Below are 57,671 nucleotides of genomic sequence, written 5' to 3' on the forward strand. Positions count from 1 at the left end.
GGTTTGCGTCCCACGCCCGACCGGGTGCGCGAAACGCTGTTCAACTGGCTGGCGCGCGATCTGCGTGGCACGCGCTGCCTGGATCTGTTCGCCGGCAGCGGCGCGCTTGGGCTGGAGGCGCGCTCGCGCGGTGCGGCGGAGGTGGTGCTGCTGGATCGCCATCGGCTGGTGACTCAGCAGCTGCGCGAACAGATCACCCGAATCGGCATGGACAGCGTCTCCTGTCATCAGGCCGACGCACTGGATTGGCTTGCGCACAACGACCGCCCGTTCGACGTTGCCTTCGTGGATCCGCCGTTCGCCGACGCCCTTTGGGATTCGGTTCTCGCGGGTCTGGCACGGGCCGGCACGATGCGCCCCGAAGGCAAGGTTTATGTAGAAGCGCCACGCAATCGCGAGCTGACCCTGCCGCCGGGCTGGACGATCGGGCGCGAAGGGCGTGCGGGGGATGTCCGCTTTTTTTTGCTGGTGACCCCACCTGCCGAACGCACCGGAACCGTTCCCGGGGAGATTTCCGCGCAAACCATGGGTTAGCATGGTGCTGCCCATATCCGACGGCACGGCCCAATGAAGGACAGAGTATGGCGCTCGCCCTGTATCCCGGCACCTTCGACCCCATCACCCGCGGCCACGTGGATCTAGCCGAGCGGGCGGCACGCCTGTTCGAGCGACTGATCCTGGCGGTGGCCGACAACCCCGGCAAGAAGCCCCTCTTCAGCAAGGAGGAGCGCGTCGCCATGTCCTGCGGCGCACTCGCCCATTTGCGCAATGTCGAGGTGGTGTCGTTTTCGGGGCTGACCGTCGATTACGCGCGCGAGCACGGCGTGGACGTGATCCTGCGCGGTCTGCGCGCTGTCTCGGACTTCGAGCATGAGTTCCAGCTCGCCGGCATGAACCGGCATCTAGCGCCCATGGTCGAGACCATGTTTCTGGCGCCATCGGAACACTACACCTACCTGTCTTCCACGCTGGTCCGCGAAATTGCCGCATTCCACGGCGATGTCAGCAGCTTCGTGACCCCCAACGTCGCCGATCAGCTGCGCCGGCGATTCGGCCCGGCCCGCCACCATGATTGAGTCGCCGCGCCCCAGATTTCCCCGGACGATCGTAGCCGGTTTGCTGCTGATTCTGGCCGTCTGGTCGCTCGCCTGCGCCGCGGCGGGGCCGGGACGCACCGCCGTCGCCACTGCCCATCCCGCCGCCACCGCAGCCGGTTTGGAAATTCTGGAACACGGCGGCAACGCCTTCGATGCCGCGGTAGCCATCAGCGCCGCCCTGGCGGTGGTCGAGCCGGCCGGATCGGGTCTGGGCGGCGGTGGATTCTGGTTGTTGCACCGGGCGCGCGACAACCACACCATCATGGTCGACGGCCGGGAGCGAGCACCCTTGGCCGCCAGCGCCGACATGTACCTCGATCCGGACGGCGCGTTTCAGCCCAAATGGTCTCAGAACGGTCCCCTGGCGGCAGCCATCCCGGGCGAGCCCGCTGCACTGGTTCATCTGGCCAAACACTACGGCCGGTTACCGCTCGCGACCTCACTGGACCCGGCGATCCGTCTGGCCCGAGACGGCTTCCCGGTCGGCCGCGACTATGCACTGCTGGCCGGTTACCGGCTCCCCGCACTGCTGGCATCACCCGCGGCGCGCAGGACCTTTCTGGCCGCAGGCATCGCGCCGGTCCCCGGCTGGACCCTGCGCCAACCGGATCTAGCCGATACTCTGCGAGCGCTGGCCCGAAACGGCCACGATGGCTTTTACCGCGGTGCGGTCGCAGAGCGCCTGGTCGAGGGCGTCCGGGCAGCCGGTGGCCTCTGGACGCTGGATGATCTGGCAAGCTATCGCGTTACGGAACGCGCGCCCATCATCTTCACCTATCGCGACATGCGCGTCGTCTCCGCCGCCCCGCCGTCCTCCGGCGGCGTCGTCCTGGCGGAAGCCATGTCCATCCTGGACGGGGTATCGCTGCCTTCGGTGCCGGCCGTTGATCGCATTCACTGGATCACCGAAGCGATGCGCCGCGCCTATCGCGACCGCGCGCAATATCTGGGGGATCCGGATTTCGTCGTGATGCCGCTGGACCGACTGCTGTCGCCCGCCTATGCAATCACCCAGCGGCAATCCATTGATCCGCACCGCGCCACGCCGAGTGTCCCACTGGAATCCGGCTCCGCCGCAGGTCCCGATCGGCACACCACGCATTTTTCTGTCATCGATGCCGATGGCAACCGGGTTGCCGCCACCCTGTCCATCAACACCCCGTTCGGCTCGGCCTTTATGCCCCCGGGAACGGGTGTGGTTCTCAACAACGAAATGGACGACTTTGCCGCCGCCCCGGGCGAACCCAACGCCTACGGCCTGGTGGGCAGTCAGGCCAACGCCATCGCTCCGGGGAAACGTCCGCTTTCCAGCATGTCACCCACCTTTCTGGAACAAGGCGATCGCATCGGCATCGTCGGCACGCCGGGCGGCAGCCGCATCATCAGCATGGTGTTGTTGGCCAGCCTGGCCTTTGCCGAAGGCGCGGATGCGGCCGCCATGGTCGCACTGCCACGTTATCACCACCAATATCTCCCGGACCGGCTGTTCTTCGAACCCGAAGCCTTTGACGAAGCGACCATTCAGCGCCTCGAAGACATGGGACATCGACTCGAAACCGTGTCGCGGCGCTATGGCGACATGCAGGCCATCACCTGGGATCGTCGCAGCGGGGCGCTGATCGCCGCATCTGACCCCCGCGGCGAGGGTGAGGCCACCGTACAAGCGGCTGAAGAAGCGATTGCAGTGCCTTAGGGAACGCCGTTCACGCCAAAGCCAACCGCCAGCCCCAGCAGTAATCCGGCACCCAGCACACCGGCGACACGCCGCCCGATCGCTCGACCGCCGACCCCCAATGCAAGGCCGGTCTTGACCAGATTGTTGGCACTGGCCGCGAGCAGAATTCCCCACACCACCTGCCCGACGGGCAAGCCGCCCTGGCCCATCCGGGCCAATGACAGGGTAATGGCATCCACATCCGACAACCCGGACACAATCGCCAGCACGTACAACCCCCGCGCGCCCCACTGCGCACCGATCCATTCAGCCGCCAGAAGGATCAACAACAGCACTGCCCCGAAACGCAGCGCCATGCCCAATTGAAACGGATTGCTGAGAACCAGTGCGGGGTTGTCGATGGCTTGCCGCTGGCCCCACCAGAACAGCGCGGCGCCCCCGTAGGTGACGCCGGCCATAACCGCCAGCGGCATCCACAATGCCTCCAGGAGCGGAGGATGAAGCACACTGGCCACCAGCAGGATCCGGGGGAACATCGTCCCGCAAGCGACCAGAATGCCACTCGCCAGCGTTGGACTCCAGGCCGGTTCGCTGCGCGCCACCCGTGCCAGGCTCAACGTGACGGCGGTCGAGGAACTCAGTCCGCCGAACAGCCCGGTGAACAGGATGCCCCGATCCGGTCCCAGCAGCTTGATCGCGAAATAACCGCCAAAGGAAATACTGGCGATCAGCACCACCATCATCCAGAGTCGATAAGGATTCAGGACTGCCCAGGGGCCATAACCGTGGTCTGGCAGCACCGGCAACAGGACCACCGAAATCAGGAGCAGGTTCAGGGTCGCACGCAGCTCACTGGCCTGCAGTTTCTCGACGCCAGCGTGCAGAATCGGCTTGAGATTGAGCAGCAGCGTCGTGATGACCGCACCGGCCGCCGCCAGCGCAAGCTCCCCAAGCCCCGCCAGCCCGCCCAGGCCAAGCGTGACCAAGGCTGCGATGGTGGTGGTCGCGCTGGCTGCATGATCCTGCCGAAAACGCAGCAGATAGGCGCCGCCCATCACCAGCGTCACCGCCAGAATCACCGCTGCGGGGATGACGCTGCCGAGTTCTCGCCCCAGAAGACTCGCCACACCTCCCAGCAGCCCCAGCAAGCCGAAAGTGCGCAGGCCGGCGATTCGCTCCCCTTCGGGTAGGGTGCGGCTTTGCCACCCGCGCTCCAGGCCGATCAGCAAGCCCACGGCGAGCGCAAGCGCCAAGTGTCCGAATGTCTGTCCCTGCAAGGCCGATCCTCGTGCCGATCATCATGGAAACGAATACGCCCTGTTATAAGGGCATGCCCGCTCGTGAGCAATCAGCTGGCTCAACCCCAAACGATACGGGGACCTGCTGGCCCCCGTCTGCAAACCGTTCCGGATCGCGATCGATGATCACGGCATGGAGACGGCGCCGTCCCGGTGAAACTGAATCTCCGCGACTTATCCCGGCCGCCTACGAAATCGAATCCGGCGCCGGACAATTCATTTTCGTCGCTCAGCAAGCGATAGCGGGCCGTGGCAGGACCGACCGAAAAGGCCTCTCCGGTTGAATCCATCGAAAAATGGAGCCCCTTGCTCTTGTCCTTGCCGATATCCAGGGTCAGCGCCTGGCCGCTGATTTGCGTCAGGTCCGGATCAGCGATGGGATGCATCTCCGCCTAAGCAAGCAGCGGGAAACAGCCGGCGAACACGAAGAAGCAGCTCACTTGAATTAGGTCGGAGATAGACCGCCCCCGATTCTCGTTCTTGGCGTGGCGACGCAAGGCGCACAGGCATGCCTTATCGGACAGCTATCGGCGTCGCCCATGCGGCCTTCACACAAAAAAGCGCCGGATGAACCAGCGCTTGGGCCGAACGGCAAGGTGGGTGATGGAATGATCAGGTTGTGGCGCTTTTCGCCTCGATCGTGGTCAGCTCGCGGATACGCTGTAGGATCTGGACCATGAAACCGCCGATCCCGAACAGCCCCCAGCCCAGCACCACGAAGCCCCAGTGAATCGGTGCCGCGAACAGTTCTTCTGCGTAGAAGAAGGTGTGACCCCACTCATTCAACCCGAGGTTGGGCATGATCATGACGGGCGCAGCGACCACCAAGGCGAGGGGAATCGATACCCGGTTGCGGAAATACGGCATACGGGTATGGAGCAGGATAAAACCCAGAATCGCACCGACCGCACCCAGAGGAATCGCGAAATAGAACAGTCCGATATGGGTGGGAGTGAAATCCGTATCGCGGACCGTCACCTGATGCCAGGCAGCATCGGCTTCCACGTAAACGCCCAAGATCGCGACCAGAATCACGCTGCCAACGGCCATGAACGCGAGAATGGCATAGTAGATCGACAGTTCACGCTGGGGCGACATCACCGGATTGGCGGGCCGGGTGAACCACAGCAAAGGCACGCCCACCAGACCGATCAGGGTAATGATGATGCCTTGGGCATAGAGCAGAGTCATCCAGTAAGTCTGGAAATCCTGTTCGAAGTAATCCAGGCCGACCGAGAATGAAAACGCTTGCTGATACCAGCGATAGACACCAAACAGCAACGCGGCCAGGCCAACGCCGATCACCGCAGCCATCCACGGCATATGCGGCGGTTGGGATTCGTCCTGAAGCAGCCCCACCGCGCTGAGCAAGCGCTGCATGAGCGTCTGCGGCGCAGCCGGCAGTGTTTGGGGTTTGGTCACGGCATTCATGGCAGGCTCCTGTCGATCCGGAGAAATCACGGTATACAGGCCCAATCATCTGCATTGGTGGATCGCCACGCCATGATCTGGGTCAACCAACCCGACACACCCATCCGGTCAACGACCGAGACCTATCCCTCCGACAGTCGCCACACTCTGACCGACGTACCCGGTTCGAAGACGGCCTGATCAGCGGCCAACTCGATCAGGCAGTCGGCCTCGGCGAGCCCCGCCAACATCGCCGAACCCTGGGCAGCCAGCGGCGCCACACCCCAGCCTTGTGGGCCGTAGCGTTCCCAGCGGCCGCGCAGGAAACTGGTTCGCCCGGGTCGGTGACGCGCCTGCGCGCACAGCGGTGCAGACAGCACAACGGGCTCGCGCACCGACAGGCCCGACAGTCGCTGCAGGACGGGCTCCACGAAAAGCCGATAAGTCACATAGGCCGATACCGGATTGCCGGGCAGCCCCATGAACCAGCAGCCCCCGACCCGACCGAAGGCCAGCGGCCGACCCGGCTTGATGGCCACACGCCAGAAATCGAGCTGTCCGTGTTCGGCCAGCACGGGACGCACCCAATCGGCCTCCCCAACCGATACCCCACCGCTGACCACCAGCAGATCCAGCGCCGCGGCATCCGCCAGCCGCTCACTGAGCTGCGCGGGATCATCCGGCACCGCGCCCAGATCCTGCAGCGAGACACTGGCTTGCCGCAAGAGTGCTGCGAGCATGGGCCGGTTGCTGTCGTACAGGTCGCCGGGCGCAAGGGCTGCGCCCGGCGGGCGCAACTCCGACCCCGTGGAGAGGAGGCCCACCCGCACCGGACGAACCACCGACACCTCGGTCTGGCCCAGCGCCACCAGCAGTGCAATATGCCGCGCGTCGATCCGGCAGCCAGCGGCCAGAGCCTCGGCACCTGCGGGCAGGTCCTCGCCCGCAAGACGCACATTGGCACCGGCGGCGAGCGACGAGCCCAGCGTGATCCAGTCCGGCTCGGCCTGTACGCTTTCCTGCGCAATGACGGTATCCGCACCGGCCGGGAGCACGGCCCCGGTCATGATGCGCGCGCAGCAACCCGGTGATACGGTTCCGGACCACGGTGCCCCGGCCAGGGCCCGGCCGGCAATACGCAGCCGTCGGCCAGCCTCAGCGTCGACACCGCACAAGGCATAACCATCCAGCGCCGAATGATTTTCGCGCGGCAGGGCAAACGGCGCCATCACCGGTACGGCCAGTACCCGTCCCAGCCCTTGCGCCAGCGGCTGCCGTTCAACGCCGGAAACCGGTGACACTGAACTCAGCAGCCGTGCACGAGCGGCCACGACGGTCAGATCCTGCGCGCTATCTCCCGCCATCGAAATCATCTCCCAGCTCACCAATCAGGGCTCGTAGTGCATCCAGTTCTGCCCCGTTGTTAGCGCCGCGCAATTGATCACCCCATGCGGCAGCGCGCGCATCTACCCGCGCCGGATGCTGGGCCTGCACCCACGCGCCGAGCCGGCGAACACCCTGGTCGACAGCGTGCACCAACGCGCCGGCCAGGTCACGATGGATCAGCAGGAAGGCCGGCTGCAGATACTCGCCATCGTCCACGGTGGCCAGCAACCGGCCTTCCCGCAGCGCGGCGATGCCGAGCTGCGAACCCAGATTCAGCGGCAGAAGCGGGCTATCGACGGGTGCGACCAGCAGCCATGGCGTCGGGATGCGGCGCAGCGCGGTAGCAATCCCGGCCAAGGGACCACGCCCATCGAGCCAGTCATCGGCGAGCACCGCATCGGCCAGCGCCAAGAACGGCGCTGGGTCCCGATTGGTGCTGATCCACACCGCCGCACTTTGGGCAGCCAAACGTTCGCTGACGTGCTGGACCAGTGGCCGACCTGTCAGCCGGACCCAGGACTTGTCGATGCCGCCCCACCGACGGCTCTGGCCGCCGGCCAGGACCAGTCCGGTCATATCAGTCGCCGCAACACACGACCCCGCTCCGCTGCCGCACATGCTCAACCGCCGGTATGGCTCATGAATCGCAGGATCTGGGGTCGCCGGGCCAGGTCAAAGTCATGACCACGGGGCTTGCGCGCCATGGCGGCCACGATGGCGGCGCGAAGCGCTTCCCCGTCGCCGGGACGCTCGCGCAGCACCGCGCGCAGGTCGACGGAGTGCTCCTGACCCAGGCACAGCAGCAGTCGCCCCTGCGCCGTGACCCGCACCCGGTTGCACTGTTCGCAGAAGTTATGGCTGTGCGGCGAGATGAATCCGATCCGGATAGCACTGTCGGGCATCCGGAAATAGCGCGCGGGCCCGCCTGTCTGGTCGATCACCGGCGTCAGCGCATGGTGCCGGCTGATGTCGTCGCGAATCTGTGCGCTGGAATAGAAGCTCGCCGCCCGGTCGTGGGTGTGGACCTGACCCAGCGGCATCTCTTCGATGAAGGCGAGATCGAACCCTTCGTGGCGTGCGAAGTTCACCAGATCGATGACCTCATCCTCGTTGCGCCCCTTGAGGATGACGGCATTGAGGCGGATGCGGGCGAAGCCGGCAGCCTGCGCTGCACGCAGCCCTGCCATGACGCGGCCGAGGTCGCCCACCCGGGTGATGTCCCGGAACCGCGCCGCCTGCAGGCTATCCAGACTGACGTTGAGTCGGCGCACCCCGGCGTCGGCCAAGCCACCGGCCATCGATGCAAGCTGGGAACCGTTGGTGGTCAGCGTGAGTTCATCGAGCCCCGGCAGGGCGGACAACCGCTCCAGCAGCCACAGCAGGTCGCGCCGCACCAGAGGTTCCCCACCGGTGATTCGGATCCGCCGGACGCCCAGGGCGACGAATGCCCGGCCCAGGGTCAACAGCTCCTCCAGCGTTAGGATCTCGGCGCGTGGCAAGAACTGCACATCCTCGCCCATGCAGTACAGGCATCGGAAGTCGCACCGATCCGTCACCGACAGTCGCACGTAATCGACGTGCCGGTTGAAGCGATCGGTCAGGATGGGTAAAGGCAAGGACTGTTCAGGGGGCATGCCGGTCTCCGCCGGGCTCGCAACGGCGCACCCGGAGTGCCAAGCATAGCGCCTGGACGCCTTGGGCGGCCAGCGCACCCGCCGATCGGCTCAGCCGTGCTGATCGGCTTCAGGCCATTGCCACCCACCACCGAGTGCCTTGTACAGGTTGACCAGAGCGCGCAGCCGCTGCTGCTGGGTATTAACCTGGGCCAGTTCGACGGTGAACAGCGTCCGCTGGGCATCGAGCACTTCAAGATAGTCCGAGTAGCCCTCGTCGAAGCGGCGCTGGGCGAGCCGGGTGGTTTCCCGCAACGCCTTGATCTGCCGGTCTTGGGCGGCCAGCCGTTCGCTGGCGGCGCGACGGCTCTCCAGCGCATCGAGAACCTCACGGAATGCGGTTCGCACGGTTTGTTGATAGTTCACCAGCGCTTGCTCGCGGCGGGCTTCGGCCGCCCGCACGTTGGCCCGAGTGCGCCCGAAATCCAGGATCGGTGCGGCCAGATCACCGCCGAACTGCCAGGTCTTGGCCGGAGCGCTGAACAAGTCGCTCAATGCATCACTCTGGACCCCGAACAGCCCGGTCAGCGACAGCGAAGGGAAATATGCCGCGCGAGCAACGCCGATCTGGGCATTGGCGGCACGCAGTTGTTCCTCTGCGGCGCGGATATCCGGCCGGCGCATCAGCAGACTCGACGGCAAGCCCATTGGCACTTCGGGAAGTACCGCGAACGCCTCGATGGCACGTCCGCCCGAAATTGAGGTCTCCACGATCTCCCGCGGGGTCCGGCCCAACAGAATACTCAGGGCGTTGCGCTGCAGCGTGTGCTGTTGCCGCAGTGCGGGGAGTTCGGCCTGGGCCGCGGCCAACTCCGATTCAGCCTGCCGAAACGCCAGTTGGGAAATGGCTCCGTTGCGATAGCGCGACTCCTGAAACCGATAGCTGTCCTGTCGCGTCTGGACCGTGCGCTCGGCAATGTTCATCTGCAGATCCAGGGCGCGCAGGTTGAAATATCCCGCCGCCACATCAGCCGCCACAGCCAGGCGCACCGCATCCTGCGTCGCCACCCCCGCAAGCAGCTGCGCGCGCGCCGCCTCGCTGCTGCGGGCCAGCCGCCCCCACAGATCCACTTCGTAACGCAGGACGGCACCCAGGCTGAAATCGTTGTAAATCGCGCCGCTGCTGGGCAGCGCGGTTTCCTCACTGCCCTGCTGGCGAGCTCCGCTGGCTTGGGCGCCGAGAAGAGGATAGCGTTCGGCATCGCGCAGATTCAGTACCGCACGCGCCTCGGCAATCCGTGCCGCCGCAAGTGACAGATCCGCGTTGTGTTGCAGCGCCTCTTCGATCAGGGCCGTCAGGACCGGGTCATCAAAGCGACGCCACCAGTGCGGGTCGATCGGCGCCTCCGGAGCATCCTGCGCCGCAACCGCCGCCCACCCGCTGGGCAGGTCGGTGTCGGGGCGGACGTGGTCTGGGCCCAGCACGCAACCCGACACAGTCAGCACCAGAAGGAATGACAGGACATGCTTAACCATGGATGGTCTTCTCCTCGGTCGACATCTGCGCGTCGCCCTTACGCTCGGTCATCCGCCCGATCAGAACAAAGAACATGGGCACGAAGATCGTGGCGAGGAATGTCGCCGCGATCATGCCCCCGATCACCCCGGTGCCGATGGCGTGGCGGCTGGCCGAGCCCGCGCCCGTACTGATGGCGAGCGGCAATACCCCGAGCATGAAAGCCAGCGAGGTCATCACAATCGGCCGGAAACGCAGCCGAGCGCCTTGCAGGGCGGCGTCCAGTATGGAAGCGCCGTCGCGGCGATGGATCATGGCAAATTCCACAATGAGGATGGCATTCTTGGCCGACAGGCCGATCAGCGTCAGCAACCCGATCTGGAAATACAGGTCGTTCTCCAAACCGCGCAGCCAGGTTGCCGCGATCGCGCCGAACACGGCGAACGGGACGGCCGTAACCACCGCAAAGGGCAGACTCCAGCGTTCGTATTGCGCCGCCAGGATTAGGAACACCATCACGATGCCAAAGATGAAGGCCATGGTGCCGGTGCCGGCCGTGGCGAGCTCCTGATAGGCCGAGCCGATCCAGCCCAAGGAGTAATTGTTGTCCAGCACCTCCTGACTCACCGCCTGCATGGCCGCAATGGCCTGCGCAGAACTGTACCCCGGTGCCGGTTCGCCCAGAATCTTGGCAGCGGGAAAGACGTTGAAGCGCTCGACCAGATCCGGCCCCATGGTGCGTTTCACGTTGAGCAGGGCGTCGAGCGGCACCAGATTGCCGTCATTGGAGCGCACGAAAACGTGGCGCAGATCCTCTGGAGAACGGCGAAATTCGGACTCCGACTGCAGGTTGACGCGATAACTCCGCCCGAACAGCGTGAAGTCATTCACGTACAGACTGCCGAAGGAGCTCTGCATGATGGTAAACACTTCATTGATCGGCACGTTCAGCGCCCGCGCCTTCTCCCGATCCAGCTCGGCGTAGTACTGCGGTGTCGCGGTGGAGAAGGTGGTCCGCAATCCGGCCAGCTCGGGACGCTTGCGTGCCGCTTCCAGCAGCCGATTGGCGGTTTGCATCAAGGCATCGCTGCCGGCACCGGCGCGGTCCTGCAGATAGGCCTCGAAGCCGCCCGTGGTGCTGATCCCGGTGATTGGCGGCGGATTGAAGCCAAAGGCCACCCCATCCCGAAGATCGTGTGCCAGACCGGAGAACGGTCCAACGAGCCGCCTGGCGTCGGCCTCGAGCGTCGTCCGCTCGGACCAATCCGTCAACATTACGAACGACACGCCCGAGTTCGTCTTCTGCGACTGCGCCAGGATGTCAAACCCGGCAAAGGTATTGACGCCCGAAACCGTCGGCTGAGCCTGCAAGCGGCGCGTTACTTCATCGGTCACCGCCTTGGTGCGGTCCAGGGAGGCCGCCGGTGGAAGCTGATAGGCCATGAGCACGTAGCCCTGATCCTCCGGCGGCACGAGTCCGCCCGGAACGCGATTGAACAGCATCACCGTGATGCCGATCAGCCCAGCGAACAGCACCAGTCCCAACAGCGCGCGACGCATCATGAAACCGGACGCCGAGACATAGCCGTTCGTCAATCGGTCGAAAAGTCGGTTGAAGATACGAAACGGCAAGGCCGGCTCGCCATGGACCGGCTTGAGCAGCAAGGCACACAGCGCCGGCGTCAGCGTAAGCGCCACCACCCCCGAAATGATCACCGAGACCACGATGGTGATAGCGAACTGCTGATACATCTGGCCACTGAGCCCGCCCAGAAAGGCCACCGGAATGAACACCGCGGAAAGCACCAGTACGATGGCGATCACCGGACCGGTTACCTCTTCCATGGCCTTGAAGGACGCCTCACGTGGCGACAGCCCTTCCTGACTCATGAGACGTTCGACGTTTTCGATCACGATGATCGCGTCGTCGACCACGATGCCGATGGCGAGCACCAGACCGAACAGGGTCAGCAGGTTGATGGAAAAACCGAGCAACAGCATGCCCGCGAAGGTTCCGATGATGGAAACCGGAACGGCCAGCAACGGAATCAGCGTCGCGCGCGGATTCTGAAGGAACAGAAACACCACCAGCACCACCAGCACGATGGCTTCGATGAAGGTGTGGATCACCTCCTCGATCGATACGCGCACGAACTTGGTGGTGTCGAAGGGTATCTCGTAGGCCAGGCCATCGGGAAACCGCTGTGAGATCTCGGCCATCTTGGCGCGAATCGCATCGACAGTCTCCAGCGCATTGGCGCCGGGCTGCAGATACAATCCGATCGGCACGGTGGGCTGGCTCTTGTAACTGGCCTCGAAATTGTAGTCCTGCGCCCCCAGTTCGACCCGAGCGATATCCGCCAGGCGCAAAGTGGCCCCGGAGGCATCCGATCGCAGAATGATGCGGCCGAATGCTTCGGGGTCGGCGAGCCGGCCCTGGGTATTGACGGTATAGGTATAGGCGTTCTCACCGCTGATCGGCTCCTGACCGAACTGGCCGGCCGCGAACTGGGCGTTCTGCTCCTGGATCGCCCGAGCGACATCGCTGGCGGTGAGATTGAACTGCGCCAGCTTGTCGGGACGCAGCCAGATGCGCATCGAGTAATCCTTCTGGCCGAACAGCGAAGCATCGCCGACACCGGGAATGCGCTTGACCTCGTCGATGACGTTCAGCAGCGCGTAGTTGCTGATGAACACTGAATCGTACTGGCCGCTCGGGGAGCTCATGTTGATCAGCGCCAGGATGCTGCTGGAGCGCTTCTGCACCCGCACGCCCTGCCGGCGTACCTCTTCGGGCAGTCGCGCCTCGGCGGCCTTGACGCGATTGTTCACATCGATGGTGGCCTGATCCGGATCGGAGCCGATGGCAAAACTCACCGTGATGCGCAACTGGCCGCTGGCCGAGGCCACCGAGCGCATGTAGATCATGTTCTCGACGCCGTTGATTTCCTGCTCGATCGGCGCTGCGACCGTCTCGGCGATCACCTCTGCGCTGGCGCCCGGATAATTGGTAATGACGACCACTTCCGGCGGCACGATATCGGGATACTGCGCAACCGGTAGAGCCCGCATCGACACCAGTCCCGCCAAAACGATGACGATCGACAGGACGGACGCGAAAACCGGGCGTCGAATGAAAAATGCGGAGATCATGCCGGCACCCCGCCGGTCTGCAAGCGCGCCGCCGAACCCTTCGGCGATGGTGATTCGCTGGCCTCGGTCTGCGGCACTTCGCCGGGCGCACTGCGTGGCGCGGCCGCCTTGACCGGCGCACCAGGTCGCACCTTAATCACCCCTTCAACGATGACTCGATCGCCTGGCTCGAGGCCTTCCTCGATCAGCCATTCCGGCCCGACGGTCGGGCCCGTCGTGACGGGCTGAACCTTGGCTTTCTCATCCTCGCCAACCAGATAGACGAAGGTGCCCTGCGGTCCTTGCATGACTGCCGCCTGAGGTACCACGATCACACCTTTGCGCACCAGTCCCTTGGGCACGATGCGCACGAACTGGCCGGGCAACAGGCTGGCTTCCGGATTCGGGAAAACGGCGCGGGCCCGCACGGTCCCTGTCGCCGGATCGATGGTACTGTCGGTAAAGCTGATGTACCCATCATGCCCATAGGTCGAGCCGTCGCCGAACCGCAATTCGGCGGCCAGCCGCTCTTCGCCGGCCAGCGTCAGCTTGCCACTGGCCAGCAGTGCACGCTGACGCAGCGCGTCGGCATCGGGATAGGAGAAATTCACATACAAGGGATCGAGCTGGGTGATGCGCGTCAGTAGACTGTCCGCCGCACCGGGTCCGACCAGACTCCCCTCCGAGCGCACTTCCAGACTGGTTACGCCGCTGACCGGCGCGTCCACACGTGTGTAGCCGAGATCGATCCGTGCGGCCTCGACATCGGTCCGGGCAGCCGCCAGGTTGGCTCGCGCCAAATCCAGATTAGACTGCGACGTATCCCGCTCGCGCGCGCTGATGGCGTTTTCGGCATAGAGGGCGGAGACCCGCGCCCAATCCCGCTCGGCCTGACGCAACTGGGCCTCGGCATCCTGCAGCCGCGCCTGGGCGCGGGCCAAAGCCACCTCGAAAGGCGCCGGATCGATGCGGAACAACACGTCCCCCGCCTTGACCCGCTGACCTTCGACATAAGTCCGCTTCTGCACAATACCGGTGATGCGCGCGCGCACTTCAACCTCACGGAATCCAGCCGTACGGCCGGCGTATTCGTTTTCGATCGGAACATCGCGCAGCGTCACCGCCAGAACGCCGACCTCGGGCGCCGGGGGCGCGGCTCCCTGAGCCTGCTGGCCGTCGTCGTGACTGCCGCAGGCCACCAACAGGCTCGCCAGCAGCAAGGCACTGGCACTTCGCGCGAGAACGAGGGAAAGGGCGCGCATCATGGGGCGTTTTCTCCGCTGATGGGTGTAAGGGAAGGCCGTGTCACCCGGCGTCAGGGTCCGGTTCCCCAACGATCGATCCGGGCTTGCCTTACCTGAAATACATACATTCACGTTTGTTTGAATTCTGAGACTATACTACAAAAAATAATCATTGGCGTTAATGGAGATTTGATGAATGGCGCGCCGCACCAAGGCTGAAGCGGAACAGACCCGCGAACAGATCCTCGACGCCGCAGAGACGGTGTTTCTGCGGCGCGGCGTGGCCCGGGCCAGCCTGGAAGAAATTGCCAAGGCAGCCGGCGTGACGCGCGGTGCGGTGTACTGGCATTTCCGCAACAAGGCGGATCTGTTCGATGCCATGCACTGCCGGGTCCATCTGCCGATGCAGGATCTGTTCGATCAGGTCATGGCGTTGGAAGATGGCTGCGCGATCAGCGCGCTTCGCGAGTTTTGCGTGCAATCGCTACTGAGTTTGGCGGCCAATCCGCGACGCCAGCGGGTCTATACCATCCTGTTCCATCACTGCGAATTCGTCGACGGTCTGCAGGACAGCAATCGGCGCCTGATCGCCATTCAGCACCGCTGGATGACCAGTATGAAAACGCTGTTCGAGCGGGAACGGGAACGCGGCACGCTCGTCGATGTCTGTCCACGGCTAGCGGCGATGACGATCCATACCGCCATGCTGGGCATCTATTTCGATTATCTGCGCAAACCCGATGCCTATGATCTGGATGCCGAAGCCGAAGCACTCGTCAATGTCATCTTTCGTTGCGTATCCTGATCCCGACGCCGATCGGGGGTCCGGATCATCCTTCCCCGCCCGACCCGACAGGGAACCGTGCGATCATCCGACAGTCTGTTGACTAAACCACCGCCGCAAGGGAAGGGCGACTCGACAAGGGAGAAACAGTACAACCGCCCAAGACACCGTTTCCCTTCCAGTCCGCGCTGAGGGCGACACCGCAGCGGCACGCAGGGTACTGCACGAAAGGAGCACGCGCATATGCAACGGCCCGGATCGGCCTCACTCGACGCCTTTTGGGAACAGCTTGCCACGGCCGGCAACGCCGCCCTGCTGCTGGATTACGACGGCACCCTGGCACCGTTTCACAATGACCCCGCCCAAGCCTATCCGTATCCAGGCGTCGAGACGCTGCTCGATCATCTCAACCGCCTCGCGTCGGATCGCGTCATCATCGTTTCGGGCCGGGCCCTGGATCATCTTCGGCCGCTACTCAAGCTCCATCGGCCCGTCGAGATGTGGGGCAGTCACGGGCGCGAGCGGCAACGTCTTGACGGGACCTGTCAAGCCTTGCCGATTCCTCCGCAGACCCGGCAGGCCCTGACGACCGTCGAATCGTGGCAGCCGGCCATCCAAGCCCTGGGCGGACGCCTGGAACGAAAGCCCTCGTCGCTCGCGTTTCACTGGCGCGGTCTGCCCGAGGCGCGCTGTGCGCGCCTGCGCGAAGAACTCCAGGATCGCTTTGCCGGAATCGATGCGTCGGCCGGGCTGCTCTGGCATGAGTTCAATGGTGGAATCGAGTTGCGCGCCGCGGGTGCGGACAAAGGCCAGGTGATCCGGCAGATTCTGGCCGAGCAGGATGCATCCTTTCCGGCCGGACATACCCTGGCCTATCTGGGGGACGACCACACCGACGAAGACGCCTTCGAGGCGCTCGCCGATCGGGGACTGGGCATTCTGGTTCGCGACCCCTGGCGTCCGACCGCGGCGCGACACTGGCTGCGCCCACCGGAGGAAATGTTGCAGTTCCTGGAACAATGGCTGCGCGTTCGAAACACGCGACGATCGTGAGCCGATTACGGGCCCATTTGGCGCTTGCGAATGCGGCAGACCCCGGGTGCGCTCGGCAAACCCGCCGTGTCGAGGCATGATGAAAAGGACGACACCTGTCCTGGCTCGATTTGCATCGTCGATGCCGCTGATTCCCCTGGAGCACACTGTGACAACGACATCCGCCAAGCAACAACGCCGCCTGATCGTGGTCTCCAACCGCCTGCCCCTGGTGCTGCACCGGAACCCCGATGGTTCGCTGGACAGCCGACCGGGCAGTGGCGGGCTGGTCACCGCCCTGCTACCGGTATTGCGCGACCGGGGCGGCGTCTGGGTCGGCTGGCCGGGCATCACCGATCACGGGCCAGATGTCGATGCCGCGGTGGCCGCCACCGCCGACAAAGCAGGCTATCGCTTGGCCCCCGTGACTCTGAGCGCCGAGGAACAGGCCGGCTTTTACTACGGCTTCTCCAATGAAGTGCTCTGGCCGTTGTTCCACGACCTGCAGTCCCAGTGCCATTTCGATCCCGCCTATTGGCGCTGCTACACGGCCGTCAACCACAAATACGCGCGGGCCGTGATGGCCCAGGCCCAGCCGGATGACTTCATTTGGGTTCATGATTACCAACTGTTGCTGCTCGCCGCCGATCTGCGGCGAGAGGGCTGCACTGCCCCACTCGCCTTTTTCCTGCATATCCCTTTCCCGCCGCTGGACATCTACCTCAAGCTGCCTTGGCGATTCACGCTGCTTCGGGCGCTGCTGGAGTTCGACCTGATCGGTTTCCAGACCCTGCGGGACCAACGCAATTTCGTTCAATGCATCCGCACGCTACTGCCGGACGTTCGTGTGGCACAGCGCAACAATCAAGTCCATCTGCCCGACGGACGGCGTGTGCGCTTGGGTAGCTTCCCGATCGGTATCGACGCCGAAGCATTCCAGCGCCAATCGCGCACCCCCGGTGTGGTTGCGGCGGCCGACGCGCTCCGCGCCGAACTGCCGGGTCGCGAACTCCTGCTCGGCGTGGACCGGCTGGACTACACCAAGGGAATTCCCCTGCGCCTGGAAGCCTTTCGCAATGCGCTGCGCCAATACCCTGAGTTGCAAGAGCACGTCACGCTGATCCAGGTCGTGGTGCCGAGCCGAGACGACATTCCCGAGTACCGCGATCTTCGCTTCGAAATCGAACACCTGGTCGGCGAGATCAATGGCGAGTTCACTCGCCCCGGCGGCTGGGTGCCGATCCATTACGTCTATCGCTCCGTCGACCGCCTGGACCTGATCGCCTATTACCGGGCAGCACGCATCGCGCTCGTGACCCCTTTGAAGGACGGCATGAATCTGGTTGCCAAGGAGTTCTGTGCCTGTTCGGTCGACGATGACGGGGTTCTGATCCTCTCGGAATTCGCCGGCTCCGCAGCACAACTCCAACATGGTGCGCTGCTGATCAACCCCTACGACATCGAAGGAATGTCCAGCGCGATCTACCAGGCCTGCTTCATGCCCCTCGAAGAACGTCGCGACCGAATGCGCCGCCTGCGACGCTCAGTCAGCCGCCACAACGTCTTCCGCTGGGTCAACAGCTTCCTGGAAACGGCCATCGCCAGCGATCTGGACGCCTTTCCGCTTCCCGAAGATTATGTGCCGAGCACCGAAGCCGAACAGGCCTACTGGGATACCGAATTCGCTGGCTAACGGCGACGGCAGCCACTCGGCGGCCCCTCCGATCACCCGCAGCAAACCGCGACGCCGAGAGACTCGACCGACATGGCACATGGACTGAACGAACTGATTGCCCTGGTCATCGCCTTGGGGATGCTGGCCCAATGGCTCGCCTGGCGCTTCCAGTTTCCCGCCATCATTCTGCTGGCCCTGACCGGACTGCTGGTCGGACCCGTTCTTGGGCTGATCCACCCCGCCACGGACTTCGGCGAAGCAGGGCTGCGGACCATCATCAGCCTCGGTGTCGCCGTCATCCTCTTCGAGGGCGGCCTGAACCTGCGGGCGCATGAATTCAAGGAGGCCGCAGCTGGCGTCCGGCGACTGGTGACGCTGGGAGCGTTGCTGAATTTCTTCTTCGCCGCCCTTGCCGCCCATTATGTCGGTGGCCTGTCCTGGGCGGTCTCGATGGTCATCGGGGCGATTCTGGTGGTGACCGGACCCACCGTGATCATGCCGCTGCTGCGCCAAGCCATGCTGAATCGCCGCACCGCCTCCTATCTCAAGTGGGAAGCGATCATCAACGACCCCATCGGTGCCCTGCTGGCCGTTTTGGTGTTCCAGTACTTCGTCTTTTCCGGCGAGGATGGCTCTGTGCCCGGTGTGCTGCTGAGCTTGGGTCAGGCGGTGGGCATCGCCGTGCTCCTCGGCGGCGGCGGCGGTTACCTCCTGGCCCGTGCCTATCGCGCGGCGATCATTCCGGAGTTTCTCAAATCGCCCATCCTGCTCGCGGCCATGTTCGCCATGTTTGCCCTGTCCAACCGGGTTCAGGCCGAAGCCGGACTGCTGACCGTCACCCTCCTGGGCATCGTGATCGCCAACATGCGATTGCCGAGCATCGAAGGACTGCGGCGCCATAAGGAATACGTGACCATTCTGCTGGTCTCGACCGTCTTCATTCTGCTGACCGCCAATCTCAAGCCCAACACCCTCATGCAGCTCGATTGGCGCGCCCTGGCTTTCGTGCTGGCCGTCGTCTTCGTCGTCCGGCCGCTGGCGATCCTGCTGGCCACCATCCGCTCCGGCATGGACTGGCGCGACCGCCTGCTGGTGGGCTGGATCGGCCCCCGCGGCATCGTCGCCGCCGCAGTCGCCGGAATTTTCGCGCCCGAAATGGTTGCCGCAGGCTATGCGGATGCCGCCTTGCTGGTGCCGCTGATCTTCGCGGTGATCTTCGTGACCGTCGTAATCCACGGGCTGAGCTTGGGCCGACTGGCCAAGCGCTTGAAACTTGCGGCAGCCGGTCCGCGCAATGGCGTGCTGATCGTCGGCGGCTCGCCCTGGAGCATCGACTTGGCGGGTCGCATCCGCGACCTCGGCATCCGAACGCTCATCGTCGACAATTCCTGGCACCGCCTGCGCCCTGCCCGACTGGCGGGCCTGCCCGTCTATTTTGGTGAGATTCTTTCCGAGCGTGCCGAGGAATCGCTGCAATTTCAGGACCTGGGTCATCTGATCGCTGCAACCAGCAACGATGCCTACAACGCCTTGGTCTGCAGTGCCTTCACCTCGGAATTCGGCGCCGACCGGGTCCTGCAGCTGTCCATGGGAGAGCCGGAGGACAACGATCGCAAGGGTCTGGCCGCCGGCGTTCGGGGCCGAGTGGCCTTTCATCCCGATGCCACGTTCGAGGAATTGTGGCGTCGCCATTATGAAGGGTGGTGCTTCCAGAAAACGCGATTCACGGACAGCTTCACCTACGACGATTACCGCGCCGTGGCCCCCCCCGAAAGCATTCCCCTTCTCCTGGTCAGCCCAGATCACCATGTCACTTTGCAATCCGTCCAGCGCCCGCTGCAGCCCCGGCAGGGTGATGTCCTGTTGAGTTACGCCCCGTATCGGGCCGGACCGGAGGGCAAGACCGAAAACCGCAAGAACTCGGGTGACGCCCCGGCGCCGCAGGCGCGCTGAACGCGCGCGACAAGCATCAATCCTCCCGCGCCAGCATTTCCCGCAAGGCGTCCAGATGGGCGCGGCCGCGGGCCTGACGCGCCGCAGGGTCGTCGGCCTGACCGGGGCGCTCCCAATCGAGCACCTCGGCGGGAAGCTCAGACAGAAACCGGCTGGGCTCCCGCTCGGCCTCCTCGCCACCGGTCCGCCGCCTTGCGGCATAAGTCAGCGTCAATGTCCGGCGGGCGCGGGTGATGCCGACATAGGCCAACCGCCGCTCTTCCTCGAGCGTGCCGGCGTCCAGACTATTGCGATGGGGCAGCAGCTCCTCCTCCATCCCCACCAGATACACATGATCGAATTCCAGCCCCTTGGCGCTGTGCAGCGTCAGCAGCTGCACTTCGTCCGCATCAGCTTCCTCCTGCCGGTCGAGCATGCCGACCAGACTGATGTGCGCGAGCAGCTTCTCCAGCGTCGCCTCGTCTTCCCAGCGCGTCTGCAGGCGCGTGAACCAGTCCACCAACTCGCGCACGTTCTTCTGGCGCTTTTCCACCACGCGCGTGTTCTTGTCACTTTCCGCGAGCCAGTTCAGGTAATCGATGCCGTCCAGCAAGCGCTTGAGACAGGTCGGCGCATCTTCCTCATGCGCGATGCGCTGCATCCGTGCCATCCACTCGGCAAAGGTGCGCAGACGCTCGGCTGCCCGCTCCGGCAGGTGCTGCAGCAGCCCCATCTCGCTGGCGGCCGTCAGCAGGCTGACCCCGCGACCATGTGCATAGCCGGCGAGCTTCTCCAGCGTGCCGGCGCCGATCTCGCGCCGCGGAACGTTGACGATGCGCAGGAAGGCCGCGTCATCATCGGGATTCTGCAGCAGGCGCAGATAGGCCAGCAGATCGCGCACCTCAGCCGCTTCGAAGAACGAGGTGCCCCCGGTAATCCGATAGGGCAGCTGATGTTCACGCAAAGCGCGCTCGAACGGCCGGGCCTGGTGATTGCTGCGGTAGAGAATCGCGTAATCGGCATAGCGGGTGCGGTGGCGCAAATGGTGCTGGAGCAATTCGCCGACCACCCGCCGCACCTCGTCATCGGCATCCTCGCAGGCGAGCACGCGCAACCGCTCACCGTCGCCGAGCCGACTCCACAAACGCTTCTCGAACAGATGGTCGTTCTGGGCAATGAGCGTATTCGCCGCCTTGAGGATATAGCCGGTCGAACGGTAGTTCTGCTCCAGCTTGATCACCCTGAGCTGCGGAAAATCCTGTTGCAGGCGGTGGAGGTTCTCCGGCCGCGCGCCGCGCCAGGCATAAATCGACTGGTCGTCATCGCCCACCACGGTGAAACGCGCCATCGGCCCAACCAGCCACTGCAGCATCTGGTACTGAGCCGCGTTGGTGTCCTGATACTCGTCCACCAGCAGGTGATACACCCGATTCTGCCAGCGCTCGCGCAGACCGGGGTCTTCGCCGAGCAGGCGCACCGGCAATGCAATGAGATCGTCGAAATCGACTGCGTTGTAGGCGCGCAAGTGTCGCTCGTAATCGCCATAGAGACGCGCCGCCCGCAGGGCTTCCTCGTCCTCGGCGGTCGACAGGGCCGCCGCCGGCGAGACCAGTTCGCTCTTGAGTGCCGAGACACGCTGCTGCAGGCGTTGCAGTTCGGCATCGCCGACATCATTGTCCTGTCGGGTCAACTCGCGCAGCAGGGTGCGCACATCCCCGGTATCGAAGATGGAAAATCCGGCCTTGAGCCCGGCCGCCCGCGTTTCCTGCTGCAACAGACGCAGACCCAGACTGTGGAAGGTGCTGATCCAAGGCGGGCACGCCGGCCGGGTCCGCAGCAGGGCGTTGACCCGATCACGCATCTCCCGCGCCGCCTTGTTGGTAAAGGTGACCGCCATCACCTCGCGCTTCGAGCGCACGGGCTGCGCCAGTAGATACGCGATCTTGCGGGTGATCACCCCGGTCTTGCCGCTGCCGGCACCGGCCAGCACCAGCAGAGGGCTATCCAGATGATGCACGGCATCGTGCTGTTCGGGATTCAGGCGGGACATGGGTAAACCGGAAAGCGCACGGGCTGGCGGGGCAGCCTAACACCGCCCGCATCGCTCGAAAAGTGCCGTCTACCGACCGCATGCGATCGGGGACACACTCGACATCCGGATGCCGTGCTCGGCTTACGCGGCTATCGGCACGGGCCGATGGACCCGGTGATCACTCACCGTGTCGCGGGCTCATCCGGGCTTGAAACTTGCGCCGGACTTGCGCCGACTCAAATCAAGTGCGGCATGACCCTGCGCAGAACGTGCGGTCGCATAACTATCATGCCCCATGAGCTCGAACAACAGAAAGGAACGCGCCGTGACCTGATAGGATTTTCCAAAGACAAAGTCCGCGCGTATCTGCTCACACGGCGGGAGATGGGTATCGATCATCCGCTGCCAGGCGATCCCCCCAGCCACTTCCGGCAAGTGGAAAACGACCGGCTCATAGTGTGCGTTGAACACCATCAGCAAGGTCGCATCGTGACCCCGCTGGCGTATCCCCGTTACCTGCGCACGGCCGTCGAGCACTGCGCCGAAGCATTTCATGGCACCATCATCCCAATGCTCGACCTGCATTTCGCCGCCGGCGGCATTGATCCAGGTGACGTCCTTGATCCCCAGTTCTTCACTGTAGGCGCCGGTCAGAAAGCGGCTGCGCCGCAGGATGTGATAGCGGTGGCGCAAGCGGGTGAGCATCTTGACGAATTCGAGCAACGACTCACCCTTGCCGTCCAGCGCCCAATCCAGCCAGGTGATCTCATTGTCCTGGCAATAGGCATTGTTGTTCCCATGCTGGGTCCGGCCAAATTCATCGCCGGCGAGCAGCATCGGTGTTCCCTGCGACAACAGGAGCGTGGCCAGCATGTTGCGCATCTGCCGCTCGCGCAACGCGTTGACCGCCTCATCGTCGGTGGGCCCCTCGATCCCACAGTTCCAGGACCGGTTGTCCGACGCCCCATCCTGGTTGTTTTCGCCATTGGCCTCGTTGTGCTTGTCGTTGTAGGTCACCAGATCATTCAGGGTAAAACCATCATGCGCCGTGATGAAATTCACCGAGGCCCAAGGACGACGCCCCTGATAATTGAACATATCGCCCGAGGCACAAAGACGGGGCGCCAACGCGGCAGCGGAAGCCTCACCGCGCCAGTAATCTCGCACCGTATCGCGAAACTGGTCATTCCACTCGCCCCAGCCGGGCGGGAACGCACCGACCTGATACCCCCCCGGTCCACAGTCCCAGGGCTCGGCGATCAGCTTCACGGCGCGCAAGGTCGGATCCTGGCTGCAGGCCTTGAGAAAGCCGCTTTGATTGTCGAAGCCGTTCGGCTCGCGCGCGAGGATGGTGCCGAGGTCGAAACGGAAGCCGTCGACATGGGTCTGCTCCACCCAGTAGCGCAGGGAATCCATCACCATCTGCATGACGCGGGCGTGGCTTACGTTGAGCGTGTTGCCGGTCCCCGTATCGTTGATGTAATAGCGAGGCTGATCGGGCAGCAGGCGGTAGTAACTGGCATTGTCGATGCCCTTGAAGGATAGGGTCGGCCCCTTTTCGTTGCCTTCGGCCGTATGGTTGTAGACCACATCCAGAATCACCTCCAGACCGGCTTCATGGAACCGCGCAACCATCTCCTTGAATTCCCTAAGGGTCTGCTCGGGCTCGTAGGCATAACGGGTATCGGGCGCAAAAAAGCCAATGGAGTTGTAGCCCCAGTAATTGGTCAGGCCCTTTTCGAGCAGATGGTTGTCGTTGATGAAGGTGTGAATGGGCAGCAGTTCGACAGATGTCACGCCCAGCGTTTTGATGTAATCAAGCACCTCAGGAACGACCAGGCCGCCATAAGTTCCCCGCAGATGCTCGGGAACGGCGGGGTGACGCCGGGTATAGCCCCGCACATGCAGCTCGTAGATCACCGTCTGGTCAGCCGGCACCAAAGGTTTGCCATACTGCGACCGGAAGGTCCGGCCCGGTTGGCCATTCCAATCGAAATCGGGGTCGACGACGACGCACTTGGGCATGAACGGCGCACTGTCGCGCTCATCGAACGTCAGATCGTCTCCGGTCTCCATCCGGTAACCGAAAAGCGCAGGATTCCAGATCAGGGCGCCGGTATGCCCACAGGCATAAGGATCCAGCAGCAGCTTGTGGGGATTGAAGCGATGACCCGCATCGGGATCGTAGGGGCCATGGACACGATAGCCGTAAACCGTGCCCGGTCCGATGCCGGGCAGATAACCGTGCCAGATCTGGTCGGTATGCTCGGGCAGCTCAACGCGGGTGAGTTCCTGCTTGCCCTTCGCATCGAACAGACAGAGTTCCACCTTGGTGGCATGCGCCGAAAACAGCGCGAAATTGGTACCCTTGCCATCCCAGGTCGCGCCACAGGGAAACGGAAGTCCTTCCTTGATATCGATCGACTTGGATTTGTTCATCGTTTTCGCACCTGGATGAAGATATTGAGGACACTCACGAATCCATGCCCGCCAGCAGACCGGCCCAGCAGATCAGCGGGATAAACGGCGTGAACCGGAACAGCGAGATTGGGGCGCATCGGTGTGGCGGATGTCCCCGATCGCAGATGAGACCGGAAAAGGACGTCTGCGGTTCACGCTTTTGGCGTTGAGATCGCATCGCCGCCCACCGCATGCCATCGGAGGATCAAGATGCTCACGGACGATCATACCCGCGGTGTACACCTGACGCTGCTGCGCCATGGTGAACCCCAAGGCGGGGCGCTGTATCGGGGACGCCGCGACGATCCGTTGAGCCCGGCCGGCTGGACCCAGCTGCAGGCGGCAACGGCCCAGCCCACCCGCTGGTGCGGCATCGTCACCTCGCCGCTGCAGCGCTGCGCGGCGTTTGCGCAGACCCTGGGCGAGGAGCGCGACATTCCCGTCTACCTCGAACCCCGCCTCCAGGAACTGGATTTCGGCCGCTGGGAAGGGCGGACTGCCGAGGTCATCCTGGCTGAGGATCACGCGCAGCTGACCGCGTTCTGGAGCGACCCGGTGCGACATCCGCCGCCGCAAGGGGAAACGATGGAAGCGTTTGCCGAACGCATCAACGCGGCCTTTGTGGACTGGCAAGAACGCATGCGCACGGGCCCGTGGCTTTGGGTCGTTCACGGCGGCGTGATCCGGGTCCTGCTGACCCAGTTGCTGGGCATGCCGCTCGAGCACTTGCTGCGAATCGAGGTGCCCTATGCCTGTCGATCGACCGTGATCCTGGGCGATGGGGCGCCGCGCCTACTGGCCCACGGCGCCCTCGTCAATGAATGACTTGCGCCTGGCCCTCGGTTTCCTCACGCGTCTGCCGGTCCGCGCCACAGACCACGGATCCGCGGCCGTGGGACGCTCACTCGCCTGGTATCCGCTCGCCGGCGCGCTGATCGGCGCCTTGCTCGCAGCGGCCGCAGGCCTGCTTGCGCTCGGCTTTCCCGCCGCGCCGGGCGTCGGTGCGGCCCTGGTGGTGACGCTCTGGGTCTGGTTGAGTGGGGGACTGCATCTGGATGGATTGGCCGATACCGCCGATGCGGCGGCTGCGGGGGGCGATCGGTCCCGTCACCTTGCCATCATGAAGGATCCGCGCTCGGGACCGGCGGGTGTGGTCGCCGTCGTTCTGCTGCTGCTCACCAAGTACGCCGCCCTGGCCAGCCTGCTGGAAGCCGGCCGTGCCGCAAGCGCGCTACTGATCGCACCCATCATCGGCCGCGCTCTGGTGGTCGCCGCCTTTCTGACCACGCCCTATGTGCGTGCGGGTGGCCTGGGAGACGCGCTTGCACACCAGCATTCGCGCAGCACCTGCCAGGCCGCACTTGGCCTCTCGCTGCTGGCGATCCTTGCCCTGGGCGGCACCGCCGGCGCGCTGAGCCTGCTGCTCGCCGGCGCCTGCTTCGGGCTTTGGCGGCGCTGGAACCTGCGTCGATTGGGTGGCTTTACCGGTGATCCCGCCGGTGCCTTGGTGGAGACGAGCGAAGCGCTGGTCCTGATCGCCGGTGCCACGCTGCTGCGATGACGTCGAACCGATCAAGGCTGCGGGACGCGGCGTAGGTCCACATCCATAGCCTCGGACTGACCGGCCTCGGGCCCGGCCAAGGGCTCAATCCGCCGGGACCGTGCGCCCCTGCGCCCAATCACGAAGCGCCTGCACCGACTCGGCCATGACCTGGGCGAGCGGCCGCGTTCCGGCAATGGCTCGCGCCATGTCGTCCTGGCGCGCCGAGCGCTCCGCGGCAGCCGCGCCGTAACAGGCCGAGACCACGGCCTGCTCGATCTCGGCGCCGGAGAAACCCTCGCTGACCCGAGCCAGTTCAGCACAGTCGAAGCCCGCCGGGTCAAGTGCACGCTTGCGCAGCTGGATTGCGAAGATGTCCGCCCGCACCGCGGCATCGGGCAGATCGACGAAAAAGATCTCGTCCAACCGCCCCTTGCGCATCAGTTCAGGGGGAAGCTGCTCGATCGCGTTGGCGGTGGCGGCGACGAACACCGCGGCCGACCGTTCGGCGAGCCAGGTAAGCAGGGTGCCGAGCATGCGCCGCGAGGTGCCGCCATCGTCCCCGCCGCTCGCCAGCGCCTTTTCGATCTCGTCGATCCACAGCACGCAGGGCGCCATGTGTTCGGCCAGGTCAAGGGCGCTGCGCAGATTGCGTTCGGACTCGCCGTAATACTTGTTGTAGAGCGTGCCCATGTCGAGCCGCAGCAGGGGAACGCCCCAGGCCCCAGCGACCGCGCGCGCCGCCAGGCTCTTGCCGCTGCCCTGCACGCCCAGCAGCAGCACCCCGCGCGGCGGTGGCAGACCGGCGGAAAAGCCGCGGCCGAGAAAAGCGGCCTGCCGCTCGGCCAGCCAGGCCTTGAAGCGCCGCAGACCACCCACATCATCGGGACGCGCCGTTTCGAGTTCAAAGTGCACCGCGCCGGACAAATCGAGCAATTCGAATCGCGCCTTGTTGAGGCGCGGCAGGTCGGCCTCGGTGAGCGCACCGTCATCCCAGATCGCGCTACGCACCAGCCGCCGGGCATCCTGTTCGGGTACGCCGCGCAGGTTCTGGATGATCCGTTGCAATTGGCGTCGGCCACTGCGCACCCGCGCCCCGCGATGGGCGGCGCTCCAGGATTGTGCTTCCTCGCGCACCAGCCGCTCCAGCGCGGCGGCGTCCGGCAGACGCATCACGAAGCGCGCAGAAAGCCGGTGCAGTTCCTCAGGCAACTCGCAGCGTGGCCCGACCAGCAGCAGATGCAGAGGGCGCGGCAAGCGCTGCTGGGCGATGTCGCGCAGCAGCCGCACCATGAGCGGGGCATCGGCCAGGTAAGGATGAAAATCAAACAGGACATACAGACCCGCTGCAGCCGCTTCGCGGATGTGTGTCAATACACCCTCCGGCTTGCGCGTCCCTACGATCGGGGGCGTTTCCGGATCGGCCGGCTCGCGCCGCAGGCCGGCCGTGGCGCTCCAGCTGAACATCGTCCAATCGCGCGCGATGGCCAATCGCGTCACCAGCTCCAAGACACGCTGCTCCTCGTGGGTTTCGATCACCACCAGCGGCACACCGCTGTCGAGGATCAACCCCAGGTCGCGCACATCCGGCATGTCGCCCATCCCTCCGCCATCTTGGCCTGCCTTGCCTATCGGCCGCGACCGGCGAGGTCTGGAGCGAAGGGCGCGTCCGGCAGATCAAGCGGCGTAGAGCTTGTAGGCCACCGCGTCGGAAAGCGCCTGCCAGGAGGCCTCGATTACATTGCTCGAGACGCCGACCGTGGTCCAGCGCCGTCCGGAACCGTCGGTGCTTTCGATCATGACGCGGATCAACGCATCAGTGCCGGCACCGGCACCCAGAATGCGCACCTTGTAGTCCACCAGATGCATGTCGACCAATACCGGATAGGCGACCAGCAGCGCCTTGCGCAAGGCGCGGTCGAGCGCATTCACCGGGCCGTTGCCCTCGGCCACCGTCATGTGCAGCTCGCCGTCCACGCGCACCTTCATGGTCGCCTCGGCGAGGGTGAAGGGCGCGCCGGTCTCGGTCATGCGCCGCTCGTCCATCACCCGGTAGCTGACCAGTTCGAAGGGCGGCGTCAGATTCTCCAGCTCACGGCGCGCCAGAAGTTCGAAACTCGCCTCGGCACCGTCATAGGTGTAGCCGATGAATTCGCGTTCCTTGACCAGCCGTACCAGCCGGTCGATACGCGGGTCGCTTGCCTCGATCGTCATCCCCACTTCCTTCAGCAGAGAGAGCACGTTGGAGCGGCCGGCCTGATCGGAGACGAGAATCTTGCGGGCGTTGCCCACATCCTCGGGCTGGACATGCTCATAGCTGCGGGCATCTTTCTCCACCGCCGAGACGTGCAGCCCCCCCTTGTGCGCGAAGGCGTTCTCGCCGACGTAGGGCGCATGGCGGTTGTGGGCGCGGTTGAGTCGCTCATCCACCACGCGCGAAACGTGGGTGAGATGGCGCAGATCCTCGCGGCTGAGCGCGGTTTCATAGCCCATCTTGAGCATTAGGGTCGGCAGCAGCGATACCAGATTGGCGTTGCCGCAGCGCTCACCCAGGCCGTTGAGCGTACCTTGCACTTGGCGCACACCGGCCCGTACGGCAGCCAGGCTGTTGGCCACCGCGTTACCGGTATCGTCATGGCAGTGGATGCCGAGCCGTTCGCCCGGAACACGCGCCGCGACTTCGCGCGTGATGGCTTCCACCTCATGCGGCAGGCTGCCGCCGTTGGTATCGCACAAGACCGCCCAGCGGGCGCCGGCGTTCAGTGCCGCTTCGATGCAGCGCAAGGCAAAATCGGGATTGGCCTTATAACCATCGAAGAAATGCTCGGCGTCGAACATCACCTCCGCGACGCGGGTGCGGGCGAAGGTGACGCTGTCGGCGATCATCTCGAGGTTCTCGGCAAGCGTGCTACGCAGGGCGACCTCGACGTGAAAGTCCCAGGTCTTGCCCACCATGCAGACCACCGGGGCGCCACTGCCCAGGATCCGCATCAACCCGGCATCGTCCTCCGGGCGGCGACCCGGCCGGCGCGTCATGCCGAAGGCGCTCAGACGGGCCCGAAGCAGCGTGGGCGCGGCGGCGAAGAAGGCGTCATCGGTGGGATTGGCGCCTGGCCAGCCGCCCTCGACATAATCGATGCCCAGACCGTCGAGCTCATGGGCAATGGCAATCTTGTCACCGACGGTGAAATCGACCCCCTGGGTCTGTTGGCCGTCGCGCAGGGTGCTGTCGTAGAGATAGATGCGATTGGCGCTCAAGGAACACTCCGGCAGATCGGATGCCCCGAGCGGCATTGATCGGGGCAAACCTCGATTATAGCCGCCAAGCCCTCGGCGTCACGCCCGCTCGTGCAGGCCGCATTCCCGCTTGAGCCCGAAAAAGCGCGTATCTTCCTCGGTCATCCCCTCGCCCAGCGGGCGCGTGGTATGCACATCGCCGATGGACACATAGCCCTTGTGCCACAGCGGATGATACGGCAACTCATGACGGGTCATGTACAGATAGATGTCGCGATCGGTCCAATCGACGAGCGGATGCACCTTGGTCCGACCATTCTGGCGGGCCAGTACCTGCAGATGCTGTCGACTGGCCGACTGCTGGCGCCGCAAGCCGGCGATCCACGCTTTCGCCCCGAGCTCCCGCAGAGCCCGCTGCATCGGCTCGACCTTGTTCATCTCGTTGTAGCGGTCCAGGCCTTCGACGCCCTGCTCCCACAGCCGGCCGAAGCGCGCCTCCTGCCATGCCGGGCTCAGTTCCGCACGATAGACCTTGAGATTGAGCTCAAGGCGTTCGGTCAGCGCGTCGATGTAGCGATAGGTTTCCGGAAACAGATAGCCGGTATCGACCAGGATCACCGGAATATCCGGCCGCTGGCGGGTGACCAGATGCAGACAGACCGCCGCCTGCGCCCCGAAGCTGGAGGTCAGGACAACGGATGAACCGAAGCGCTCGAGCGCCCAGGCCACCCGATCCTCGGCAGACGCCTGAGCCAGCGCCGGATTGACCTCATCGAGATCAACCGCGTGGTTGGGGGAATGGGAAAATGTCTGGACCGCATTGGATACGGACATGGCAGGCCTCTTGGGAGATTACCGTCCGAGCCGGATAGGACTTCGAGCGTCTAAGCTACCAATGCCTGCTTAGCTTATAAAGGAATCAATTTCTCTATATTAAGCCAGAAATGTAATAAGAATGACCCCGGAACATGGGCGACCTGCGCCGGGGCCAGCCGCCAGCTCGGCGCCACACAGCCGAGCCAGCCGCCCAGGATGCAGAATCACGCTAGCGCGGCACCCTTCAGCCGGAACCGTTCCGCCGTGCACCGATCGCCAGGCGCAAACCGTTGAGGCGGATGAATCCGGCAGCATCAGCTTGGTTGTAGGCACCGGCATCATCCTCGAAGGTCGCGATGCGTGCATCGAACAGGCTGTCAGGAGACTGCCGGCCGGCCACCGTCACATTGCCCTTGTAGAGCCGCAAACGCACGCGCCCGTTGACGCGCTCCTGGGTCGCATCGATTGCGGCCTGAAGCATGCGCCGCTCGGGACTCCACCAGTAACCGTTGTAGATGAGGCTGGCGTAGCGCGGCATCAGCTCATCTTTCAAATGGGCTTCCTCGCGATCCAGCGTCAGCGACTCGAGCGCGCGATGGGCCTTGAGCAGGATCGTGCCGCCCGGCGTCTCATAGCATCCGCGCGATTTCATGCCCACATAGCGATTCTCCACGATGTCGGCGCGGCCGACCCCGTGAGCGCCGCCGATCTGGTTCAGATAGGCCAGCGCAGCGGCCGGTGAATAGGGCTGTCCATCGATGGCGACCAGATCGCCCCGCTCGAAATCGAGTTCGATGGACTGCGGCGCGTCGGGTGCCTGTTCGGGCGCCACCGACCAGCGCCACATGGACTCCTCGGGCTCCGCCCAGGGATCCTCCAGAACCCCCCCTTCATAGGAGATGTGCAACAGATTCGCGTCCATCGAGTAGGGACTCTTCTTGCCCTGCCGATCGACGGGAATGCCATGCCGATCGGCATAAGCCAACAGCGTCTCGCGGCTGCTCAGATCCCACTCGCGCCAGGGCGCGATGACGCGCAGGGATGGCTGAAGCGCCAGAACGCCGAGCTCGAAACGCACCTGATCGTTGCCCTTGCCCGTCGCGCCATGGGCCACGGCATCGGCGCCCACTTCGGTCGCGATCTCGACCAGCCGCTTCGCGATCAGCGGCCGGGCAATGGAGGTGCCCAGAAGATATTCGCCCTCATAAAGGGTGTTGGCGCGAAACATGGGGAAGACGAAATCCCGCACGAATTCCTCGCGCAGATCATCGATATAAACTTCCTTGACGCCCATCAAACCGGCTTTCGCCCGTGCCGGTGCAAGCTCCTCACCTTGGCCAAGGTCGGCCGTGAAGGTCACCACTTCGCAGTGGTAGTGTTCCTGAAGCCACTTGAGGATCACGGAGGTATCGAGCCCCCCCGAATAGGCCAAGACCACTTTGCGGATTGTCGACATGTTGCCCTCGTTGATTCAGCAGAACCGCGGCGTTCGGCCGGATCCGACCACAGGGCTGCAATGCTAGCAAAAAGCGTGTACTCCGCGCAGGGGATCCGCATTGGGAGCTGCCGATGCTATCCTTCCACCACCAAAACACAGGGCTCCGGAATCAAGGCAACGGGCATTCATGGCAAAAATGGTTTTGATTACCGGCGGTGCCGGGTATATCGGCAGCCATGTGGCACGTCAGCTTGGTCAGCGCGGCGAGTCCCTGATCATTCTGGACGATCTGTCGACCGGTCACCTCGACAATGTGCAGCATGGGCAGCTGGTGGTAGGCGACGCCGGGAACCGCGAACTGCTGGACGACCTACTGAGTCGCCATCCCATCGATACGGTGCTCCACTTCGCCGCCCGAACCAGCGTCCCGGATTCGGTCCGTCTTCCGCTTGAGTACTACGACACCAATACCTGCCTCATGCACACCTTGCTCTCGGCCTGCGCCAGGGCCGGTATCCAGCATTTCATGTTCTCTTCCACCGCCGCGGTCTATGCCTTGCCGGCCCTGCATCTCCCAGCCACCGAACAGAGTCCGACCGCGCCCAACAATCCCTATGGCCGATCCAAGCTGATGGCGGAATGGATGCTGCGCGATCTCTGCGCAATGACCCCCATGCGCTACGCCATCCTGCGCTATTTCAACGTCGCCGGCAGCGCCGCAGGCGCCGGCCTCGGCCCACGCGGCCTGCAGGCCGGTCAGCTCATCAAGGTGGCGTGCGAGACCGCGTTGGGGCGGCGGCCGTTCGTGGAGGTGTTCGGCACCGACTACGACACCCCCGACGGGACCGGGATTCGCGACTACATTCACGTCGAGGATCTTGCCGACGCCCATGTACTCGCGCTGGACTATCTGCGTGCGCAAGGCGAGTCGGTGACCCTCAACTGTGGCTATGGGCAAGGCCGCAGTGTGCGCGAAGTGCTGGCCGCCGTCGGCGCCGCCAGCGGCCGCACGATTCCCACCGTCAACCGGCCGCGACGCCCGGGAGATCTGCCGCGCATGGTGGCCGACTCCCACCGTTTGCGCGGGCTGCTGCAGTGGACGCCGCGCCACGCCGACCTGGCTACCATCGTCCGCAGCGCGCTGGACTGGGAACAGGCGCAGCCGAACCCGAGCGAACCGGCCAGCATCAGCCACACCGGCTAAGCAGCGACACGCTGCCCGATGACCCCGAGCCTTCCATCGCCGATGCACGCCGAATGGATGTCGTGACACCGCCGCGAGATGCCCTGCTACCACCCGAACGACCGCGTCGAGCGCATCGAACCAGATCAGTGGATTGAGCAGACACCGCCCCCCGCCGCGAGCCGCCGGGCTGCGCTTACCCCGCTCTTTGTGACGGTTCAGCCGAAACCCAGGCCCACAGCCAAGGCCGCGCCGACCCGACCACCACAGACGCCCACCTGGAGCGATGGCCAGGCCGCATCGATTCGCAACCCCGTCGAACGCGTCTCCAGGGCCACCGCATAGTTCTGCCCGCCCGGATCGCCCGCCGCGTTCCCGCAGCGGTTCAGCTCGTCAATGCCGCATAGACCGCGAGCGTCTCCTCCACCACATGCGCTTCGGTGAACTGCGCAAGTACCCGCGCACGGCCAGCCTGACCCATCCCGCCGCAGCGCGCCGGATCATCGAGCAGGGTCGTCACGGCATGGGCCAACGCGCCCGCATCGCGCGGCGGAACGAGCAGTCCGTTGACGCCGTCCTGGACGATTTCACGACACCCCGGACGATCGGCCGCAATCAGCGCGCAGCCGCAAGCGGCCGCTTCGATCAGGATGCGCGGGACGCCCTCCCCATAGGCCGTCGGAAGGCAGACGATGTCGGTCGCGGCCAGAATCTCCGGCATATCCTCTCGATATCCCCACCACTGCACGACGCCTTCGGCATGCCAGGCGGCGAGTTCCGATTCGCGATGGCTGTCCGGGTTGCCGGGGTCCGGCAGGCCCAGCAGCACGAACTCCGCCGCGATGCCGGCGGCCTTCAATCGGCGCGCGGCTTCGACGAACTCCAACACGCCCTTGTCGCGCAGCATGCGCGAGGCCAGCACCACGCGCGGAGGCGATGCTCCAGCGCGCTGCCCGGGCCGAAACTGGTCCGGATCGACACCGGACCCCAGCACAACGCGGGTCTTATCGGCAGCAATCATCGATTCGGCCACGAAAAAGTCCCGATCATCCGGGTTCTGGAAAATGGCGCGGCACGAGCCGCCGCCCAATGCCAACCGGTAGGCCTGCCGCACCCCACCGCGCAGCATTCGTCCCTTCAACCCGGGCGCTGTCGTGAACACATAGCCGCGCCCTGGAATGGTGGCCACATACGGTGCGCCACCCGTCAGACGCGCCACCATTCCACCGTAGAGAACGGGCTTGATGGTGACCAGATGAATCAATGTCGGCTGCACCTGCCGGTAGAGCCGGCCGAGCGCCCAGAGACTACCCAGCTCGTGCGCGGGCGCCATGCCGCGGCGGGACAGCGTGAATGGATGAAAAGTGATCCGTTCCGCCTCCAACCTCCCACGCAACGCGGCATCGACAGGAGGCGCCGCCAGATGGACGTCCCAGCCCGCGTTGCGCGCGGCGCGCGCCACCGCCAGCCGATGGGACAGAAAATAGGGCACCGCGTTGTGCACATACAGCAGCCGCCGACCGGGCATGATTCCCTCCCCCTGGCAAACCGCGGATTCTAATCCAGTCACAGGCCGGGTCCACGCGGTAACATAGCGACTTTTCCGGTCGGATAAGCCCGTGCCCCCTCGTGTCAGCGTCGTGCTTCCCACTTACAACCGCGCCGGCGTCCTCGGCCGCGCGGTGCGCAGCGTACTCGCGCAAAGCGCGCCCGATCTCGAGCTCATCGTGGTGGATGACGCCTCCACCGATGATACGCCCCGCGTCCTGGCCGACTTCGACGACCCGCGCCTGCACGTGCTGCGCCACCACGTCCGGAGCGGCGGGGCGGCGGCGCGCAATACCGGGCTCGCCGCCGCACGCGCCGATTGGGTGGCCTTCCAGGACAGCGACGATGAGTGGCTGCTCGACAAGCTCGCGCGCCAGCTCGACGTGGCCGCGCAGGATCCCGCGCTGGGCGCGGTCTACTGCGCCTTCGTGCGCATCAACGGCAATCGCATCACGCGCACGCCAAGCCCGAAGGTGAAACGGCGTGCGGGCTGGTTGCATGCCGACATCCTGCGCGACAGCTTCATCAGCACCCAGACCCTCTTGGTGCGGCGCGTGGCGCTGGACGCGGCGGGCGGATTCGACGCCGAGTTGCCGCGCTTCCAGGACTGGGAGCTGATGATGCGCCTGAGCCGCGAGCATCCGGTCGGCTGCGTGGATGAACCGCTGGTGATCGTGCACACCCTGCCCGATGCCATCACTGCCGATGCCGCTGCGCGGCTGCGCGCCCGGACACGCATCGTCGAACGGCACGCCCACTGGCTCACCGATTACCCGCGTACTCTGGCCGAGCATCTCTACGCCGTCGGCCACCTGCACGCCCTGGCCGGCGATACGGCCACGGCGCGACATTGGCTGCACCGTGCGGTCGCGACCGATCGCGGTTTCCTTAAAGCCTGGGCCGCCCTGGCCCTGACCGGCCTCGGCACCACGGGCTATGCGCAGGCGGCGCGGCTGCGCGGACAGTGGCGCGAAGCATGACGGTCGCGGCCACACCGACCCTCGCCATCGTCATCGTGAACTGGAATGCCGGCCCGCAACTGCGTGCCTGTCTTCAGGCCGTCGCCGCCGCCGATCAGACCCGGTTCAGCCTGAAGCGGGTGGTGGTTGTCGACAATGCCTCGACCGATGACTCGCTGATCGATCTGCCTGACGACGCCCTGCCGCTGCTCGTCGTCCGCAACGCCGACAATCGTGGCTTCGGCGCGGCGTGTAACCAGGGTGCCCGACTGTGCTCGGCCGACTTTCTGCTCTTTCTGAACCCCGACACGCAGGTGGAAGCGGATGCCCTCGGTCGGGCCGTTGCCCATCTATGCAGCACCGACGGAGCCCCGGCGGGCGTGTGTGGCGCCCATCTGCTGGATGCGCACGGTCGCACCCATCGCCATTGTGCCCGTCAGGCCACACCACGGCGACTGCTAGCCCACCTCAGCGGCATCGATCGCCTGGCCCCCTGGACCAGCGGCTATCTGATGCGGCGCTGGGACCATGCCGAGAGCCGCACGGTCGATCACGTAATGGGGGCGTTCTACCTCATCCGGCGCCCGCTCTTCGATGCACTCGGCGGCTTTGACGAACGCTTCTTCGTCTACCTGGAAGACCTGGACCTATCCGAGCGGGTGCGCCAGGCCGGCTGGGCCATCCATTACCGTGCCGATGTGCGCGTGTTCCATAAGGGCGGTGGCACCTCCGAACAAATCAAGGCGCGCCGGCTCTACTACAGCCTGAATAGCCGCCTGCGCTATGCACGCAAACACTTCAACCCGCTTGAAGCCGCCGGCATCTGGGCCGGAACGCTCCTGCTCGAGCCACCGCTGAGGCTGGGACAAGCCTTGGCGCGCGGTTCCACGGATCAGGCCAGCGAAACGCTGCAGGCCTACCGCTGGCTGCTGCGCGACCTGCCCGCCTGCTGGCACCCGCCCGGCACGCCCGTCCAATGAAGGTCCTGCTGCTCAGCCGCTATGGCCGCCAGGGCGCCAGCACCCGGCTGCGCGCTCTGCAGTATCTGCCGCATCTCGCAAGCGATGGCATCGACGTCGCGTGGGCGCCGCTGCTGGACGATGCCTATCTCGAGGCGCTCTATGGTGCCGGACGGCGGCCGTGGCCTCAGGTCGCGCGGGCCTATGTCACGCGCCTGATGCGATTGCTGCGCGCGCGGGATTTCGATCTGCTGTGGATCGAAAAGGAGCTGTTCCCCATGCTGCCGGCCACCCTCGAACGCCTCTTGGCGGCAGCCGGGGTAGGCTATGTCGTCGATTACGACGATGCCCTGTTTCACAACTACGACCTGCACCGCCGCGCCCTCGTGCGCCGCTTCATGGGGCGCAAGATCGACCGCGTCATGGCCGGGGCGCGACTGGTGATCGCCGGCAATGACTATCTGGCCGCGCGCGCCGAAAACGCGGGCGCCCGCTGGATCGAGCACCTGCCGACGGTGATCGATCTCGATCGCTATCCCGCCCGTCTCGATGCGCCCGCAACGCATGTTCGCCCCTTCACCATCGGCTGGATCGGTTCGCCCCACACCGCCGACTATCTCGCCGCCGTCGCCGAGCCCCTGCGCCAGCTATTGGCCTGCGGCGATGCGCGCCTGGTGCTCATCGGTGCCGGCCGCGCCGCGCCGGCGGATCTGCCGGCCGAGGTTCGGCCGTGGGCGGAAGCAGACGAGGTCAGGGACATCGGCGAATTCGATGTCGGCATCATGCCGCTGCCCGATGCGCCGTGGGAACGGGGCAAGTGTGGTTACAAGCTGATCCAGTACATGGCCTGCGCCAAGCCCGTGGTGGCCTCGCCCGTCGGGGTGAACCATCAGCTGGTGGCGTCGGGCGTCAACGGCTATCTGGCAACGACGGCAGGCGAATGGCAGCAAGCGCTGGCGCATCTGCGCGCAGACCGCGCGCTCGGGCAGCGCCTGGGCGAGGCCGGTCGTGCCCAGATCGTCGACCGTTATTGCCTGCAGGTAACGGCGCCGCGCCTGGCCGCGCTGCTGCGCCGCGCCGCCGGTTCGTGAGTCATCCCCACGAAGGGCCGGGTTTCTCTACAATGAACACTGAAGACACTGGTTTGAACGGCGCTCAATCCGGTTGAATACCGGCTGGAGCCGCGCCGGACCGGTCACCTTTCGTTGCGGCTCGCACCCGCAGGTTTTGTGGAGATGATCCGTGTTCAAGCGCTGGGGCATTCGGGACCGCATGCTGCTGATGGCGCTGGTTCCGCCGACGCTCATCGCCCTTATCCTGGGCTTTTATGTGATCAATCTGCGCATTCAGGAGCTCGCCCAGATCCATCAGGAGAAGGGAGAGGCCCTGACCCGGCAGATGGTTCCCATGGCTCGCCATGCGTTGCTCACCGGGGATACGACGCTGCTCGCGGGCCAGATCGCGGTGATGCTCGAAACACCGAGCGTTGTCGATGTGATCATCACCAATCGTCGGGGCGAAACGCTGCTGCGTCGCAGCCGGCCGATGGAACCGCTTGCGACCGAAAACGACTCTCGGTTCAGTCGCTGGCTGCGCGATCGTGATCAGGACCAGACCCTGTTCGCCCGCACCATTGCGACCCAGGACGATGCCGACGATGTCCTGGGCGAAGTGACCATCCGCCTGTCGCGAACCCTGACCCGAATGCGGCAGATGGAGGTGCTTTTCAATGGATCCCTGATCATCGGTGTGGGACTGCTGATCAGCTATTTTCTGGCGCTCAGCACCAGTCGCGACATCGTGGTGCCCGTGTTGCGGCTGACCCGGGCCGTACGCAGCTTCCGGCGCGGCCAGCTCACCCGGCGCGTTCCAGAAGTGTCAGGCGGCGAATTGGGCACCTTGGAACGCGGCATCAACGCCATGGCTGACGCCCTCCTCGCCACCCGCCAGGATCTGCAGGGCCAGATCTATCAGTCCAACGCCGAACTGCGTACCACCCTCGAGGAGCTCGAAGTCAAGAACGTCGAGCTGGATCTGGCGCGGCGCCGCGCCGAGGAGGCCAGTCGCGTCAAGTCGCGCTTTCTGGCCAACATGAGCCACGAAATCCGTACGCCCGTCAACGGGATTCTGGGCTTCGCGCGGCTTCTGGCCGATCAGCCTCTTCCCCCGGAATCGCATGAATACACCCAGATCATCCGACAATCGGCGGACAATCTGCTGGGCATCATCGAGGACATCCTGGACTTTTCCCGTATCGAGGCCGGCAAGCTCAGCCTGCACCCGATGGACTTCAACCTGCACCGCCTGCTCGAGGATGTCACCGGCCTTTTGGCACCCATTGCCTTTGAAAAAGGCCTGGAATTGGTGCCTCTGGTCTACCGCGATGTCCCAGAACAGGTTCACGGAGACGCGCAACGGGTGCGCCAGGTCCTCACCAATCTGATTGGCAATGCCATCAAGTTCACGCTGTACGGCCAGATCACGGTGCGCGCCATGCTCGAGGATGACACGGCACACGGGCCGGTCATCCGCTTCACGGTGACGGATACCGGCATTGGCATCGAGCCACGCCAGCAACAGCAGATTTTCCAGCCGTTCACCCAAGTCGATGCCCGTACCACCCGCCAGTTCGGTGGAACAGGTCTTGGCCTGTTCATTTCCGAGCGGCTGGTCCGCGCCATGGACGGACAGATCGGCGTCGACAGCGCACCGGGCAAGGGTTCGGCGTTCTGGTTCACCATCCCCTTCGCATCATCCCACAGCGCGCATATCGGCGAGCCAGCAGCGCCGTCGCTGGGCGGACGGCGGGTACTGGTCTGGGATGGTTTTCCCCTGAGTCGGCTGGCCCTGCGCCATCGGCTGGAAAGCTGGGGGCTGACCGTTGAAGAGGCCGAAACGCCCCGACAGCTGCTGGAACGCGCCCAGACCCATCCGGCGCTGATCGTGGTGGGGCTGTCGGTACAAGACCTGCTGCTGTCGGAAGTCACCAGCCAATTTGAGGCGCTCAAAGCCAGTGGCTGCGACACTGTGGCACTGATCAATTCCCTTGATCCGGCGCAACATGCACAGATTCGCGCTGCAGGGGCCGTAGCCTGCCTGCCCAAGTTATTGCATCGTCAGGAACTGTATGCCCGCCTATGCCAGTTGCTGACCCCCGATAGTCCGTGCAACCTGGTTTCCGAACCTCCTGCCGAACCCGATGGCAATCTGGTTGGCTATCAGCTACTGGTCGCCGATGACAATCGCATCAACCTGCGACTGCTCGCCACACTGCTGCGTCGCAACGGTGCCCAAGTGGAGGAATTCAGCGACGGACAGGGTGCCGTCGCAGCGTTCAGCCGGCATGACTATGCTGCCGTGCTGCTGGACGTGCATATGCCCATCATGAGTGGTCTGGATGCGGTTCGCGCCATGCGCCGGCTTGAAGTCGCCGGCCGCCGAACGCCGATTCTTGCGGTAACAGCGAACGCCGTGCCCGAGGACTGGGCCACCTTTCGAGAAGCCGGCATGGACGACTGCCTGGTCAAGCCGGTCGACGAAAACCAACTGCTGGCGCTTCTCGCACACCACGGAATCGGCCAATACCCCACGCCCGAACCGGATCCCGGCTCCTCACCCCTGAGCGATGCCGGTCTGTGGACGCTGTTGCAGGAAGACCTGTCCGAACAGCGCCTTGAGCTGATCAATGCCCATCAAGCGGCCGATCGTGAACGCCTGCGTTCCATTGCGCACAAGATCCATGGTTCGGCCGCCTTCTGCCGTCTGCCCGCGCTCAAGTCCGCGGCCAGCGCACTGGAAAATCAATTGGGCCGTCAGAACACGGGTTCAATCGATGGGGAACTGGTTCAGCAGCTGGCGCAAGCCATCACCACCACCCTGGCCAGCCTGCCCGCGTCTCAATCCGCGGCACCCCATAGCACGGCGTAGGCGACCGCATACGCCCGTTCGTCGCTGATGCTGAGCAGCATGTGGGTTCCGCCCTGCCGCGCCATACAGCGCGCGGCAGCGTCGTGCAGGCGCACACCGGGTCCGCCGCGCACATCGTGCACCACCTCGATCTGCCCGGGTCCGATGCCCTCCCGGAACCCGGTTCCGAGCGCCTTGGCCACTGCCTCCTTGGCGGCAAACCGACGTGCCAGAATCCGCGCCGGATCGCTGGCGGCAGCATAGTCCGCCCATTCGCCTGCATTCAGGATACGCCGGGCAAACCGTTCGCCGCGTCGATCGAGCGCAGCGCGCAGACGCGCCACCGCGACGATGTCGGTGCCGATACCCAGGATCACCCCCGGCGCGCCTCGCGCATCAACCGCTTCATTTCACGGACCGCTTCGGCCATGCCGGTCAGAACAGCCCGTGCCACGATCGCGTGACCAATGTTGAGCTCGGCGATCGGTGCGATGGCGGCAATCGGTTCGACATTGACGTAGTTCAGCCCGTGTCCGGCATGGACCACCAGCCCATTCTGCGCCGCCAGGTCCGCTGCGGTCGCGAGGCGCGCGAGCTCGCGCGCCCGCTCGGCCGGGGTGGTGGCCTCGGCGTAAGCGCCGGTATGCAGCTCGACGGCGACGGCGCCGGTCCGCAGGCTTGCCGCAATCTGCTCGGGGTCCGGGTCGATGAACAGCGCCACCGTGATCCCGGCCGCGGCAAGCCGGCCGCACGATTCGGCGATCTCCTCCTCGCGCGCCCGAACATCCAATCCACCTTCGGTGGTGAGTTCCTCGCGCCGTTCCGGAACGAGGCAACAGGCCTGCGGCGCCAACTCGACCGCCAGATTCACCATCTCCGCCGTCACCGCCATCTCCAGATTCAGACGCGTCTGGACCAGGGTTCGCAACAGGCGGACATCGCGGTCCTGGATATGGCGCCGATCCTCACGCAAATGCACGGTAATGCTGTCGGCCCCCGCCTGCTCGGCCAGAAATGCCGCCTGAACCGGATCGGGATAGACCGTGCGCCGCGCCTGACGCAGCGTCGCAACGTGATCGATGTTCACGCCCAGAGCGGGCGGGGAAGCCAAAAGGTGCATGTCAGGTTCAAACCTCGGAAGACGGTGATGGATGGGCCGAATCGGGGCTGAGGCGATGCAGGGCGCGCCAGAGGGCGCGTGTGCGCAGGGGTACTCCGCCCAACTGTTCGGCGATCAACGATCGGTACAGACCATTGACCGCCGCCTGGTATTCCCGCGGAATCACCATCGGTTCGGTGGCCAAGGCCAGCAATGCGGCGCCCGGAACTTCCCAGGGTGTTCGGCCCGGACCGGAAACCGGCCGCGGCGCACCGCGGGGGGCACAACGATACCACTGCGCCGCCCGGATGGGCGCACCCTCGCAATCGCAACCCAGTGGCGGCTCCAGACCCAGACTGCCGAGCAATGCCCGCTCGAAACTGCGGAGCACACTCGTCAGGCAACGCCCCTCGCCCAGCTCCCCGAGGGTGCGGGCATAGGCGAGAAAGACATCCGGATGGGGATCATGCCGCGCGCATAGTCGCATCAGCAGCTCGTTGACATAGAATCCGCTCAGCAGCCCATCGCCCTGCAAGCCGATCGGCGGACCGGCCGGCTCCCAGGCGACAAGAGCCGGCAGCTCGCCCCGGCCGCGCCAAGCCAGCAGCAAGGGCTGGAATGGCTGCAACGCACCGCCCCGTCCCTTGCTACGCACCCCCTTGGCGATCACCCCGAGCCGGCCGGTTTCCCGGGTGAACAGCTCCGCGATCAGGCTCGTCTCTCCGAAGGCACGGCGATGCAGAACATAGGCCGGGACCAGCGCGCCGCGCGTGGCCATTCAGTCATACCCGAGCCGGGTCAGCCACACGGGCTCGTCGGCCCAGTTTTCACGCACCTTCACCCAAAGACTCAGAAACACCGGCTCCTGCCACTGCTCGCGGATCTCCAGACGCGCCGCTCGGCCGATGCGTTTGAGCTGCTCACCCTGACGGCCGATGACCATGCCTTTGTGAGAGTCCTTGGCCACCCAGATCACAGCGCCCAGCTCCAACCCCTTTTCGGTGCGCTTGAACTGCTCGAGATCGACGGTCATGCCGTAAGGCAGTTCGTCGTGCAGATGCAGCAACAATTGCTCACGCACACACTCGGCGGCGAGAAAGCGTTCACTGCGGTCGGTGGGAATGTCTTCCTCGACCATCGGTGGAGAAATCGGCAAATGCGAGACCAGTTCCTGTTCCAAGGCTGTGATGTTGTCCCCCTGCCGCGCGGACAGCGGAACCACGAACGCGAAATCGGCGCGCTCGCGTCCCTCGGCCAAGGCCGTCAGCAAACGGCTGCGCGGCTGCACGCGATCGACCTTGTTGAGCACCCAGCCGACCGGCCGGCCGCTGCCCCGGATCGCATCGAGCACGGCCTGATCCTCGCCGGTCCAGCGCGTGGCATCGGTGACCAGCACCACGACATCGGCATCCTCGACCGCCCCGCGCGCCTTCTGCACCATGTAGCGGCCCAAGGCATTGCCGGCCTTGTGGAAGCCGGGCGTATCGATGAAGACGATCTGCGCGCCCGGGATGGTGTGGATGCCATGGATGCGGTGGCGTGTGGTCTGGGCCTTGTGGGTCACGATGCTGATCTTCTGACCCAGAATCCGGTTCAGCAACGAGGATTTGCCGACATTGGGGCGCCCCACCAACGCAACCGTGCCACAGCGAAAGTCTGGATCAGACACGACGTCAACCACTTTCCAGCGCCATCAAAGCCAGGCTGGCCGCCTGTTGCTCGGCCTCGCGCCGACTGGTGCCGACACCGCGAAATCCGCGCTGCAGACATGGCACCTGGCAGAGGACTTCAAAGCGCTGATCGTGCTCAGGACCGCTGATGGTATCGAGCTGATAGACCGGCAACAATTCGCCACGGGCCTGCAGATGTTCCTGCAGCCGGGTCTTGGGATCCTTGAGTTCCACCTCCGATGGCAGGTTGGCCAGCCGATCGGCAAACAGCCGCTTGACGATCTCGATGCCCGCTTCCGAACCGCCGTCCAGACAGACCGCACCCAACACCGCCTCCAGCGCATCGGCCAGGATCGACTTGCGCCGATACCCGCCGGTCTTGCGCGCGCCGGCCCCCAACCGCAAGCTTCGGCCCAAATCGAGTTCGAACGCGACTGCCGCCAAGGTATCACCCTTGACCAGGCTGGCTCGCAGACGACTCAGCACGCCTTCCGAGACATTGGGACAGCGCTCGTACAGCTCCCACCCGATCACGAAATTGAGCAGTGCATCGCCGAGAAACTCCAGACGCTCGTTGTTCCGGCGCCCAAAGCTGCGATGCGTCAATGCGGCATCGAGCAGCTCGGGATCCCGGAATCGGTAGCCCAGCCGCTCGGACAATTGATCCAGACTCTGTCTCAAGGTCGTGTTACCTGTGTCTCGTGCTGGAATCGGGTCACCAGATCGATATTGGCAAACCACGGGATACGGACCTCATAGCTTACGCCGACCTGGAAATGATGTTGCGCAGGCGTGATGGTGATGTCCTGTGGGCCGGCATGCTGGATCGAGTTGACCTGGAAACGGCGCAGCAACAGATCCTTCAGGCGGCGTGAATTCAAGTCCCCCTCGGAAACCCCTTCTTTCAGAGAATCCATTGAAGAGCGGACTTCGAAATACTCCAGGTAGACCGGCAGCAACGCAAACAGGGTATAAACGCCGAAACCACCCATGCCGATATAGAACATCAGCCCCAACAGCCCCATGCCGCGCTGCGTCTGCTTCGATTTCATCGCTTGATTCCTCCGCTTCCCCCCCTTCGGACCGCACGCCGGGCGGGAAGCGGAGGATGGTCAATGAATGCCTTGTCCAATCCGTGACCACAGCGGCATCTTCGCGTCGGGATCCCAGTTCATCCAGATCGCGAAAGCCTGTCCCACGAGATTGGCATCCGGGACGGTTCCCCAGCGCCGGCTGTCATCGCTGTTGTCCCGGTTGTCGCCCATCACGAAATAATGATCAGGCGGCACCACCGCACGCATGTTGTAAGAAGGCCGGCCGGCTGTCTTCAGCAATCGATGCATCACCGAACCGACCTGTTCCTCGAATTCCCAGGTTTCCCAGCGTGCAGGAACACCCGGGCCGGTATACCGTCCTTTCGGCGTTATCGGCAGCGGTTCGCCGTTCACGTAGACCTGCTTGTCCCGATAGACGATTTCATCGCCCGGCAGACCAATCACCCGCTTGATGAAATCCTTGGATGGATCTTCGGGAAAGCGGAACACCATCACATCGCCGCGTTCTGGGTGGCCGAACGGAAGCATCCGGATATTGAAGACCGGCAGCCGAACCCCATAGGCGAACTTGTTGACGAGGATGAAATCACCGGTCAACAGTGTGGGGACCATCGATCCGGACGGAATGCGAAACGGCTCGACAACGAACGAACGCACCAAGAACACCGCCAGCACGATGGGAAACAGGCTGCGGCCGAATTCCACGATGCCCGTGGGACCAGGCACCTCACCCCCGGCAGCCGCCAGACGTCGCCGCGGCTCCCAGCGATAGCGGTCCAGCGCCCAGAGCACGCCCGTGATCAGCGTCAAGACCACGAGCAATAGCGAGAAATCAGCCCGCATGGTATCTCCCTCGATGGACTCTCAAAGATTCAGTCGGATTTCTTCCCGACATCCAAAATGGCGAGAAATGCCTCCTGAGGCACCTCGACCTTCCCAATCTGCTTCATGCGCTTTTTCCCCGCCTTTTGCTTCTCGAGCAGCTTCTTCTTGCGGGTGATGTCGCCACCATAGCATTTGGCGGTCACATTCTTGCGCATGGCCTTGACTGTCGTGCGCGCGATGATGTGGCTGCCGATGGCCGCCTGAATCGCCACCTCGAACATCTGTCGCGGAATCAGATCACGCATCCGCTCGGCCAGCTGCCGGCCCCGGTAGCCCGTCTGGGCGCGATGCACGATGATCGACAGCGCATCGACACGCTGGCTGTTGATCAACAGATCCAAGCGCACCAGATCCGCCACCTGGAAACGCTCGAACTGATAGTCGAACGAAGCATAACCACGACTCACCGACTTCAGTTGATCGAAGAAATCGAGCACCACCTCGCTGAGCGGCAATTCGTAGACGATCGATACCTGATTTCCCAGATACTGCAGCTTGAGCTGCACCCCGCGACGCTGCTCGCACAGCGTGAGCACCCCGCCCACATATTCCTGCGGGCAAAGGATGTTCGCCTGGATGATGGGCTCGCGGATCTCGGCCATTTCGTTGACCGGCGGCAACTTGGACGGGTTGTCGACGTGCAGCACTTCCCCGGTGTTCGTGAGGACCTCATAGATCACCGTAGGCGCAGTGGTGATCAGATCCAGGTCGTACTCGCGCTCCAGGCGTTCCTGGATGATCTCCATATGGAGCATGCCCAGAAAGCCGCATCGAAACCCGAATCCCAGGGCGGTGGATGTCTCGGGCTCGAAATGCAGCGCTGCATCATTCAGACGCAATTTCTGCAAGGCATCGCGCAAGTGCTCGTAATCGTCGCTGCTGACCGGATAAAGACCCGCGAACACCCGCGGCTGGACTTGTTTGAATCCGGGCAGGCGTGCGGTGCAGGGGCGATCGGACAAGGTCACCGTGTCCCCTACCGGGGCGCCATCGATCGCTTTGATACCGGCAATCAGGAAACCCACCTCACCGGTCTGCAGACGCGGTCGATCGAGGGCCTTGGGCGTAAAAACCCCCACACGGGCACTGGGGTAGCTGCGGCCCGAAGACATCATCATGACCTTGTCTCCGGTTGCGACGCTGCCGTTGACCACGCGGATCAGCGACACCACGCCGACGAAGTTGTCGAACCACGAGTCGATGATCAGCGCCTGCAGCGGCGCATCGGGATCGCCCTGAGGCGGCGGAATCCGCGTCAGCAAGGCTTCCAGCAGATCCTCCACCCCGATGCCGGTCTTGGCGCTCACCTGCAGGGCATCATGGGCATCGATCCCGATGACATCTTCGATTTCCTGTGCCACGCGATCTGGATCGGCCTGCGGCAGGTCGATCTTGTTGAGCACCGGGACCACTTCCAGCCCCTGATCCAGTGCGGTGTAGCAATTCGCGACACTCTGCGCTTCGACGCCCTGCGCGGCATCCACCACCAACAGGGCGCCTTCGCAGGCGGCCAGCGAGCGGGAAACCTCGTAGGAAAAATCGACGTGCCCCGGTGTATCGATCAGATTGAGCTGATAGGTCTGTCCATCACGCGCCCGGTAGGACAAGGTAACCGACTGCGCCTTGATGGTGATCCCGCGTTCACGCTCCAGATCCATCGAGTCGAGCACCTGCGCCTGCATCTCGCGGTCGCTCAGGCCACCACACAGCTGAATGAACCGATCAGCCAACGTGGATTTGCCGTGGTCGATGTGGGCAATGATCGAAAAATTACGGGTATGCGATTGCATAGGGCTCAATTCACCTCAGCGCGCCCGGCAGCACGGTCAAGAACAGCGCGAACCGCCTCGCGATCCAGCCGTCCTTCGCAAATCACCCGCCCCTCGCAGACCAGCACCGGAACGCGCAAGCCATAACGCTGCACGAGCGCCGGATCCCGGTCGATGTCAATGGAAACGACCTGCACATCCCGGCCTCGACACAGGGAGAGCAGATCCTCATGCAGGAGATCACATAGCCCGCAACGGGAGCGGGTGTAAAGACTGAATTGCAGACTCATGAAGCGCGCAAGCCGACGACGCCAAATTGGTTGATTCTACGCGATTGCCCCGGTGCGGCGCACCCATGCGCTGCAGCCGTCACGGCCGCCGTTGCAGCGACTCGGCCATCATGCGCAACGCCGTATAGGGGACTTCCCCAACCACCAGAACCTGGTAGCCATCACGAACCACACCATAGGCATTCATACTGCCCCTGCTGGTCTGCCCCAGGATCGGCTTGCCAGCGAGCGGCGTGTTGTCGACAAACACCGAGATCGCCGAAAGTCCATCGCTATAGACCAGATGTTCCTGGCTGCCACCCCCGGAGAGGCTGTGGTCGGCCCCGAAGACCAGGCGATACCCGGCCGGCGGACCAGTCACATCCCAAGTGCGCGCCGCCATGCCCTTGACCCCATCGATCTCCGTCTTGACCACGTAGCGCTTGAGCTTGGCGACATCCATGCCCGGCGCCAGCAACGCCGGATCGAGACGATCCTGAATGGTGAGCTGCGTGAACATCACCTCCTGGCGGACACGGCCTTTCTCAGCGATGCGTTGCGCATGCAAAATCAGATTGGTTTCCCGATCCACACACAGGCGATAACCATAGCGCAACGCGTCACGCGGGCGGATCTCGACGCGCTGGCAGGGCCGACCGGCGATCCGGTCGACCCCGTCGACCTCAAGACTGTAGTGTGCGGCCAACCGCGAGATATCCGCCGGAACGGCCGAAAAAAAAGGGTTACTCCACCGCAGCCCTTCGATGAATATTCCGCGGCCCGGCAAATAGCGGGTCATCTGGTCACCACGCCGGTGAATTTCATTGACTTCGCCGTTGAGCGCCACCAGTCGCGTCTGGCCGCCTTGATCCGCCGAATGAATCACCCGCATGGCTTCGAGCGTGTCGTTCTTCTGATAAACGAACACGCCCTGGTAGTTGAGCTGGTTGTATGCCTTGATGATGCGAAGGGCCCATTGTGCGGACATCTCGCCCGCATGCACGAGTCCTCCTCCAAACGCCAGCATCACCAGCGCTCCCGCCGCGGCCCAGCCGCGTGCACGCCGTGCCTTCACGGACCGGACGCCGCGACCGGCTCGACCGTAAACTCGGCCACGTTCAGATACGGCAGCATACGCCCCGCCTCACCCGTATCCGCAAGCGCCTGATTGTGGTTGCGGAAGTAATCGTCGAGCTCCGCCTGGGCGATATCCTGCTCTACGGCCTCGATTGAGGAGGCGTTGACCACACCGGTGGTTTCATTCCCGGCCAACCGCGTGCCGGTTGGCGCGAGCTCCTGCCCGGACCATGAGCCGACCACAATGACCGACGCGACAACCAGCGATGCGGCCAGCCCCCACATCCGTGGATTGCGCACGATCGCCGGAAGCGCGCGCCGGCTCGCCGAGGCGTCTTCATCAAGCCGCGCTCGGACTTCCGGCGCGATATCCACCATCACGTCAGCCGGAAGATTGTCCCGAAGCGCATCACCGATCAGGTGGTAACGACTCCATTGGGCGCGGCACGATTCATCAGCCAGCACGCCACGACAGACCAATCGAGAGCGACCACCTGCCAGTTCACCATCCATCCAGGCAGAAATCTCGGCGGAAAAATCCAACGTCAGGTCCGAGTCCTCGGTCGCCTGCCGCTTCAAGGATGCATTCGTCGTCTTTTCGTTCATGTTCCGGCCAATCCCTCGATTTTCTTCAGCTCGGCATCGATCGTGTCCCGTGCGCGAAACAGCCGGGAGCGTACTGTACCCACTGGGCAATCCATGGTTTTCGCAATTTCGTCATAACTCATGCCCTCGATCTCCCGCAGGATGAGCGCCGTTCGCAGATCCTGAGGCAAACCCTCGATTGCGGTCATGATGGTCCGCCTCACCTCGTCGGTGAGCAGCAACGCCTCGGGCGTATCAATATCGCTCAAGCGCGAGGAAAAATCCCCATCCGAATCCTCGTTGCCAAACTCGGATTCGGCACTGATGGGCGTCCGATTCCGCGCCGCGACATGATTCTTGGCCGTATTGATGGCAATCCGGTACAGCCACGTATAAAACGCGCTGTCGCCCCGGAACCCCGGCAAGGCCCGGTAGGCCTTGATGAAGGCTTCCTGGGCCACATCGTGGGCATCGCTCGGGTCGTACACATAGCGGGAGACCAACTTGATCACCTTGTACTGGTACTTGCGCACCAGGAGATCGAAAGCCGTTTTGTCACCCCGCTGGACCCGCTTTACCAGATCTTGATCAACGGTACCTGTATCGCCCATCGGGGGCATCACTCCAACCCCCGGCTGTCTCTTGCCCCACTAGACAAGTTCAAACCGGGAGAGTTCGTTCGTTTTGAAGAAAAGCGGTTTATAGTAAAGCCCAATTCCCGGTACGCACCCTTGTGCGGTCGTGCTGGGAGCCGATTCTATCAGCCGCTTGCGATTCCCGCGATCCATGAGCATCCGAAGCACTGACGTCCTCATCATTGGCAGCGGCGCCGCTGGCCTGGCACTGGCGCTGCGCTTGGCGCCGTGGTGCACCGTCACCGTTGTTTGCAAAGCCGATCTGGACGAGGGTAGCACGCGCTACGCCCAGGGCGGCATCTCGGCGGTACTGGACGCCGCGGACTCCATTGAGGCGCATATCGACGACACGCTGATCGCCGGCGCTGGGCTGTGCGATCCCGAAGCCGTCCGATTCACGGCAACCCATGGACCGGCTGCAATCGGCTGGTTGAGCGAGATCGGTGTGGCCTTTACCCGTCAGAGCGGCGAACCAGCTGCCGGCAGCCCTTATCACCTGACCCGGGAAGGCGGACACAGCCACCGGCGCGTGGTCCACGCGGCCGACGCCACCGGCAAAGCGGTTTCCGATGCCCTGCGCGACGCCTGCCGGGCACATCCCCGCATCGAGCTCCTGGAACGCCATATGGCCGTGGATCTGATCACGCGCACGGGCGGCCAGCGCGGCGCGCGGTCCTGCCGCGGCGCACAGCTGCTCGACCTCGATGCCGCCGTGATGCAGACCTGGCATGCCCGCAGCGTGGCCCTGGCCACCGGTGGCGCCAGCCGAGTTTACCTGTACACCAGCAATCCCGAGGTCGCGACCGGCGACGGCATCGCCATGGCCTGGCGGGCCGGCTGCCGCGTTGCCAACCTCGAGTTCATGCAGTTTCATCCAACCTGCCTTTACCTCCCGGCCCAGGGCTCGCGAGTGTTCCTGATCAGCGAGGCGGTTCGGGGCGAAGGCGGGCGACTGCTGCTGCCGGACGGCACGGCCTTCATGGCCGGTTTCGACGCGCGCGCGGATCTGGCGCCGCGGGACATCGTGGCACGGGCCATCGATCATGAAATGAAGCGTCTAGGGATTCCCTGTGTCTATCTTGACATCCGCCACCGTGGCGCCGAGTTCATCCGCACTCATTTCCCCACCATCCATGCGCAGTGCCTGGCCGTAGGGCTGGACATGACCGAGCAGCCCCTGCCCGTGGTGCCGGCGGCGCACTACACCTGCGGCGGCGTGGTGACCGATCTGCGTGGCCGCACCGACCTGCAGAATCTCTATGCCATCGGCGAAACGGCCCACACCGGCCTGCATGGAGCCAATCGCATGGCCAGCAACTCGCTGCTGGAATGCCTGGTGTTTGCCGAATCTGCAGCCAACGATATCCTGGATCGGCTGCCCCATCTGCCGCGACCCGGCGATAGTGACCTGCCCAGTCCGTCCCACCCGATTCGGGAAACCGGCGAATCCATCACCATCCGGCACAACTGGATGGAACTGCGCCGTGCAATGTGGGATTACGTGGGCATCGTCCGCAATACAGAACGGCTGCAGCGCGCCCAGCGCCACGTCGCCGTGATCCGCGGCGAAGCGGAGGCACAATGGGCGAACAGCCCGACCATCGACCCGGATCTTCTGGAACTGCGCAACCTCGCCACCGTGGCGGAATTGATCGTCCGCTGCGCGCTCACGCGAACCGAAAGCCGGGGTTTGCACTATACGCTGGACCATCCGCACCCGGCGCCCGAAGCGCTGGACAGTGTGCTCGTTCCACCCAACCTGCCGCTGCCGCTGCACGCCATGCACTGGGCCGACTGAACGAACCCCCTACGTACCCTACCCGGCAGGTCTCAGCCCCGCGTTGAACGCCGTTTCGCTCAAGACAGCGTCCCAGACCATCGCGCTCAGGATGGCGCGCAAAAGCCCGAGGACCGCACCGGCATCGCCCACCGCCGTGTCGCCGGCCGGTCGCTCGTGGAACCACGCTTCAGTGAAATCGCAGGAACACCCGCAGTCGGCGGGTGCCGTCGCGGCTGAGACTGTCCGGCAGCAAGCAGATGGACCGATGCCGCCATCTCAGCGGCGACCGGTCGGCCAACCGGAAGTTGAGCACCGTCAAGCCCGGAACGACCAGACTGGTGGGCAGCAACGCAGCCTCTCCGGACCAGCCGCTGGCGAGGCGAATCCGCCAGCGGTCCTGATCGATGAATTCAGCACGGAGAATGCGGCCGGGGCCGAAGTGACGCCACGCCGTCCATCCCGCCGACGATGCCCACACGATCAGCAGCACGAGTCGCCAGTACTCGCGGGAATACAGCACGACGAGCAACAGCACCATGCCATAGGCGCTCATCAACAGCGCCGCGAGAACACGCGATCGATCAGGCTCGACGCGGCAGGCCCTGGCGAAGGCGTTCAAGCACGCACTCCCATGCCGGATCCGGTCCGGGCCCGGCAGTCAGGACCAGGCGGTACAGATCCGGATCGGGCAGATCGAGCAAAGCCTCGAAGGCCGCCCGTTCGTCAGCCGAGGCTTCGAGATAACGCGGCAGGTAGGCCAAGAGGAGCTCATCGAGCTCCTTCATTCCGCGCCGGCAGCGCCAGCGCAGCCGTCCCAGATCGGCTTGGGCCATAAGGCTGGCCGTCAGCGACGCAGCACCATGAGTTTCTTGATCTCCGCAATGGCCTTGGCCGGATTGAGACCCTTGGGACAGGTGTTGGTGCAGTTCATGATGGTGTGGCAGCGATAGAGCTTGAAGGGATCCTCCAGCTCATCGAGACGCTCGCCGATCGCCTCGTCACGGCTGTCGGCGATCCAGCGGTAGGCCTGCAGCAGCGCTGCCGGGCCCAGGTAGCGATCGTTCCACCAGTAGCTGGGACAGGATGTCGAGCAGCAGGCGCAGAGGATGCACTCGTAGAGGCCATCGAGTTTGGCCCGCTCCTCCTTCGATTGCAGCCGTTCTTGATCAGGCGGCGTCGGCGTCTTGGTCTTCAACCAAGGCTCCACCGCCGCATACTGGGCGTAAAAATGGGTCAGATCCGGCACCAGATCCTTGATCACCGCCATATGCGGCAAGGGATAGATGCGCACATCACCCGTCACATCGCCGATGTGCTTGGTGCACGCGAGCGTGTTGGTGCCATCGATGTTCATGGCGCAGGAACCGCAGATTCCCTCGCGGCACGAACGCCGGAAGGTCAGGGTCGGGTCGATCTCGTTCTTGATCTTGATGAGGGCATCGAGCACCATCGGCGCGCAATCGTCCAGATCGATTTCATACGTATCGAGCCGTGGATTTTGTCCCGTCTCCGGATCATAGCGGTAGACCACGAAACGCTTGACCCGCTTGGCGCCGGCCGCAGCCGGGAAGGTCTTGCCGGTCTGAACGCGGGAATTGGCGGGCAATTTGAACTCGGCCATGAACGAATCCTCTTCTGAACCCGGCTCAAGCGACGCCGGATATCCACATCCCTCAGTAAACGCGCGCCTTCGGTGCGACCACCTCAACCTGATCGGTCTGGGTATAGAGATGGACCGGTCGATAACCAATGCTGACCATGCCCTGCGCATCCATCCAGATCAGCGAATGCTTGAGCCAGTTGTCGTCGTCGCGCTCAGCATAGTCTTCGCGGGCATGGGCGCCGCGACTTTCGGTCCGGTTGCGCGCGGCGAACATGGTCGTCATGGCACAGCCGAGCAAGTTGTCCAGTTCCAGCGTCTCAATCAGATCGCTGTTCCAGACCAGCCCGCGATCCCCCACCGAAACCTCAGCGAAAGAACGATAGACGTTCTCGATCTTCTCGCAGCCTTCCTGCAACACCTCGCCGGTTCTGAACACTGCGGCGTTGCTCTGCATGGTGCGCTGCATGTCGAGCCGGATCTGGGCCGTGGTCAGGCTGCCCTTGGCATTGCGCAACCGGTCCAGACGCGCGATGCCCAGTTCGCTCGCTGATTCGGGCAGCGTCTTGTGAGGCGCGCCCGGACGAACCACTTCGGCGCAGCGCAGCGCCGCCGCGCGCCCGAAGACCACGAGGTCGAGCAACGAATTGGAACCCAAGCGATTGGCACCGTGCACAGAGACGCAAGCCGCCTCGCCGATGGCCATCAGCCCGGGCACCACGGCGTCCGGGTTGCCGTCGCGCAGCGTGACCACCTCACCATGATAGTTGGTGGGAATGCCGCCCATGTTGTAGTGGACGGTCGGCAGCACGGGAATCGGCTCGCGCGTGACGTCCACGCCGGCGAAGATGTGCGCCGACTCGGCAATGCCCGGCAAACGCTCGTTGATCACCTCGGGGCCGAGGTGCTCCAGATGCAGATGGATGTGATCCTGGTGGGGACCGACGCCGCGGCCTTCGCGAATCTCCACCGTCATCGCCCGGCTGACCACATCGCGCGAGGCCAGATCCTTGGCGTTGGGCGCGTAGCGCTCCATGAAGCGCTCGCCCTGGGCATTGGTCAGATAACCGCCCTCGCCGCGCACGCCCTCGGTGATGAGGCAGCCGGCACCGTAGATGCCAGTGGGATGGAACTGCACGAACTCCATGTCCTGCAGCGGCAGGCCGGCGCGCAGCACCATGCCGTTGCCGTCGCCGGTGCAGGTATGCGCCGAGGTACAGGAGAAGTAGCTGCGGCCATAGCCGCCGGTCGCCAGCACGGTCATGTGGGCGCGGAAGCGGTGAATCGTCCCGTCGGACAGATTCAGCGCCGTCACCCCACGACAGATGCCCTCCTCATCCATGATGAGGTCGAGCGCGAAATACTCGATGAAGAACTCGGCATGATGCTTGAGCGACTGCTGGTAGAGGGTGTGCAGGATCGCATGGCCGGTGCGATCGGCGGCAGCGCAGGTGCGCTGGGCGATGCCCTGGCCGTAGTGTGTCGTCATACCCCCGAATGGGCGCTGGTAGATCTTGCCCGCCTCGGTACGCGAGAACGGCACGCCGTAGTGCTCCAGCTCGAGGATCGCCGGAATGGCCTCGCGACACATGTATTCAATGGCATCCTGGTCGCCGAGCCAGTCGGAGCCCTTGATGGTGTCATAGAAGTGAAAGCGCCAGTCGTCCTCGCCCATATTCCCCAGCGCGGCGGAGATCCCGCCTTGGGCGGCAACGGTGTGCGAGCGCGTCGGGAACACCTTGGTGATGCAGGCGGTCGACAGTCCCTGCGTGGCCATGCCGAAAGTGGCCCGCAGACCCGCCCCCCCTGCGCCGACCACGATGACGTCATACTGGTGGTCGACGAAACGATATGCCTCACTCATCCGATCAGCCCCCGAAGGCGATGCGCAAAACAGAAATCACACCCAAAAGACCCAGCAGCAGGCAGGCGAAACGCACCGCCACGAGGGAGGCCAGCCGGAGCCCCTCGGCGTCGACATAGTCTTCCAGAATCACCTGCAGGCCGAGTTGGGCGTGATAGAAAAGTGCAATCAGCAAGACCACCAGACCGACCGTCACGCCCGGGCGGGCCACCCAAGCCCGCATCGTGGCGTAGTCGGCACCGGCCAGCGCGACGAATGAACCCACCAGCCAGAGCAACAGCGGCACCAGCGCCAGCGCGGTGAGGCGCTGCCACCACCAGTGATGGGCACCCTCGCGGGCCGACCCCAGATGGTTGACGCGGGACAGCGGCGTACGCATATCCATGATCACAGTCCTCCGGAAAGGCCCACGGCCCAGGCCAGGACGGTCAGCACACCGGCGCTGACCAGGGCGATCCATCCGCTGCGGCGAGCCTGGGCTTTCTCGAAACCCACGCCCACATCCCAGAAGAGGTGTCGAATTCCATTGCAGAGGTGATAGAACAACGCGGCGGACCAACCGAACAGCAGCAACAGACCGATGGGAGAGCCGACGACGGACTGGGCCGTCGCGAAGGCGTCGGGACCGGCGGCCAAGGCTGCAAACCAGAACACGAGCAGGATGCTGCCCACCGAGAGCGCGATACCCGTCGCGCGATGCATGATGGACATCACCATCGTCAGCGACCAGCGATAGACCTGCAGATGCGGCGACAGGGGGCGTTGGTGTTGCACGGGTCTCCCTCCCAACGGTTCGACAATCAGGTTGTCGACCGCATGGATCCGGACAGTCCGACCCACACCCCAAAGCTCGGTCAACAACCCATCAACATAAGCGCGGCAAGAACCGCAGGGAATAAAGCGACGATGCGATCAGAGGCAAGCCGAGCGCATCAAAAATCGATGCAGCGTCCGCGCCGCTCCCAATCTCCGTACCGGGTCGGCTCAAGGCCCTTGGGGCCGCCGATTTCCTCCACCGCGGGCGGCGACTGACGTGCAATCGTTGCGGCAGGCTCCAGCGAAGGGGTTATGGGCATGGGCTTGCGGTCTTGCTCCGTTTCCATCCCGATCCAACCCCTGGCGACGACAGCGGCATTTATACTGAATCCGCGCCGTGCGCGCAAGGCGCCGACGGCGCCGGATTGCTGACACCGGCAGGGGAATTGCCCTAACATCCGAGCAATCCCCTCCGCCCATTTCCCCAGCTGGAGTCCTTGCCATGAAGCCTGAATGGATGTCGTTCCTGATCGATGCCGGCGCCGAATTCACGGATGGCGTGTTGACCCACTTCGGCAACCCGGAGCGGGAACGACGCATGGTTTTCTCCGGTCCGGTCATCGCCGATCTGGGACATTTCGGCCTGCTCGGTGTCCATGGCCCGGACGCGCGCAGCTTCCTGCAGGCCCAGCTGGCCACGGACGTCAATGCCGTATCCGCCGATCAGTCCTCGTTCGGCTGCTATCTCAGTCCCCAGGGCAAGGTGATCGCGAGTTTTGTGCTGCTGATGCGCGGCGACGACTTCTACCTCCTGCTGCCCCGTGAACAGCTGGAAGAAACGCTGGCACAGCTGCGCCGTTTCGTCCTGCGGGCCCGGGTTACGCTGGAGGACGCCTCGGATGCCCTCATGCGGCTCGGTATCTCCGGCGAAGCCCTGACCGATGATCTGAAGGGGTTTTTCGGCCCCGATCTGCCCGCCCAGGCACTCGGCACCGTCACCGCGAAGGACAGCCTGCTGATCGCGCTCCCCGGACCCGCGCGCTGGCTGGCGCTGGGCCCGCTCGAAGACATACGCGAACTGTGGCAACGGCTGCAGGTTCGGGGCGCGCCCGTGGGACCGGACGCTTGGGCCCTGCTCACCATCCGGGCCGGCGAACCCTTCGTCACGCCGGAAACCGCCGCACAGTTCATCCCCCAGATGCTGAATCTCGATGCCCTGGGTGCGGTCGGTTTCGGCAAGGGCTGCTACCCCGGCCAGGAAACCGTCACCCGCGTTCGCCATCGCGGCGAAATCAAGCGTCGCGTCCGCATCGGCCTGGCCCAAGCCGATACCCCGCCGCGCCCCGGCATGTCGCTGGCCCGATCCGACGGTGCGGAAAGCGAACCGGCCGGAACCGTCATCACCGCTGCGCGCCATCCGGATGGCGGCTTCCTGACCCTCGCCGTCCTGCGTCAGGAAGCGCTTGGCGCGGCGGACATTATCATCCCCGATTGCGGCAATGCGGCCATGCAACTGCGCGACCTGCCCTACCCACTGCCGGAACACTGAGGCCATCCGCCGCAGCTTCCGGCGGGAACGCAAACGCAGGCGCCTTCCCGTCGGCGTCCCGTGCATCTGAACGACACGCGTCGTGGGCGCGTCGGGCGGGCGCCGCGTGAGCAGGCACCACGCCCGGCTGGCGCCAGATCCCCAGCCATGACCGGGTGAACACCGTGGTCGACCCTGCGCCGAAGCACGCACGCGCTTACGGCATCCGAGATCCGCGCGCCCGCCCGGCATGGCGAGTCGACCCTGCCTGCGCCGGCGCACGGTAACGGTGATCCACCGACGACCCGACGCCGGATCGCGGCGCAGCGCCACGCCCGCGTCATTCGCTCGACTCGCCTCCCCCGCCCGATCGATCCCGCCCCGCAGCGGCCTTCGATCGTCCGGTCCATCCGGATGCGGAGCCAGTCGATGCACAGACTCACCGGCTGCCGGGATCGATTCAGGCAACCACCGGGCGATTGCCGCGAAAGAAGACGGCAATGCGCTGTATGACCGGCGGCGCGCGACTGGCCGCCGTCCGCCGCCATGCCCCGAAAAGACACGTGGACCGCTTCATGGCACTCCCCGAAGCCGGCATGACCGACAGCCCTCTGCGCTGCACATCGACCACACGCATCAAAGCAGGTGCCGCACGAATCACGGAACGGCGGACAGCCGCCGTAGCCGGAATCCGCAAAGCGACAGGAAGTCGGCCGTTACGCCTTAGACGCGCGTCGCCGCTCTGGATTTCGACACCACGAGATACCGCAAGCGGGTATCCGGACGCATCCCATCCGCCCGCCCAGACCCCATCGACCTAATCCGTCCCGCACCGGTCTTGACGACCATGATCGTGCCGCTCGTCCCCCCAGGGTCGCCAGGTCACCGGCGTCCCGCCTCCCCAGCTCAACCCCAACCCTGAACTTCAAAAACGGGGCAGCTCCTCAATGCATCAGACCGCCTCGCCAATAAAAATTGTACAAATACTATATTGATAAATAAGCTGATAGCCCCCTGAAACTGTCTAATATTATTAATAAACAACGGAAGGGTGTTGCGCACCCCGCGCTTTATGTACTAATCTTGTACAAGATGGCATCGAACCTTATACACACGCTGCGCTGCCATCCCCAATGCTAAGGAGAACATCATGCGCATTCGTCTCGTTTCCAGTCTCACCCTGGCCGCGGCAGCGATCAGCCCCAGCCTCCAAGCCGCCGAAGGGCC

Annotated in this window: 51 protein-coding genes (2 of these 51 cut by a window edge); 17 read left to right on the forward strand and 34 right to left on the reverse strand. The window is 64.3% G+C overall.

The genetic code is table 11. From position 1 onward, the window contains the following. The 3 genes in view from rsmD to ggt are tightly spaced (at most 47 nt apart) and all read left to right on the forward strand, a layout consistent with a single transcriptional unit that may run on beyond the window. On the forward strand, positions 1-534 hold the 3' portion of the coding sequence (gene rsmD / locus E4680_RS07605) for a 16S rRNA (guanine(966)-N(2))-methyltransferase RsmD (RefSeq protein ID WP_135281809.1). The gene continues 81 nt to the left of window position 1, outside the view; 534 of the gene's 615 nt are visible here — the last part of the coding sequence; its start codon lies beyond the left edge, outside the window; the stop codon is at positions 532-534. 47 nt (positions 535-581) lie between these two features. Beyond that, on the forward strand, positions 582-1,076 hold the full coding sequence (gene coaD, locus E4680_RS07610) for a pantetheine-phosphate adenylyltransferase (protein ID WP_135281810.1): 495 nt from the start codon (positions 582-584) through the stop codon (positions 1,074-1,076). Further along, positions 1,069-2,790 (forward strand): gamma-glutamyltransferase, encoded by a 1,722-nt coding sequence (gene ggt, locus E4680_RS07615; RefSeq protein WP_135281811.1) that lies wholly within the window; start codon positions 1,069-1,071, stop codon positions 2,788-2,790. Before coaD ends, ggt begins: the two co-directional genes overlap by 8 nt. On the opposite strand, the gene E4680_RS07620 is transcribed toward ggt, so the two are convergent. From E4680_RS07620 to E4680_RS07655, 8 genes are all read right to left on the reverse strand, one after another. Continuing rightward, the gene (locus tag E4680_RS07620; protein ID WP_135281812.1) at positions 2,787-4,049 is read right to left on the reverse strand and encodes an MgtC/SapB family protein; all 1,263 of its coding nucleotides are present in this window, start codon (positions 4,047-4,049) and stop codon (positions 2,787-2,789) included. The genes ggt and E4680_RS07620 overlap by 4 nt on opposite strands. A 633-nt stretch (positions 4,050-4,682) precedes the next feature. After that, positions 4,683-5,501, reverse strand: a complete 819-nt coding sequence (locus tag E4680_RS07625; protein ID WP_135281813.1) for a methane monooxygenase/ammonia monooxygenase subunit C — start codon at positions 5,499-5,501, stop codon at positions 4,683-4,685. A gap of 122 nt (positions 5,502-5,623) precedes the next feature. Beyond that, positions 5,624-6,844 carry a molybdopterin molybdotransferase MoeA gene (locus tag E4680_RS07630; protein ID WP_167792437.1) on the reverse strand — a complete coding sequence of 407 codons (1,221 nt, stop codon included), beginning with the start codon at positions 6,842-6,844 and terminating at the stop codon, positions 5,624-5,626. Next, a complete protein-coding gene (mobA, locus tag E4680_RS07635; protein ID WP_167792438.1) occupies positions 6,831-7,442 on the reverse strand; it encodes a molybdenum cofactor guanylyltransferase MobA in 612 nt (203 codons plus the stop codon). Before mobA ends, E4680_RS07630 begins: the two co-directional genes overlap by 14 nt. 44 nt (positions 7,443-7,486) lie before the next feature. Beyond that, positions 7,487-8,500, reverse strand: coding sequence for a GTP 3',8-cyclase MoaA (gene moaA, locus E4680_RS07640; RefSeq protein WP_135281816.1), 1,014 nt, complete (start codon positions 8,498-8,500; stop codon positions 7,487-7,489). Positions 8,501-8,590: 90 nt separating this feature from the next. After that, entirely contained in the window at positions 8,591-10,015 is a 1,425-nt protein-coding gene (locus E4680_RS07645; RefSeq protein ID WP_135281817.1) for an efflux transporter outer membrane subunit, read from the reverse strand. Continuing rightward, positions 10,008-13,148 (reverse strand): efflux RND transporter permease subunit, encoded by a 3,141-nt coding sequence (locus E4680_RS07650; protein WP_135281818.1) that lies wholly within the window; start codon positions 13,146-13,148, stop codon positions 10,008-10,010. Before E4680_RS07650 ends, E4680_RS07645 begins: the two co-directional genes overlap by 8 nt. After that, a complete protein-coding gene (locus tag E4680_RS07655; RefSeq protein WP_205688812.1) occupies positions 13,145-14,392 on the reverse strand; it encodes an efflux RND transporter periplasmic adaptor subunit in 1,248 nt (415 codons plus the stop codon). The genes E4680_RS07650 and E4680_RS07655 overlap by 4 nt, the downstream gene beginning before the upstream one ends. A 175-nt stretch (positions 14,393-14,567) precedes the next feature. Between E4680_RS07655 and E4680_RS07660 the strand changes: the two genes are divergently transcribed. The 4 genes from E4680_RS07660 to E4680_RS07675 all read left to right on the forward strand — a co-directional run bounded on the left by E4680_RS07660 (position 14,568) and on the right by E4680_RS07675 (position 19,815). Next, on the forward strand, positions 14,568-15,176 hold the full coding sequence (locus tag E4680_RS07660) for a TetR family transcriptional regulator (RefSeq protein WP_135281819.1): 609 nt from the start codon (positions 14,568-14,570) through the stop codon (positions 15,174-15,176). Positions 15,177-15,398: 222 nt separating this feature from the next. Continuing rightward, the gene (otsB, locus tag E4680_RS07665; RefSeq protein WP_135281820.1) at positions 15,399-16,208 is read left to right on the forward strand and encodes a trehalose-phosphatase; all 810 of its coding nucleotides are present in this window, start codon (positions 15,399-15,401) and stop codon (positions 16,206-16,208) included. A gap of 148 nt (positions 16,209-16,356) precedes the next feature. Further along, positions 16,357-17,880, forward strand: coding sequence for an alpha,alpha-trehalose-phosphate synthase (UDP-forming) (locus E4680_RS07670; protein WP_205688814.1), 1,524 nt, complete (start codon positions 16,357-16,359; stop codon positions 17,878-17,880). A gap of 72 nt (positions 17,881-17,952) precedes the next feature. Continuing rightward, on the forward strand, positions 17,953-19,815 hold the full coding sequence (locus tag E4680_RS07675) for a cation:proton antiporter (RefSeq protein WP_135281821.1): 1,863 nt from the start codon (positions 17,953-17,955) through the stop codon (positions 19,813-19,815). 16 nt (positions 19,816-19,831) lie between these two features. Here E4680_RS07675 and E4680_RS07680 read toward each other — a convergent pair whose 3' ends face one another. Together E4680_RS07680 and glgX are read right to left on the reverse strand one after the other, a co-directional pair. Next, positions 19,832-21,844 (reverse strand): UvrD-helicase domain-containing protein, encoded by a 2,013-nt coding sequence (locus E4680_RS07680; protein ID WP_135281822.1) that lies wholly within the window; start codon positions 21,842-21,844, stop codon positions 19,832-19,834. A 180-nt stretch (positions 21,845-22,024) separates the two neighbouring features. Continuing rightward, positions 22,025-24,265, reverse strand: coding sequence for a glycogen debranching protein GlgX (gene glgX / locus E4680_RS07685; RefSeq protein ID WP_135281823.1), 2,241 nt, complete (start codon positions 24,263-24,265; stop codon positions 22,025-22,027). A 231-nt stretch (positions 24,266-24,496) separates the two neighbouring features. On the opposite strand from glgX, the gene E4680_RS07690 reads away from it, so the two are divergent. Together E4680_RS07690 and E4680_RS07695 are read left to right on the forward strand one after the other, a co-directional pair. Further along, entirely contained in the window at positions 24,497-25,111 is a 615-nt protein-coding gene (locus E4680_RS07690) for a histidine phosphatase family protein (RefSeq protein WP_135281824.1), read from the forward strand. After that, complete coding sequence (locus tag E4680_RS07695) at positions 25,104-25,847, forward strand: adenosylcobinamide-GDP ribazoletransferase (RefSeq protein WP_135281825.1); 744 nt, start codon at positions 25,104-25,106, stop codon at positions 25,845-25,847. The genes E4680_RS07690 and E4680_RS07695 overlap by 8 nt, the downstream gene beginning before the upstream one ends. Positions 25,848-25,931: 84 nt before the next feature. On the opposite strand, the gene E4680_RS07700 is transcribed toward E4680_RS07695, so the two are convergent. From E4680_RS07700 to E4680_RS07715, 4 genes are all read right to left on the reverse strand, one after another. Next, positions 25,932-27,419 carry an AAA family ATPase gene (locus tag E4680_RS07700; protein WP_135281826.1) on the reverse strand — a complete coding sequence of 496 codons (1,488 nt, stop codon included), beginning with the start codon at positions 27,417-27,419 and terminating at the stop codon, positions 25,932-25,934. 84 nt (positions 27,420-27,503) lie between these two features. Beyond that, entirely contained in the window at positions 27,504-29,084 is a 1,581-nt protein-coding gene (cimA, locus tag E4680_RS07705; RefSeq protein ID WP_135281827.1) for a citramalate synthase, read from the reverse strand. Positions 29,085-29,162: 78 nt separating this feature from the next. Next, complete coding sequence (locus tag E4680_RS07710) at positions 29,163-29,897, reverse strand: phosphoadenylyl-sulfate reductase (RefSeq protein ID WP_135281828.1); 735 nt, start codon at positions 29,895-29,897, stop codon at positions 29,163-29,165. Positions 29,898-30,123: 226 nt separating this feature from the next. Beyond that, complete coding sequence (locus E4680_RS07715) at positions 30,124-31,335, reverse strand: argininosuccinate synthase (RefSeq protein ID WP_135281829.1); 1,212 nt, start codon at positions 31,333-31,335, stop codon at positions 30,124-30,126. 169 nt (positions 31,336-31,504) lie between these two features. On the opposite strand from E4680_RS07715, the gene galE reads away from it, so the two are divergent. After that, entirely contained in the window at positions 31,505-32,521 is a 1,017-nt protein-coding gene (gene galE / locus E4680_RS07720; protein ID WP_135281830.1) for a UDP-glucose 4-epimerase GalE, read from the forward strand. Between the two features lie 364 nt (positions 32,522-32,885). Here galE and E4680_RS07725 read toward each other — a convergent pair whose 3' ends face one another. Further along, on the reverse strand, positions 32,886-34,028 hold the full coding sequence (locus tag E4680_RS07725) for a glycosyltransferase family 4 protein (RefSeq protein ID WP_135281831.1): 1,143 nt from the start codon (positions 34,026-34,028) through the stop codon (positions 32,886-32,888). A gap of 91 nt (positions 34,029-34,119) precedes the next feature. Here E4680_RS07725 and E4680_RS07730 point away from each other — a divergent pair, with 91 nt between their 5' ends. The 4 genes from E4680_RS07730 to E4680_RS07745 all read left to right on the forward strand — a co-directional run bounded on the left by E4680_RS07730 (position 34,120) and on the right by E4680_RS07745 (position 39,893). Then, entirely contained in the window at positions 34,120-35,028 is a 909-nt protein-coding gene (locus E4680_RS07730) for a glycosyltransferase family 2 protein (protein ID WP_135281832.1), read from the forward strand. Continuing rightward, a complete protein-coding gene (locus tag E4680_RS07735) occupies positions 35,025-35,987 on the forward strand; it encodes a glycosyltransferase family 2 protein (RefSeq protein WP_205688818.1) in 963 nt (320 codons plus the stop codon). The genes E4680_RS07730 and E4680_RS07735 overlap by 4 nt, the downstream gene beginning before the upstream one ends. Next, complete coding sequence (locus E4680_RS07740; RefSeq protein ID WP_135281833.1) at positions 35,984-37,057, forward strand: glycosyltransferase family 4 protein; 1,074 nt, start codon at positions 35,984-35,986, stop codon at positions 37,055-37,057. Before E4680_RS07735 ends, E4680_RS07740 begins: the two co-directional genes overlap by 4 nt. A gap of 151 nt (positions 37,058-37,208) precedes the next feature. Next, entirely contained in the window at positions 37,209-39,893 is a 2,685-nt protein-coding gene (locus E4680_RS07745; protein WP_135281834.1) for a response regulator, read from the forward strand. Here the strand turns inward: E4680_RS07745 and acpS are convergent. The 12 genes from acpS to rpoE all read right to left on the reverse strand — a co-directional run bounded on the left by acpS (position 39,863) and on the right by rpoE (position 48,892). Continuing rightward, positions 39,863-40,249, reverse strand: a complete 387-nt coding sequence (gene acpS, locus E4680_RS07750; protein WP_135281835.1) for a holo-ACP synthase — start codon at positions 40,247-40,249, stop codon at positions 39,863-39,865. The two genes, E4680_RS07745 and acpS, sit on opposite strands and share 31 nt — an antisense overlap. Then, the gene (gene pdxJ / locus E4680_RS07755) at positions 40,246-40,992 is read right to left on the reverse strand and encodes a pyridoxine 5'-phosphate synthase (RefSeq protein ID WP_135281836.1); all 747 of its coding nucleotides are present in this window, start codon (positions 40,990-40,992) and stop codon (positions 40,246-40,248) included. The genes acpS and pdxJ overlap by 4 nt, the downstream gene beginning before the upstream one ends. A gap of 7 nt (positions 40,993-40,999) precedes the next feature. Further along, a complete protein-coding gene (recO, locus tag E4680_RS07760; protein WP_135281837.1) occupies positions 41,000-41,749 on the reverse strand; it encodes a DNA repair protein RecO in 750 nt (249 codons plus the stop codon). Continuing rightward, positions 41,750-42,640: a GTPase Era gene (gene era / locus E4680_RS07765; protein ID WP_135281838.1), complete on the reverse strand. Its 891-nt coding sequence runs from the start codon at positions 42,638-42,640 to the stop codon at positions 41,750-41,752. A 4-nt stretch (positions 42,641-42,644) separates the two neighbouring features. After that, complete coding sequence (gene rnc / locus E4680_RS07770) at positions 42,645-43,322, reverse strand: ribonuclease III (protein ID WP_135281839.1); 678 nt, start codon at positions 43,320-43,322, stop codon at positions 42,645-42,647. Continuing rightward, positions 43,319-43,693 carry a DUF4845 domain-containing protein gene (locus E4680_RS07775; protein WP_135281840.1) on the reverse strand — a complete coding sequence of 125 codons (375 nt, stop codon included), beginning with the start codon at positions 43,691-43,693 and terminating at the stop codon, positions 43,319-43,321. The genes rnc and E4680_RS07775 overlap by 4 nt, the downstream gene beginning before the upstream one ends. A gap of 60 nt (positions 43,694-43,753) precedes the next feature. Further along, entirely contained in the window at positions 43,754-44,539 is a 786-nt protein-coding gene (gene lepB, locus E4680_RS07780; protein WP_135281841.1) for a signal peptidase I, read from the reverse strand. Positions 44,540-44,568: 29 nt separating this feature from the next. Further along, positions 44,569-46,371, reverse strand: coding sequence for a translation elongation factor 4 (lepA, locus tag E4680_RS07785; RefSeq protein WP_135281842.1), 1,803 nt, complete (start codon positions 46,369-46,371; stop codon positions 44,569-44,571). A gap of 5 nt (positions 46,372-46,376) precedes the next feature. Further along, positions 46,377-46,640 (reverse strand): glutaredoxin family protein, encoded by a 264-nt coding sequence (locus E4680_RS07790; RefSeq protein ID WP_135281843.1) that lies wholly within the window; start codon positions 46,638-46,640, stop codon positions 46,377-46,379. A 79-nt stretch (positions 46,641-46,719) separates the two neighbouring features. After that, complete coding sequence (locus E4680_RS07795; RefSeq protein WP_135281844.1) at positions 46,720-47,694, reverse strand: MucB/RseB C-terminal domain-containing protein; 975 nt, start codon at positions 47,692-47,694, stop codon at positions 46,720-46,722. Continuing rightward, the gene (locus E4680_RS07800; RefSeq protein ID WP_135281845.1) at positions 47,691-48,302 is read right to left on the reverse strand and encodes a sigma-E factor negative regulatory protein; all 612 of its coding nucleotides are present in this window, start codon (positions 48,300-48,302) and stop codon (positions 47,691-47,693) included. The genes E4680_RS07795 and E4680_RS07800 overlap by 4 nt, the downstream gene beginning before the upstream one ends. Beyond that, the gene (gene rpoE, locus E4680_RS07805; protein WP_135281846.1) at positions 48,299-48,892 is read right to left on the reverse strand and encodes an RNA polymerase sigma factor RpoE; all 594 of its coding nucleotides are present in this window, start codon (positions 48,890-48,892) and stop codon (positions 48,299-48,301) included. Before rpoE ends, E4680_RS07800 begins: the two co-directional genes overlap by 4 nt. Positions 48,893-49,067: 175 nt before the next feature. Between rpoE and nadB the strand changes: the two genes are divergently transcribed. Continuing rightward, a complete protein-coding gene (gene nadB, locus E4680_RS07810; RefSeq protein ID WP_135281847.1) occupies positions 49,068-50,714 on the forward strand; it encodes an L-aspartate oxidase in 1,647 nt (548 codons plus the stop codon). A gap of 169 nt (positions 50,715-50,883) precedes the next feature. Here the strand turns inward: nadB and E4680_RS07815 are convergent, their stop codons facing one another. The 7 genes from E4680_RS07815 to E4680_RS14570 form a co-directional block, all read right to left on the reverse strand. Then, entirely contained in the window at positions 50,884-51,315 is a 432-nt protein-coding gene (locus E4680_RS07815; protein WP_167792439.1) for a protein YgfX, read from the reverse strand. After that, on the reverse strand, positions 51,278-51,529 hold the full coding sequence (locus E4680_RS07820) for an FAD assembly factor SdhE (RefSeq protein WP_135281849.1): 252 nt from the start codon (positions 51,527-51,529) through the stop codon (positions 51,278-51,280). The genes E4680_RS07815 and E4680_RS07820 overlap by 38 nt, the downstream gene beginning before the upstream one ends. A gap of 11 nt (positions 51,530-51,540) precedes the next feature. Further along, entirely contained in the window at positions 51,541-52,317 is a 777-nt protein-coding gene (locus E4680_RS07825; RefSeq protein WP_135281850.1) for a succinate dehydrogenase iron-sulfur subunit, read from the reverse strand. A gap of 52 nt (positions 52,318-52,369) precedes the next feature. Next, a complete protein-coding gene (gene sdhA, locus E4680_RS07830) occupies positions 52,370-54,160 on the reverse strand; it encodes a succinate dehydrogenase flavoprotein subunit (protein ID WP_135281851.1) in 1,791 nt (596 codons plus the stop codon). A gap of 4 nt (positions 54,161-54,164) precedes the next feature. After that, positions 54,165-54,545, reverse strand: a complete 381-nt coding sequence (gene sdhD, locus E4680_RS07835; RefSeq protein WP_135281852.1) for a succinate dehydrogenase, hydrophobic membrane anchor protein — start codon at positions 54,543-54,545, stop codon at positions 54,165-54,167. A 2-nt stretch (positions 54,546-54,547) separates the two neighbouring features. Further along, a complete protein-coding gene (sdhC, locus tag E4680_RS07840; RefSeq protein ID WP_135281853.1) occupies positions 54,548-54,934 on the reverse strand; it encodes a succinate dehydrogenase, cytochrome b556 subunit in 387 nt (128 codons plus the stop codon). A gap of 158 nt (positions 54,935-55,092) precedes the next feature. After that, complete coding sequence (locus E4680_RS14570) at positions 55,093-55,374, reverse strand: DUF1674 domain-containing protein (RefSeq protein ID WP_320410115.1); 282 nt, start codon at positions 55,372-55,374, stop codon at positions 55,093-55,095. A gap of 44 nt (positions 55,375-55,418) precedes the next feature. Here E4680_RS14570 and ygfZ point away from each other — a divergent pair, with 44 nt between their 5' ends. Beyond that, on the forward strand, positions 55,419-56,465 hold the full coding sequence (ygfZ, locus tag E4680_RS07850) for a CAF17-like 4Fe-4S cluster assembly/insertion protein YgfZ (RefSeq protein ID WP_135281855.1): 1,047 nt from the start codon (positions 55,419-55,421) through the stop codon (positions 56,463-56,465). Positions 56,466-57,594: 1,129 nt separating this feature from the next. Next, a protein-coding gene (locus E4680_RS07855; RefSeq protein ID WP_135281856.1) for an outer membrane protein crosses the window boundary here: on the forward strand, positions 57,595-57,671 show its start. Its footprint extends 583 nt past the window's final position; the window shows 77 of its 660 coding nt (coding positions 1-77); it begins with the start codon at positions 57,595-57,597; its stop codon lies off the right edge, out of view.

Source organism: Candidatus Macondimonas diazotrophica (assembly GCF_004684205.1).
Lineage (GTDB): Bacteria > Pseudomonadota > Gammaproteobacteria > UBA5335 > UBA5335 > Macondimonas > Macondimonas diazotrophica.

Excerpts from the sequence above, each read along its gene's own strand:
- coaD (WP_135281810.1), top strand. The coding sequence starts at position 582 with ATGGCGCTCGCCCTGTATCCCGGCACCTTCGACCCCATCACCCGCGGC.
- ggt (WP_135281811.1), top strand. The coding sequence starts at position 1,069 with ATGATTGAGTCGCCGCGCCCCAGATTTCCCCGGACGATCGTAGCCGGT.
- E4680_RS07625 (WP_135281813.1), bottom strand. The coding sequence starts at position 5,501 with ATGAATGCCGTGACCAAACCCCAAACACTGCCGGCTGCGCCGCAGACG.
- E4680_RS07630 (WP_167792437.1), bottom strand. The coding sequence starts at position 6,844 with ATGGCGGGAGATAGCGCGCAGGATCTGACCGTCGTGGCCGCTCGTGCA.
- mobA (WP_167792438.1), bottom strand. The coding sequence starts at position 7,442 with ATGACCGGACTGGTCCTGGCCGGCGGCCAGAGCCGTCGGTGGGGCGGC.
- moaA (WP_135281816.1), bottom strand. The coding sequence starts at position 8,500 with ATGCCCCCTGAACAGTCCTTGCCTTTACCCATCCTGACCGATCGCTTC.
- E4680_RS07645 (WP_135281817.1), bottom strand. The coding sequence starts at position 10,015 with ATGGTTAAGCATGTCCTGTCATTCCTTCTGGTGCTGACTGTGTCGGGT.
- E4680_RS07650 (WP_135281818.1), bottom strand. The coding sequence starts at position 13,148 with ATGATCTCCGCATTTTTCATTCGACGCCCGGTTTTCGCGTCCGTCCTG.
- E4680_RS07655 (WP_205688812.1), bottom strand. The coding sequence starts at position 14,392 with ATGATGCGCGCCCTTTCCCTCGTTCTCGCGCGAAGTGCCAGTGCCTTG.
- E4680_RS07660 (WP_135281819.1), top strand. The coding sequence starts at position 14,568 with ATGGCGCGCCGCACCAAGGCTGAAGCGGAACAGACCCGCGAACAGATC.
- otsB (WP_135281820.1), top strand. The coding sequence starts at position 15,399 with ATGCAACGGCCCGGATCGGCCTCACTCGACGCCTTTTGGGAACAGCTT.
- E4680_RS07675 (WP_135281821.1), top strand. The coding sequence starts at position 17,953 with ATGGCACATGGACTGAACGAACTGATTGCCCTGGTCATCGCCTTGGGG.
- E4680_RS07680 (WP_135281822.1), bottom strand. The coding sequence starts at position 21,844 with ATGTCCCGCCTGAATCCCGAACAGCACGATGCCGTGCATCATCTGGAT.
- glgX (WP_135281823.1), bottom strand. The coding sequence starts at position 24,265 with ATGAACAAATCCAAGTCGATCGATATCAAGGAAGGACTTCCGTTTCCC.
- E4680_RS07690 (WP_135281824.1), top strand. The coding sequence starts at position 24,497 with ATGCTCACGGACGATCATACCCGCGGTGTACACCTGACGCTGCTGCGC.
- E4680_RS07695 (WP_135281825.1), top strand. The coding sequence starts at position 25,104 with ATGAATGACTTGCGCCTGGCCCTCGGTTTCCTCACGCGTCTGCCGGTC.
- E4680_RS07700 (WP_135281826.1), bottom strand. The coding sequence starts at position 27,419 with ATGCCGGATGTGCGCGACCTGGGGTTGATCCTCGACAGCGGTGTGCCG.
- E4680_RS07710 (WP_135281828.1), bottom strand. The coding sequence starts at position 29,897 with ATGTCCGTATCCAATGCGGTCCAGACATTTTCCCATTCCCCCAACCAC.
- E4680_RS07715 (WP_135281829.1), bottom strand. The coding sequence starts at position 31,335 with ATGTCGACAATCCGCAAAGTGGTCTTGGCCTATTCGGGGGGGCTCGAT.
- galE (WP_135281830.1), top strand. The coding sequence starts at position 31,505 with ATGGCAAAAATGGTTTTGATTACCGGCGGTGCCGGGTATATCGGCAGC.
- E4680_RS07725 (WP_135281831.1), bottom strand. The coding sequence starts at position 34,028 with ATGCCCGGTCGGCGGCTGCTGTATGTGCACAACGCGGTGCCCTATTTT.
- E4680_RS07735 (WP_205688818.1), top strand. The coding sequence starts at position 35,025 with ATGACGGTCGCGGCCACACCGACCCTCGCCATCGTCATCGTGAACTGG.
- E4680_RS07740 (WP_135281833.1), top strand. The coding sequence starts at position 35,984 with ATGAAGGTCCTGCTGCTCAGCCGCTATGGCCGCCAGGGCGCCAGCACC.
- pdxJ (WP_135281836.1), bottom strand. The coding sequence starts at position 40,992 with ATGCACCTTTTGGCTTCCCCGCCCGCTCTGGGCGTGAACATCGATCAC.
- recO (WP_135281837.1), bottom strand. The coding sequence starts at position 41,749 with ATGGCCACGCGCGGCGCGCTGGTCCCGGCCTATGTTCTGCATCGCCGT.
- E4680_RS07775 (WP_135281840.1), bottom strand. The coding sequence starts at position 43,693 with ATGAAATCGAAGCAGACGCAGCGCGGCATGGGGCTGTTGGGGCTGATG.
- lepB (WP_135281841.1), bottom strand. The coding sequence starts at position 44,539 with ATGCGGGCTGATTTCTCGCTATTGCTCGTGGTCTTGACGCTGATCACG.
- lepA (WP_135281842.1), bottom strand. The coding sequence starts at position 46,371 with ATGCAATCGCATACCCGTAATTTTTCGATCATTGCCCACATCGACCAC.
- E4680_RS07790 (WP_135281843.1), bottom strand. The coding sequence starts at position 46,640 with ATGAGTCTGCAATTCAGTCTTTACACCCGCTCCCGTTGCGGGCTATGT.
- E4680_RS07800 (WP_135281845.1), bottom strand. The coding sequence starts at position 48,302 with ATGAACGAAAAGACGACGAATGCATCCTTGAAGCGGCAGGCGACCGAG.
- rpoE (WP_135281846.1), bottom strand. The coding sequence starts at position 48,892 with ATGGGCGATACAGGTACCGTTGATCAAGATCTGGTAAAGCGGGTCCAG.
- nadB (WP_135281847.1), top strand. The coding sequence starts at position 49,068 with ATGAGCATCCGAAGCACTGACGTCCTCATCATTGGCAGCGGCGCCGCT.
- E4680_RS07820 (WP_135281849.1), bottom strand. The coding sequence starts at position 51,529 with ATGGCCCAAGCCGATCTGGGACGGCTGCGCTGGCGCTGCCGGCGCGGA.
- E4680_RS07825 (WP_135281850.1), bottom strand. The coding sequence starts at position 52,317 with ATGGCCGAGTTCAAATTGCCCGCCAATTCCCGCGTTCAGACCGGCAAG.
- sdhA (WP_135281851.1), bottom strand. The coding sequence starts at position 54,160 with ATGAGTGAGGCATATCGTTTCGTCGACCACCAGTATGACGTCATCGTG.
- sdhD (WP_135281852.1), bottom strand. The coding sequence starts at position 54,545 with ATGGATATGCGTACGCCGCTGTCCCGCGTCAACCATCTGGGGTCGGCC.
- E4680_RS14570 (WP_320410115.1), bottom strand. The coding sequence starts at position 55,374 with ATGTTAGGGCAATTCCCCTGCCGGTGTCAGCAATCCGGCGCCGTCGGC.
- ygfZ (WP_135281855.1), top strand. The coding sequence starts at position 55,419 with ATGAAGCCTGAATGGATGTCGTTCCTGATCGATGCCGGCGCCGAATTC.